Origin of the sequence: Bradyrhizobium sp. HKCCYLS3070 (assembly GCF_051167575.1) — a bacterium.
GTDB lineage: Bacteria > Pseudomonadota > Alphaproteobacteria > Rhizobiales > Xanthobacteraceae > Bradyrhizobium.
Window position 1 is genome coordinate 1 of the sequence record NZ_JBNPTI010000007.1, and the last position, 56,775, is coordinate 56,775.

Consider the following 56,775-nt stretch of genomic DNA (forward strand, 5'->3'; position numbering starts at 1 on the left):
CCCGCGTTGACCGTTTCTTTCGAATGCCCATCGCAACCTCCTCATCGAGTGTTGCGACGACCAATTGAATCCGCCGGCAAACCCGGCTGAACCTGTGGTTCCTGCCCCGTGCATTCCTTTCCGCACGGGGGCCGCAGGAATCAGCCGATGCCTGGTCTTCCCTGCGCCCTCGATGAGGTGAGGGCTGAGCTGCACAAAGCTCGGGCGCCTGACGCGTCGCGACGACGAAACTCCGTGGGAACTCGACACCTAACCCACTGGAACTTCGCAGGGAACCGGCCGTCCCCTTGGATGATACCTCGGATTATCGCATGTTAGTTCGAACGATCGCCACCCCAGGTCGGGTTGGTTGTTCTCTGGCTTGAGTTCGCGTGAGTGGACATGATCCGTCCAAAAACTAATTAGTTCGACAGTGTTCGGGCGGCACGGATAGCAAACCATTAATGTACGGTTGGTATCGTGCATACAGTCCACGCAACGAGAACCAGAAAATGCGACACCTGACTGTCTATCAGCGTCTCGCGGCGATCATCGCCGTGATGTCGATCGCACTGTTCGCCGTCTCCGCCATGCAGATCCTGATGCTGCGCGGAACCGTTCTCGAGGAGCGGCAGACCATGGTCCGCAACCTCGTCGAGTCCGCCGTCAAGGTGCTGAGCTATTATGACGCCGCGGCGACCGCCGGCAAGATGGCGCCGGAGCAGGCGCGGCAGCAGGCCTACGCCGCGATCGGCGCAATGCGCTGGGGCCCGTACAACGACTATCTCGGCGTCTACGGAACCGGATCGTCGGATGCCGGCGTGACCTATGTCCACGCCAACCCGAAATACATCAACGTCAACCGCTGGGACTTCAAGGATTCCACCGGCAAGCTCCTGATCCAGGACATCGTGCGCATGGCGCGCGCCGGCGGCGGCTTCGTCGAGTACAAGGTGCCGCGCGCGGGGGGGACGACCGAGCTGCCGAAGATGTCCTATGTCGGCGCCTATGGCAGCGGCGACAAGATGCTGGCGATCCAGGCCGGCGTGTATGTCGACGACGTCGATGCGGTCGTCTATCAGCGCGCGCTGTGGGCCGGCTTCGGCGCGCTCGCAGGTCTGCTGGTGGCCGCGGTCGTCGCCTTCTGGCTCGGACGCAGCGTCGTCGTTCCGCTCGACCGTACCTGCGTCGTGATGGACGAGCTGACCAAGGGCAATCTGGGCCTCGAGGTGCCGTTCACGGATCGCCGGAACGAGATCGGCCGCATGGCGCGCAGCCTGCAGATCTTCAAGGACCATCTCGCCGAGAGCGAGCGTCTCCGGGCCGAGCAGGAGCAGTCCAAGCAGCAGGCCGCCGAGGAGCGCCGCACGGTGCTGGTGCGGATCGCCGACGAGTTCGAGCGCTCGATCGGCGGCGTGATCCAGACCACCGCGACCGCCGCCGGCGAGCTGCAGACCTCGGCGCAATCGATGTCGAGCATCGTCGCCGGCACGACCGACCAGAGCGCGAAGGTGGCCGCGGCCGCCGAGCAGACCGCCAAGAACGTGCAGACGGTGTCGGCCTCCGCCGAGCAGCTGTCGTCATCGATCCAGGAGATCGCCAAGCAGGTCACGCAGTCGTCCTCGATCGCTCAGAACGCGGTCGGGCAGGCGACGCGGACGGAGGCGATGGTCGACCGGCTGGTCCACGCGTCGCAGAAGATCGGCGAGGTCATGGCGCTGATCCAGACCATCGCCGGCCAGACCAACCTGCTGGCGCTGAACGCCACCATCGAATCGGCGCGTGCCGGCGAGGCCGGCAAGGGCTTCGCGGTGGTCGCCAACGAGGTCAAGGCGCTGTCGGCGCAGACCGCCAAGGCGACCGAGGAGATCACCAGCCAGATCGAAGCCATCCGCGACGCCACCGGCTCCACCGTCAACGCCATCCGCGAGATCGGCGCGACCATCGGCCAGATGAACGAGATCACCGACGCGATCGCAGCCGCGGTCGAGGAGCAGGGTGCCGCGACCAAGGAAATTGCCCGCAGCGTCCAGCAGGCGGCGCAGGGCACCCAGGGGGTCATGCAGCACATCGTCGGCGTGCGCGAGGCGTCCGGCCAGGTCGGCGCCGCGGCGGCGCAGGTGCTGAGCGCGGCCTCCCAGCTTGGCAGCCAGTCGGATCAGCTCAAGACCCAGACCGGGCGATTCCTCGGCAACGTCCGCGCGGCGTGACGTCGGCGGCGGATGGTGACAGTTCACCCTCCGCCGATCGCCACGACACGGTCGAGCAGCGCGGCCTGGGCTGGATTGATCCGGACCCTCGCCTCGGCGAGGTCGAACCAGGCGGCGCGGTCCACCTCGGGAAAACGCCTGACGTGGCCGCTACGCGGCGGCCATTCGAGCTCGAACGCGTTGCTGGTGATGCTGCCGGCATCGAGATCGATTTCGGCGGCGAATGCCTCGACCACCTTGCCGCCGCGCTGCTTGATCTCGCCGAGCGGCACGAGCGGCGCCGTCAGCGTCGTGCCGAGCTCCTCGGCGAATTCGCGCCGCGCCACCGCCTCGGCCGCCTCGCCGGCACCGAACTCGCCCTTCGGGATCGACCAGGCGCCGAGATCCTTGTTGCGCCAGAACGGGCCGCCGGGATGCACCAGCAGCACCTCGAGTCCATCGGCGGTGCGGCGAAAGGCGAGCACGCCCGCGCTGCGCGCCGGCATGCCGCTACGCCTCGCCGGTGCGCTGGATGAGGTCACGCTCCCAGCCGAACACCGAACGGCCGTCGAGCTCTGGCGAGGCGGCGCGCTCGGTCGCGATGTAGGCATCGAGCGAGGGGCCGGTCGCGCTGCGCTCCAGCCGGCGGGCCTGGTCGTCGAGCCGCTTCAGCGCCGACAGCGCCTCGTCGCGGCCGAGCTTGGCGTTGCCGACGGCCGATTTGAGCACGCGGATGGTCTCGTCATAGACCTTGATCGGCACCGGATAGGGATGCCGGTCCTTGCCGCCATGCGCCAGCGAGAACCGCGCCGGGTCGCCGAATCGATACGGCGCGCCGTGCACGACTTCGGCGACCATGGCGAGCGAGCGCACGGTACGGGCGCCGACGCCCGGCGTCAGCAGCAGGTCGGGGAAGTCGACCGGGCCGCGCTCGGCCGCGGCCGCCAGCGTGCCGTGGAGGCGGCGGGCGAATACGTCCTTCGGCCTGACGTCGTGATGCGCCGGCATGACGAGATGCGGCAGCAGGCCCTGCGCCGGCTCCGGCGTGCTCAGCCGCGCGAACTCGGCGACGACGCGGTCGGGGCCGAGCTCGGTGAGCAGCTCGAGCTGGGCGTCGCGCGACAGCGCGGCGCGCTTGTCGGTGAGGTTGACGATCTCGCCCTGGACGGGACCGTCGATGGCGCTGTGCGGCGCGTCGACGAAGCTCGCGAGCTGTTGCGAATGCCAATGGTAGCGCCGGGCCTGGCGGGCGTCGCCATTCATGCCCTGCTGCACCACGGTCCATTTGCCGTCGGCGGTGACGAAGAAGCCGTGCAGATAGAGGTCGAAGCCGTCCTGCACCGCGGCGCTGTCGACCTTGGCGACGAGCTTGCTGGTCCGCACCAGCTCCTCGCCGTCGAGGCCGAGCCGGTCGCCGAGCAGGCGCAGCTCGTCGGGCGTCTTGCGCGAATGCTCGCCGCGGCCGCCGCAGACGTAGATGCCGAGCTCGCCGGACAGCGGCTTCAGCCCGCGCTTCAGCGCGCCGATCACGCTCGTGGTGATCCCGGAGGAATGCCAGTCCATGCCCATGACGGCGCCGAACGACTGGAACCAGAACGGATGCGACATCCGCGCCAGGAATTCGTCGCGGCCGTAATGATGCACGATCGCCTGGGTGATGATGGCGCCGAGCGAGGCCATGCGCGTGCCGAGCCAGGCCGGGACGCGTCCGGAATGGAGCGGAAGATCGGCGCTGCCGGTGCGTCGGGCCATCGGAACCTTGCAAGCGAAGTGTGCCGTGCCAATCTAACAGATAGCGCGCCATTGCGCGATCGCCCCGATGAAAGGCGGGCCTTGGCGCTATCCGGTTTGCCCGAGATGACCGATCCAGTTGCTGAACAGCGTCTGGGCGGCGCTTTCTGCGGCGAGATCGGGCCGCAGCGTCAATCCCGGGAGCTCGGCCGCCAGCGTCGGGTCGCGCCTTTCCTTGGCCCGCCACTCGAACGCGTTGAGCACCGCCTCGCTCTCGGCGCTGAAATAGGATTTCGGCAGCCGCGGGTAGTCGTCGCGCTGCCCGGCGAGAAAGCGCGCGATGTCGCGCATGTATTCGCGCTGCAGGGAGAGCGCGTCATACTCGGGATGGCCTTGAAAGAACACGAACCGGCTCGGCGTCGAGCGCGCGAAAATGTCGACGCCGACTTCGTCCGAGCGGGTCAGGATGTCGTAGCCGCGCTCCGCCAGCAGCGGCTCGTTGACGGCGTTGAGGCGGGAGTGCGGTACCTGAAGCGGCAAATGGATGCCGTGCGTGAGCCAGTCGTCCTGGACCTTCACGCAGTCGAAGATGCCGGAGCATTTGCTCGCCAGCCGCTGCCGCTCGATGTCGTCGAGATGCAGCACGGCCGCGTGGGCCGCGAGACACGACCAGATGGTCGAGCGCGTGTTGGTTCTGGCCCAGTCGATCACGGAGGCGAGGTCCGACCAATAGGGCTCGTCGCGCAAGGCCGCGGCGACAGGCTCGGCGCCGGTCACGATCAGGCCGTCGATGCCGAGCCGATCGAGCGACCCGATGTCGGCGTAGGACTGGGCGACGTGGCTCCTGGCCGCCTGCGAGCGAGAGATGGAGGGCAGCGAGAAGCAGTGCAGGCGGATGCGGACGTGCCGCGGCGCGCACTGCCGCAGCAGGCGGCCGATCTGGAGATCAGTCGCCTTCAGGGCGCTGTCCGGCATGTTGTTGACGAGGCCGATCGAAAGCTCGATCGGGCGTCGGCCGCGGTCGTCGAATTCAGCGGGCGCGAGGGCAGGGCTCGCGATCCTGCGATGTCGGTCGAACAGCAGGGTCATCGGCTGATCGCTCTACTCCGCCGCATCCAGCTGACGCGTGCGAGGGCAGGCCTGGGCGAGCGCCTGGTCGAGATCCTCGATGATGTCGCTGACGTGCTCGATGCCGATCGACAGCCGGATCGTCTCCGGGAGGACGCCCGCCTTGCGCTGGTCGTCCGGCGGCATCTGCCGATGCGTGGTCGATGCGGGATGGCAGGCCAGCGACTTCGCATCGCCGATATTGACCAGCCGTGTGACGAGCTTCAGGGCGTCATAGAACGCCTTGCCCGCTTCCATGCCGCCCTTGATCCCGAATGTGAACAGCGACGACGCCCGACCGTCGAGATATTTCTGGACCAGGGGATAATAGCAGCTGTCGGGGAAGCCGGCGTAGTTGACCCACGCCACGCGCGGATCGTTGCGGAGGAATTCGGCGACCTTGCGTGCATTCTCGACGTGACGCTCCATGCGCAGCGCGACCGTCTCGATGCCCTGCAGCAGCAGGAAGGCATTGAACGGCGACAGCACCGCGCCCATGGTCCGCTGATAGACGCTGCGCGCGCGCTGGATATAGGCGCTGCGGCCGAAATGATCGGTGTAGACCATCCCGTGATAGGACGCGTCGGGCTGGGTGAAGGCGGGAAAGCGGTCGGCGTGATCCTTCCAGGGGAAGTTGCCGCTGTCGACCAGCATGCCGCCCAGCGTCGTGCCGTGACCGCCGAGAAACTTGGTCAGCGAATGCACCGCGATGTCGGCGCCGTAATCGAACGGCCGCAGCAGGATCGGTGTTGCGACGGTGTTGTCGACGATCAGCGGCACGCCGTTGCGATGCGCGACCTTCGCCAGCGCCTCGATGTCGCAGACATTGCCGGCGGGATTGCCGATCGTCTCGGCGAACACGGCCTTGGTGTTTTCGTCGATGAGACGCTCGATGGCGTCGGACGCATCGCTTTCGGCAAAGCGTCCGGTGATGCCCTGGCGCGGCAGGATGTGACCGAGCAGCGTGTGCGTGGTGCCGTAGAGCTGTGGCACCGAGACGATGTTGCCGCCGCCATCGGCAAGATTGACGAATGCGAAGTGAAGTGCCGCCTGCCCGGTGCCGACGGCGAGCGCGCCGACGCCACCTTCGAGCTCGGCGACGCGCTTCTCGAGCACCGCCGTGGTCGGATTGGAGATACGGCTGTAGCGATAGCCCTCGGCTTCGAGATTGAACAGCGCTGCGCCGTGATCGGCGCTGTCGAAGGCGTAGGCGGCGGTCTGATAGATCGGAACCGCGACGGCCTTGGTGGTCGCCTCCGGCTCATAGCCGGCGTGGATTGCAATCGTCTCGTTGCGCATCGGCGATCTCCCCGCTCGCTTCGATCAATGCGGCGAGCTGCTCGTATTCCGCGAGTGGTGTCGTTGTAGGAGCGCAGGCGTAAAGCGGGCAATAATTCGCGACAAGAACGACGAAATAACCCTAACGATATGTGGCCGAAGAGCTTCGAATTAGCGCGCAACAGGGACACGCAGGAGCGACCGGATCTGCTGCCCGACCAGATCCAGTGCGACCTTCGCCTGCGGCAGGATCGCACCGAGGGCGTGGAAATTGTGAACCATGCCGTCGTGACAGACATGCGCGACGGTGACGCCGGCCTCCGTGAGCCGTGCCGCATAGGCATTGCCCTCGTCGCGCATCGGATCGAACTCCGCGGTGTGGATCACGGCGGGGGGAAGCCCAGCCAGCGTCTCGCGGCACAAGGGCGATATCAGGGGATTGGCGACATCGGACTCGCCGGCCAGATAGTCGGCGAGGTCGGCCTGCCAGGTCGCCCTGTCGATCAGATAGCCGGTCCCGAACAACTCGCGCGACGGCCAGGGGTTGGAAAAATCAAGCACCGGGCAGATCAGGCATTGCAGCGCGATCCTGAGACCGGTGCTGCCGGCAGCCTGCTGACAAACCGCGGCGGCGAGCGTGGCGCCCGCGGAATCGCCGCCGATCACAATGCGATTGCCGTCGATGCCGAGCGCGGCCGCGTGATCGATGGCGAAGTGAACCGCAGCGATCGCATCCTCGATTGCTGCGGGGAACGTGTGCTCGGGAGCGAGACGGTAGTCGATCGAGAGCAGCCGGCAGCCGGCGGCGGCGGCAAGCGCGGCGGCGACCTTGTCGTGCGTGTCGATGCTGCCTGCCACGAGACCGCCGCCGTGAAAGTATACGAAGCCGGGCGGCATCCCGGTATCGTCCAGGCCTGCTGCAGGCGTATACAGGCGATAACGAAGCAGCCCGGAGGGACCGGAGAAATCGCCGTCCCGCGTGATGGCGGCGCCGCAGTCGTTGCGCGCGAACTGCATCAGTTTCGCCAGCGACTGCCGGCGTTGCCGGGGACTCGGAGGCTCCCGGCTTTCCGTCACAACGGCCGCCACCATCGAAAGCAGGCGCTGGGCGCGAGGGTCGAGCGGCATGACAGCTCCAGTTAACCAAGGCATCGGGCATTGTGCCCATCCGCAGTGAATCGATCATGAGCGGCAGGTCGCGACCGGGAAATCCTTAAAATATTCACGCCAGAAGTGCAGATACGATCGATGCCGAACGGGAGCGCCGCCATGACCCACATTGTCAAGCCTGTCAGTTACTCGCAGACCTGGACCTTCTTCGACGGCGAATGGCGCGAGGGCAATGCGCCGATCATGGGCGTCCGGACCCACGCGACGTGGCTCGCATCGACCGTGTTCGACGGGGCGCGCGCATTCGAAGGCGTGACGCCCGATCTCGATCGGCACTGCGCGCGGGTGAATCAGTCCGCGATCAATTTCCGGCTCAAACCCGTGGTGGACGTCGAGACCTGGATGGGGCTGGCGCGGGAGGGCGTCGCGCGCTTCGCAGCAAGAGCCGAGCTCTACATCCGCCCGATGTACTGGGCGCAGCACGGCGCCGGCGGTGGTGTCCTGTTCGATCCCGAGACCACCAATTGGTGCCTGTGCATCTATGAGGCGCCGATGCCGCAGCCGACGGGCAACGCCATCACGCTGTCGCCGTTCCGGCGGCCGACGGCCGAATGCGCGCCGGTCGACGCCAAGGCGGCGTGCCTCTATCCGAACAATTCGCGCGCGCTGATCGAGGCGGCCTCGCGCGGCTTCAACAATTGCCTGATGCTGGATCTGCTCGGCAACGTCGCCGAGTTCGGCAATGCCAACGTGTTCATGGTCAAGGATGGCGTTGTCTTCACGCCGGTGCCGAACGGAACCTTCCTCAACGGGATCACGCGACAGCGCGTGATCGAATTGCTGCGAGGCGACGGCGTCAGTGTGGTCGAGACGACGCTTCGATATGACGATTTTCTGAACGCCGACGAGATATTCTCATCGGGCAACTTCGCCAAGGTCGCGCCGGTGATCCGCATCGACGAGCGGACGATGCCGATCGGTCCGGTGTTCAGCCGTGCGCGCAGGCTGTACTGGGACTATGCGCACCAGGCCAGGGCGGCGGCATAGGTCAGGACCCGTAGATCGGAAGCTCGGTGTCGCTGAGATCGCCGAGCCGCGCCGGCTGCGGCCCCTTGATGTACTTGCGGCCGCGGCGTTCGGTGTAGACGCCGTACAGCCCGGCGACCGGTCCGTTGGCGTCGACGATGACGGACACGCGGCCCCGCAGCAGCAGGAAACGGCCGACGGCGCCGGCGCAGGCGACATAGTCTGAGATGTCGCGGCAATAGATCAGCTGCATGGCGGGCAGTGCGAACCGTCCTTGCCGGATGCGCGCCTGCTGCAGCACCAGGGGAATGCTGCTCTGCTTCGACCTGACCACGATGCTGAGACAGCCATGGCCGGCGTGGCGGATCAGCAGATCCGCTTCGTCGGATGGAATGCCGTCTACAGCGTGCGCATCTGCCGCGACCTGTTGGACTCGAGCGCCCTGGCCCGCAGCCGAGAGTACCGGAATGGAAAACAACAGGCCGCGACAATAGGCACGAAACCCCTGAGCCTCGATGATCGGCCAGGTCCGGCGCGCGGCGCTGATGTTGACGTAGGTGACCTCGGGCCGCCGCTGGGCGATCGCGGTGAGCATCGTCGCGTAGTTGCGGAACGCCGGCTCGACATACCAGCTCGAGAGATTGCACCAGATCCGGGGCTGCGCTGGTGTGCCTCGATTGCTGTAGATCAGCAGCAGGACGCCGACCGCATTGCCGCCCTGCTCGAGCAGGTAGCCGTAGCGTGGATAGCCCTCGGGCGTCGGGCGCGCGGCCTGTCGCTGCAGGCCGCTCGACCAATAGCGGCAGGGGCGCCGGGGAAAGCCGCGCGCCAAGAGATCGGCGACCGCGTCCAGATCGGAGGCTCCGATCTCGCGGCACCGGATCGGTGGCTGGAGCGCGCTCATGAGATGGTCTGCCGATCCCTCGCCGGCGGCTTGGTGGCGTCAGCCGACGGTGCTTGCCTGGCGCTCGAATTGCAGCGCTTCCCGCACGCGCGACGGCCAGCGCGTCGGATCGATGCCGTGGGTGTGGAACAGCGCGACTGCCAGGCGGTCCATGCCGAAGGCCACGCAACCGGTGTGCGCCGGCGCACCGTCGGCATCGTCGATGCCCCAGGTGGTGCCGAAATGCTCGCGATGATAGTTGAAGCTCATGCAGGCGGTGGGCTGCTCCTCCGAGCGCAACGGCACCAGCAGCTCGAATTTCAGCGCCTGCTGCTTCTGGCTGACCGCCTTCATCTGGCCGACGCGGCCGAAGAACGGGTCGCTGGCATGATCGACGCGGAACGACAGGCCGAGATCGCGCGCAATCGCCTGTGCCTTTACCATCCAGCGGTCGCGGAATGCCGAGACGTCGTCGGGCGTGCCGATACAGACATATTCGCGCATCCGGAACGACTGCAGGCGGTCGAGATGACGCGACGGCTCGCGGCGGAAGCAATCGGCCGCGACGTCGAAGCGCAGGCCGCCGACCGGCAGCGCGCCGCGGCTCGCCGCGATCGGATAGACCGGATAGCAGGCCGCGGGCGACAGCACGAGGTCGGCTGGTGACAATGAGGTGGTCCAGTCGCCGCCCTTGTCGAACCGTGCCACGGCTTCATGGATGTCCCGCTCGGTGCCGTGCAGGCCGCAGACGCAGCCGAGCAGGTTGGGGAAACTCTTCAGATAGCCCGACTTTTCGAGCTGGGCGCGGCTCATGACGGGCGGAAAGCGCATGACCTCCGTGCCGGGCTCGCGATGCCGCGTGATGAGCGTCGCGAGCCGCTCCACCACGCCTTCATACAGCGCGGTCCGCGCATAGACGCCATCCGCGCCCATGCGATGGAACAGCGCGCCGGTCAGATGATCGAGCGCGTCGGCCGGCTGGGGTGCAATCTCGGGCGACTGCGGGAGAACGGGAATCGTCATTGTGCAAATCCTGGGTCGAGGCAATGGCTGCAATCGGCGCGATCATTCATGGAGCGAAGTCGGTACCGTGCTCATCAAGTTGGCCGTGGCAATGTTTGCGAGAATACGGTCGTTGTTGATCATGATCGGCGCCGACAGAACGTCGCGCAGGTGGCGGCCGATCGAGAACTCGCCGTCGTTGCGATAGCCCGAGAGACCGCAGGCGCGCATGGCATGCATCACGGTCTCGACGGCAAGTTCAGAGGCCTGCACCTTCAATAGCGTGATGGAGGACTGGAAGTCGAGCGAACCCAGCGCCCGCTCGTCATACTCATGGGCGACGAAGGCATCCATGTTGGTGACGATCATTGCGCGCAGCCGGGCCAGCGCCATCTTCGCCGCGGTGTAATGCGCAGCTGCCGGCGGCATCTGTCCGCCGGCGCCGCGTGCGGCCTTGCGCAGGAAGCGCTGAGCGCGCTCCACGGCAGCCGCAGCGATGCCGGCCCAGGCCGACGACCAGCACAGATGTGCGAACGGCGTCATCGTCTGGCCGTGGATGCGCTCATAGGGCTCGGTGAACATGCGGTCGGAGGGACAACTCACCTCGAGCGCGAATCCTGTTGAGCAGGTGCCGCGCATGCCCAGCGTTTCCCAGCCAAGGGTGCGCGAGATCGTGTAGTCGTCCCTGGTCAGCGCCAGCAGCACCTGATCGGAGGCGGCGGCGCCGTCGGCGCGCCGTGCAATCGTGACGAGGCCATCGGCTTCCGCGCCATAGGAGATGACCGTGGCGTCGCGCTTCAGCGAGATGCGGCCATTCTCGTGGCCGACGGCCGCAGCGCTTGCGCGGATGTTGCCGCCGTTCTGTCCCTCGGTGGTGGACGAGGCCATCAGCAGCTGCTCGGATGCGATACGGCGCATCAGGGATTCCATGTAGGCGCTGCCGCGGCCGTGACGCACCAGGCAGGCGACCTTGGTCTGGTGCATGGCGAAGATCATGGCGCTGGAGGCGCAGGCGCGGCCGAGCGCATAGCAGGCATCGGCAATGTCGTGAATCGAGGCACCGAAGCCACCGAACTCGACCGGAATCTGCATCCCGAGCAGCTTGTGCTCGCGTGACGCTTCGATTGCTGCCTTCGGGAAGCGGCCGTCACGGTCGACCTCGTCGGCTTCCGCGGCGGCCCGCGCGGCAACAGCGGCGGTCCGCTGCAGGAACATGTCGCTGCGATCGAGCAGGAGGCTCTCGCCATCGTCGGGGATCGGGTTTCGAAGCGCGGTTCCCTGGAGAGTCATGACCGATCGATACTCCGGATTTTGTCTCGTTGAGAGATCGGCACGTGCGTCCTCGCAAGATCAGGACAGATGCACTGCGCCTTCTTTGGGCTGCACGCAGGGTATGGATTTGATTCAAATACGTCGACGAAATTCAGGGTAAACGCCGCGCCATCGACGGGTGGGGGTTAATTCCTGGTTGTTTTGGTCCGAGAATTCTAGACCAAGCCGTTAGCGTTAAGACGAGTTCAGACTTGGAACGGGCTGCGGCGTAACTCTTTCGACGCCGAATTGCATTATCTCCCTGCGCGAGCGTCGATCAGATCCGACGTGCCCGAACAAGCCGCGAGTGAAGAGGTCCCCATGCCGAGTTTCGATGTCGATGTCAGTCACAGGATCGTGGCGCTCGTGCGCGATATCCTCGCGCAGAACGCCACGGCCGCCGACGTGACGGCGGATGCAAAGCTCGTCGACATCGGGCTGACGTCCATGGACATGGTCAACCTGATGCTGGCGCTTGAGGCGGAGTTCGATTTCACCATTCCGCAGGAGCTGATCACGCCGGAGAACTTCCAGTCTGTCGCCACGCTGGAGCGTCTGGTGAGCGGTCAGCTGGCGGCAGCCAAGGCTGCCTGATCCAGTTGCCACGCCCCACGGATCACCGCGTCGCTGTTTTCAATTCGTCGCAAAGCTGGCATTCTCGTCTCGGTTGGAGATGGGGACGTCATGACGAAGGCTGTGCTTGGCATTATCGGCGGCTCAGGCATCTATGATCTGCCGGGACTGGAAGATGCCCGCGAAGAGGTGATCGCGAGCCCCTGGGGTGAGCCGTCGGCGCCGGTACGCCGGGGGACGATCGCGGGCCTGCCGATCGTGTTCCTGCCGCGCCATGACAAGGGACACCGGCTGTCCCCCTCCGACATCAATTATCGCGCCAACATCGACGTGCTGAAGCGCGCTGGCGTCACCGACCTGGTGTCGCTGTCGGCCTGCGGCTCGTTCAAGGAAGAGCTCCCGCCGGGTACCTTCGTGCTGGTCGATCAGTTCGTCGATCGCACCTACAAGCGCGAGAGCTCGTTTTTCGGCAAGGGGTGCGTCGCCCACGTGTCGATGGCGCATCCGGTTTCGCCGCGGTTGCGCATTCATCTGGCGGCGGCGGCCGAGGCGGAAGGCATCGCGGTCGTGCGCGGCGGCACCTATGTCTGCATGGAGGGGCCGCAATTCTCGACCTATGCCGAGAGCATGACCTACAAGGCGTCAGGCTATTCGGTGATCGGCATGACTAACATGCCGGAGGCGAAGCTCGCCCGCGAGGCCGAGATCTGTTACGCGACGGTCGCAATGGCGACCGACTTCGACTGCTGGCATCCGGATCATGACGCCGTTACCGTGCAGGACATCATTCGCGTGCTCACCACCAACGCCGACAAGGCCAAATCACTGGTCTCGCGGCTCGCCCGCGAGTTTCCGCGCGAGCACGAACCGTGCCCGATCGGCTCCGACCGTGCGCTCGACACAGCCTTGATCACTGCGCCGGAGGCGCGCGATCCCGAGCTTCTGAAGAAGCTCGATGCGGTCGCAGGCCGTATCTTGCGCGGCTGAGGGGGATCGAACATGAAGGTGGACGGCCGGCACTATCGCAGCATCTGGCTCGACTCCGACGGCTGGTCGGTCTGCGCGATCGATCAGCGCCGATTGCCGCACGAGTTCGTGGTGGCGAAGATCACGACATGCGAGGAGGCCGCTGACGCGATCCGCGGCATGCTGGTCCGCGGTGCGCCGCTCATCGGCGCTACCGCCGCGTTCGGCATGGCGCTGGCGATGCGCGACGACCGCTCCGATCCCGGCATCGACCGCGCCTACCAGATGCTGATCGCGACGCGGCCGACGGCGATCAACCTGAAATGGGCGCTCGACACGATGAGCACCATGCTGCGCCGGCTGGCGCCGTCGGAGCGTCGCGATGCGGCCTATTCCCGCGCCGTCGACATTGCCGGCGAGGACGTCACGATCAACCAGGGCATCGCCGCGCACGGCTTCGCGCTGATCGAGGCGGCCGCGGCGCGCAAGAAGCCGGGCGAAGTCGTGAACGTGCTGACCCACTGCAATGCCGGCTGGCTTGCGACCGTTGATTGGGGCACGGCGACCGCGCCGATCTATCTCGCGCACGATCGCGACATTCCGATCCATGTCTGGGTCGACGAGACCCGGCCGCGCAATCAGGGCGCCTCGCTGACTGCCTGGGAACTCGGGCATCACGGCGTGGCGCATACCGTCATCCCGGACAACACCGGCGGCCATCTCATGCAGCATGGGATGGTCGATCTCGCCATCGTCGGCACCGACCGCGTCGCCGCCAATGGCGACGTCTGCAACAAGATCGGCACCTATCTAAAGGCGCTGGCCGCGCATGACAATGGTGTGCCGTTCTATGTCGCGCTGCCGTCGCCCACGATCGACTTTGCCGTTGCCGAGGGACGGCAGATCCCGATCGAACAGCGCAGTGCGCAGGAAGTGACCGAGATGACCGGCCGCACCGCCGACGGCCGCATCGAGACCGTGCGCATCGTGCCGCCGGGATCGCCAGTCGCGAACTACGGCTTCGACGTCACCCCGGCCCGGCTGGTGAGCGGGCTGATCACCGAGCGTGGCGTGCTGCGGGCCGACGGCGCAGCACTGGCGGCGGCTTTTCCGGAGCGGGCCAAACAGACGAACTATTGAGATCAGCGTCGTTGCGAGCGCAGCGACGCAATCAAGAATCCCACGAAGCCTCCGGATTGCTTCGGCGCAAGTTCGCCGCGCAATGACGATCAGCGCAGGCTCAATCCCGTCGCCGCTTCCAGCTCCGCGATCGCCTGCGATGCGCTGACGACCTTGATCGTGGTCATGCCCATCTCGCGCGCCGGCTTCAGGTTGATGCCGAGATCGTCGAGGTAGACGCAGTCCGCGGGGCTGACTCCGAGCGTCTCGGTCATCATCTGGTAGATCCGGGGATCGGGCTTGCGCAGCCCGATCTTGGCCGATTCGATCACGTGATCGAACAGCACCATCACCTCCGCGACGTACAACGAGCGGCCGCCCTGGCTGCCGGTTGCGTTCGCCGGGAGATTGTTGGTGATGCAGCCGGTCTTGCATTCCGCCTTGATGCGTCGGAGCGCCTCGACCATGTCGGGCCGGAGATCGCCGGCGAGCAGCGGCAGCACCTCGCGCCCGCTGACCGCTGCGCCACCGAGTGCCAGCGACTCCTCGGCAAACAACCTATCAAACGTCTCGAGGTCGATTTCGGCGCGCTCGAATTTCGCCCAGGCGTTCTCGAGATGGTTGGCGGCATTGGTGTTGCGGATGATGTCGACGGGATAGCCGCGCTCCTTCTCGAACCGCGCGAATGCCTCGAACGGCGATGTCGTCATCACGCCACCGAAATCAAAGATCACCGCCTCGACCATGTCAGTCCCGTCCTCCCTCGATCCCTGGATGATCGCTAGCACGGGACGCCGCACTTGGCGACCTCGGCGGCAGCCGCTATTGCTGCCGCGATGAAGCCGTCTCACGCAATCATTGCAGCCGCCGTCCTGCTGGCGCCATCGCCAATCCTTGCCATCGTCGGCAACGCGCCGGCGCTGAATGACGGCATCGGCCGCTCCGTGGTCACGATCGTCGGCTCGCGCGGCAATTTTTGCAGCGGCGCGCTGATTGCTCCGAAGCTGGTGCTGACCGCCGGACATTGCGTGCAGCCGGGGCTCGATTACCGCATCGTGGAATACGATCGTGACCGCAAGCCGGTTCTCAAGACGGTCCGGCGGGTGGCGGTGCATCCGAGCTTCAGCGTGCAGGCCATTCTGGCGCATCGCGCCACCGCCGATGTCGCACTGCTGGAATTGGAGGCGCCCGCGGAGGCGCGCGTGCCGGTGGCGCTCGGCGTGCCGCAGCCGCCGCTTGCCGCCGGCAACGCGTTCACGGTCGCGGGGATCGGCGTCGCGATTCCCGGCGACGGCAAGAGCGGCGGCGTGGTGCGTGGGGCTGCGTTGGTTGCGACGGGCAAGCCAGGCACGTTGCAGATCCGGCTGGTCGATCCGGCGACGCAAGGCGCGCGGTCCGGACTGGGCGGATGTACCGGCGACTCCGGCGGCCCTGCGTTCGAGACGCAGCCGCGGGGTCAGGTGCTGATCGGCGTCATCTCATGGTCGACCGGACCGAATCTCGGCGCCGGCTGCGGCGGCATGACCGGCGTCACGCCGCTCACGCTATATCGCGATTGGGTCGCACAAATCGCGCGGCAATGGGGCATGCCGCTCAGCGGAAATTGAGATCGTTCAGGGCTGGGTTGAGGCTCGCCGTCGCGGGTTGACCATCGTCGTGATCGGGTTCAGCCTGTCACGCGAGGAAACACCATCAAGACCAAAGCCCAGGGACTCACATGAACGTCATCGCGCCCATCCGGGAGGCCGCGTCCTCGCACGCGACCGAACACTTCGACGTGCTGATCGTCGGCGCCGGCATCTCCGGCATCGGCAGCGCCTATCAGCTGAGCAGGCAGATGCCCGACAAGCGTTTCGTGATCCTGGAGAGCCAGGACAGCTTCGGCGGCACCTGGCGGACGCACCGCTATCCCGGCATCCGCTCCGACAGCGACCTGCATACGTTCGGCTACAGCTTCAAGCCATGGGTCGGGCCGCCGATCGCGACCGCGGAAGAGATCCTCAAATACATGGGTGACGTGATCGAGGAGAACGATCTCGGCCGGCACATTCGCTATGGCCACCGCATCGTGTCGGCGAGCTGGTCGAGCGCGACCGGTCTCTGGACGGTGCAGGCGGTGAAGGGCAGGGATCAGCAGCCCGCCACCTTTACAACGAATTTCCTCTGGATGTGCCAGGGCTACTACCGCCACTCGAAGGGCTACACGCCGGAGTGGCCGGACATGGCGGAGTTCAAGGGCCGCATCGTGCATCCGCAGGTGTGGCCCGAGGATCTCGATCTCACGGGCAAGCAGGTCGTGGTCATCGGCTCCGGTGCGACCGCCGCGACCATCCTGCCATCGATCGCGGGCCAATGCGCACACGTGACCATGCTGCAGCGCTCGCCGACCTACTTCCGCATCGGCCGCAATGCGATCGAGCTGGCCGAGGAGCTGCGGAGACTGCAGGTGAAGGAGGAATGGATCCATGAGATCGTCAGGCGCAAGATCCTGTTCGAACAGGATTGGTTCACCAAGCGCTGCCTGACCGAGCCAGACCAGGTGAAGAAGGAGCTGATCGGCCAGATCAGCGCCATCCTCGGACCCGACTACACCGCCAAGCACTTCACGCCGAGCTACCGTCCGTGGCGGCAGCGCATCGCCTTCGTACCGGACGCCGACCTGTTCGAAGGCATCAAGAGCGGAAAGGCTTCGGTCGTGACCGACGAGATCGAGCGGTTCACGCAAGACGGCATCAAGCTGAAGTCCGGCGACGAGCTCAAGGCCGACATCATCGTCACCGCGACCGGCTTCGATCTTTGCGTGCTCGGCGATATCGCATTCTCCATTGACGGCAAGCCGCTCGACTTCGCCGACACCGTGACCTATCGCGGCATGATGTTCACCGGCGTGCCGAACCTGGCCTGGGTGTTCGGCTATTTCCGCGCCAGTTGGACGTTGCGCACGGACCTCGTCGCGGATTTCGTGTGCCGCCTGCTCGCGCACATGAAGGAAAAAGGCGTGAGCAAGGTCGTGCCGGCGTTGCGCCCGGAGGATCACAACATGCCGCTGCTGCCATGGATCGACCCGGAGAACTTCAACCCCGGCTACATGATGCGCAACATGCACCTGCTGCCCAAGCGCGGCGATAAGCCGGAGTGGCAGCACAGCCAGGACTATTGGAGCGAGAAGGACCAGATCCCGGCAATCGATCTGGATGATCCGGCGTTCGTGTATGGGTGAGCCTTTGACGGCCGGTGTGCCGCTCCAAAGACGGCGTCGTCCCCGCGAAAGCGGGGATCCATAGCCACCGGCAGGTGTGTTGGGCACAACGTCAACTTTCGTCCCGCCTCAAGCGGCATCACGCGGTATCGGTCCCGGGTCGGCGCCCGCCGGCGCTTCGCGCCGCAGGGCTTGCGCGGGACGGCAGTGATGGTTGGGGCACGCTGGTCGGCCCGCCTCATCCCTCCCGCCGCGTCACCCCCGTCGCGACCGCCGCGGCGGCGGTGCGGTTCTCGACGCCGAGCTTGGCGTAGATCTGCTCGAGGTGCTTGTCGACCGTGCGCGGACTCAGTCCCAGGATCTGCGCGATGTCGCGGTTGGTCTTGCCCTTGGAGAGCCATGACAGCACCTCGCCCTCGCGCGTGGTGAGACCGAACTCGCTGGAGAACTCCTTGGGCAGCTCACCGGAGGACTCCTTGGCGAGCCGCAGCAGGAACTCGTTGGGCCCGGCTCCGCCCATGTAGTAGAGGCGCAGTTCGGGATGATCCGGGATCGAAGCGGCGGCCTTCGCACCGCCCTTGCCGTTCTGCGCCTGATCCAGCCACAGCCGCAGCGCCTCCGGCAGCACGAGGTCGTCGGCGGTGCCAAGACTGTCCGACAGCAGCTTCTGCGCCTGCGGCGTTGCCCACATCAGCCGTCCCTCACGGTTGACGGCAAGCAGGAAGCGGCCGGAGACATCGAGTGCGGCGCGCGCGCTCTGCGTCATCCGGGCGTTCGCGAGATGCACGCGAATGCGCGCCAGCATTTCCGAGACCGCGATGGGCTTGGTGACGTAATCGACGCCGCCGGCCTCCAGTCCTTTCACGATATGCTCGGTATCGGCGAGCCCGGTCATGAAGATCACGGGGACGTTGGAGAGGCCGGCCTCGCGCTTCAGCTTGCGGCACGTTTCGAAGCCGTCCATGCCCGGCATGACCGCGTCGAGCAGGATGATGTCCGGCGTGATCTGGTCGACGATGCGCATCGCGGCCGCGCCGTCGAGCGCCACCATCACGGTCATGCCGGCGCTATCCAGCGCGTCGGTGAGCAGCCGAAGCGTTTCTGGCGAGTCGTCGACCACCAGCGCGACGTCACGCTTCCTGCTGTCAGTGCTCATAGGCATGCAAGGTCTTCAGAGTTGCCATGTACTGATCGAGATCGAAGCGGTCAACAAGCGTGCGCATATGTGCGACGAAGTCGGCATGCTCCGGATGCGCATTGCGGATCTCGTCGAGCTTGAGCTGAATGGCCCTGATGTAGCCGATCTGGCCGAGGCTCATCAACTCCTCGACATAGTTGAGCGGGGGCCTGGATCCGGTGTCCGGCCGCCAGCGTGGCGGAACCACGGGGATATCGGTCTGGTAGCTCCATTCGAGCTTCAGCAATTGACGTATCGCCTCCAGCAGCCTTGGGATGTCGATCGGCTTCATCAGGTAGCTGTCGTGAAATGGTTGCGCCAACGGCCGGCCGTGCGCTTCGAGCGCGCTCGCAGATGTCATCAGGATCCGGGCCTGATGATGACCGCTGTTGCGCAAGGTCTCGGCCACTGTCCAGCCGTCCATGCCGGGCATCGAGATGTCCAGAATGAACAGATCCGGCTGGCAGTGTTGTGCGAGCGCGAGGCAGGCGGGACCGTCGGGCGCGCTCAGCAGGATGAAGCCGAGCGGCGTCAGCACCTCGCGCAGGAGGTCGCGATGCACAGGATCATCGTCGGTGATCAGAATCGTCCTGCGCGGCCCGAGATAGCCGGCCACCGGCGCCTTCACCGGGGGATGCCGTGTCGGGTTGGTGACCTCCGACAGCAGGATCTTGACCTTGAACGTGCTGCCCGCGCCGACTTTGCTCACGACCTTGATGTCGCCGCCCATGACGCCGGCGAGCAGACGGCTGATCGTCAGGCCGAGCCCCGTACCTGTCTGCGGCTGCGCAATTCCGAGCGCGCCGCGCTCGAAGGGCGCGAAGATGCGCTCCAGATCGTCAGGCTGGATCCCCGGACCGGTGTCGATCACCTCGAATTCGGCCACCGGGCTCCGATAATGCACGACGAACTGGACGCTGCCTTCCCCAGTGAATTTGATGGCATTCGACAGCAGGTTGATCAGGATCTGGCGCAGCCGCTTCTCGTCGGCATAGACGACCAGCGGCAGTACGGCAGGCCGCTTGAACACGAAGTCGACGCCCTTCGCCGCAGCCTGCAATCGGAACATGCCCACGAGCTGATCGAGGAATTCGCTCAGGCGGACCTCGTCGCGCGACAGATAAAGTCGCCCGGCCTCGATCTTGGAAATATCGAGAATGCCGTCGATCAGGCCGGACAGATGATCGGCGCTGCGGCGGACGACGCGGACCTGGTCCCGCGGCTTCGGTGCGAGGCTCGTGTCCTGCTCGAGCAGTTGCGCATAGCCGGAGATCGCGTTCAGCGGCGAGCGCAGCTCATGGCTGAGGCCGACGACATAGCGGCTCTTGGCGAGATTGGCCGACTCCGCCACCTCCTTGGCGCGTTGCAGCTCGGCGTCAGTGCGCTTGTGCGCCTCGATCTCCTGAATCAACAGCTGCGTCTGCCGGCGTGTCTCGGCCTCGGCGGCGCGACGGCTCTGCTGCGCCAGCACGAACAGCCAGGTCACCACGCCGATGATGATGGACAGGGCGAAGAACACCTTCCACAGCACGTCGGAGATGATGCCCTTGAAGCCCGGGAGCGCCGCCGAGGTCTCCAGATAGATCATGCCGAGCGTCAGTGCGACGAGCCCGGCCGATGTCAGAAATACACCGACATAGTGACCGAGCTGCGAGTTGATCTTGGCCAGCAACGGCTCTGGCAGCATGCCGCTGAGCGCCGCTGCGACCTGCGCCTGTGCCCGCGCGTGCGGCTTGCAAAGGTCGTGGCAGCGGGCGTCGAGCGAGCAGCACAGCGAGCAGATCGGACCCGCATAGGCCGGGCAAGAGGCGGTGTCCTCCGGCTCGAACTGATGCTCACAGATGCAGCATTGGATCCGCTCGATGTTCTGCCAGCTCCGCTTTGGCTTGCGTGCCAGATAGTATTTGCCGTCGGTCAGATAGGCGATCGCAGGCGCGGTGACGAGCGCGACGCCGAGCGCGACGAAGGTCGACAGCGCCTTTCCGGTCGGCCCGAACAGGCCATAGAAGGCGCTGATCGAGACGATCGTCGCGATCGTCATCGCGCCGACACCGACCGGGTTGATGTCGTAGAGATGGGCTCGCTTGAACTCCATCTGCGGCGGGCGCAGGCCCAGCGGCTTGTTGATCACGAGGTCGGCGACCAGCGCGCCGACCCAGGAGATCGCGATGTTGGAGTACAGCGCCAGCGTTTGCTCCAGCGCCTTGTAGACGCCGATCTCCATCAGCAGCAGCGCGACGACGACGTTGAACACCAGCCAGACCACGCGGCCGGGGTGGCTGTGGGTCAGGCGGGAGAAGAAGTTCGACCAGGCGATCGAGCCGGCATAGGCATTGGTGACGTTGATCTTGATCTGGGAGACGATCACGAAGGTGCCGGTCAACGCAAGCGCCAGGTCCGGCCGGGCCAAGACATAGCGGAACGCCTCCAGATACATGTGCGCGGGTTCGGCGGCGTGGTCGGCGGAGACTCCGTGGCTCAGCGCGAAGAAGGCGAGGAACGAGCCTGCCAGTAGCTTCAGTGCCCCGAGCACGATCCAGCCAGGTCCGGCCGACAGCAGCGCGATCCACCACGAACGCTTCGATGTGCGGCTGTCGCGCGGCAGGAAGCGCAGGAAGTCGACCTGCTCGCCGATCTGGGCGACCAGCGAGAACACGACCGCCGCCGCGGTCCCGAACAGCGCCAGATCGAGATGGCCCATGGGATCGCCGTGCTCGCCGGGAAACTGCTGCCATTCGACAAAGGAGTGCGGGCTGGCATAGGCGATTGCGGCAAAGGGCAGGATGTGCAGCACGACCCATAGCGGTTGCGTCCATAGCTGGAAGCGACTGATCAGGGTGATGCCGTAGGTGACGAGCGGGATGATGACGACGGCGCTGATGAGATAGCCGATCGGCCGGGGAATGCCGAAGCACATCTCCAGCGCCGAAGCCAGGATGACCGCCTCGATGGCGAAGAAGATGAAGGTGAACGACGCGTAGATCAGCGAGGTGACGGTCGAGCCGATATAGCCGAAGCCGGCGCCGCGGGTCAGCAGGTCGATGTCGATGCCGCATTTGGCCGCATGATAGGCGATCGGCAGGCCGCAACAGAAGATGATGACGCTGGCGACCAGGATCGCGGCGGTCGCGTTGGTGATGCCATAGTTCAGCGTAATGGTGCCGCCGATGGCCTCGAGTGCGAGGAACGAGATCGCGCCCAGCGCGGTGTTGGCGACGCGGGCGGCCGACCAGCGCCGTGCGCTCTTGGCCGTGAAACGGAGCGCATAGTCCTCCAACGTCTGGTTGGCGACCCACTGGTTGTATTGGCGCCTGACGCGGTCGATCCGCTGCCGCCCTGCCACTCTCGAACTCCTCACCCGCGAGCGCTTGTCCGCACGCTCGTCCTGCCCCTCGCAAGACTTACGCAGAGCCTACGTCGCGCTTTTGCGGTGCAGTATACGCAATCTTGCGTATCCGTGCGTTGCACAAAGCGCGCCATCCTTCGTCTGACCCAACGCGTGTCCTCGAACCAAATGAATGGGGTGCTCATGTCAGACGAAACGAAAAAGGGCCTGAAGTCGCCGCTTCGGCGGCAGTTGCTGATGGGAATGGCCGCGATCCCGGCGCTGGCCATGATGCCGCGGCCGTCCTTCGGCGCCGGCCCCGCAACCTCCGCTGTCAACACCACCGGCCTTGCAGTCACGGATAGCGAAGTCACCGTCGGTATTCTGCATTCGGTCACAGGCACCATGGCGATCTCCGAGACCGGGTCAGTGCAGGCCGAGAAGCTCGCGATCGAGCAGATCAATGCCGCGGGCGGTGTGCTCGGCCGCAAGATCAAGTACATCCAGGAAGACGGCGCGTCCGACTGGCCGACCTTCGCCGAGAAGGCGAAGAAGCTGCTGGTCAACGACAAATGCGCCGCCGTGATGGGCTGCTGGACCTCTGCCTCGCGCAAGGCGGTGCTGCCGGTGTTCGAGCAGTACAACGGCATGCTGTACTACCCGACCTTCTACGAAGGCCTCGAGCAGTCCAAGAACGTCATCTACACCGGCCAGGAAGCCACCCAGCAGATCATCGCCGGCCTCGACTGGGTCAACAAGACCAAGGGCGCGAAGACCTTCTATCTGCTCGGCTCCGACTACATCTGGCCGCGCACCTCGAACAAGATCGCGCGCAAGCACATCGAGGGCCATCTGCAGGGCTGCAAGGTCGTCGGCGAGGAATACTTCCCGCTCGGCCACACCCAGTTCAATTCGGTCATCAACAAGATCAAGCTGACCAAGCCGGACGTGATCTACGCGATCATCGTCGGCGGCTCCAACGTCGCGTTCTACAAGCAGCTCAAGGCGGCCGGCATCGACATGTCGAAGCAGACGCTGCTCACCATCTCCGTGACCGAGGACGAAATCGACGGCATCGGCGGCGAGAACATCGCGGGCGCCTACGCCTGCATGAAGTACTTCCAGTCGCTCGACAATCCGAACAACAAGGCCTTCGTCGCCGAATTCAAGAAGATGTGGGGCGAGAAGACCGTCATCGGCGACGTGACGCAAGCCGCTTACCTCGGTCCGTGGCTGTGGAAGCTGACGGTGGAAAAGGCCGGCAGCTTCGACATCGACAAGGTCGCCGCCGCCTCGCCTGGCATCGAGTTCAAGGGCGCGCCGGAAGGCTACGTTCGGATCCACGAGAACCACCATCTCTGGTCCAAGACCCGCGTCGGCCGCGCCAAGGCGGATGGTCAGTATGAGCTGATCTACGAGACCGCCGACTTGGTCGAGCCCGATCCGTTTCCGAAGGGCTACCAGTGAGCTGATCTGTCGCGTCTCATAGCAACAGGCGAATGAGATCGCTGATGCTGCTGCGCGGGAAGTGCGCTCCCTCCCCCCTTGTGGGGGAGGGCTGGGGAGGGGGGGTACCCCACCCGCAGCTCGGCGCGGAGGCCCCCCTCCCTAGCCCTCCCCCACAAGGGGGGAGGGAGCGATCTTGGCTGCGGACACACTGTGCCGGCGCCGATCCATTTTGCAGCAGGGCATCACGAGAGGACGGATCATGTTCGGTGACTATTCCATCGGCGACCTCGGGGCCATCTTCGCGATGCAGGGCTTCGCGGGCCTCATCCTGTTTTCGGTCTATGTGCTGATGGCGCTGGGGCTTGCCATCATCTTCGGCCAGATGGGCGTCATCAACATGGCGCATGGCGAGTTCATGATCCTCGGCGCCTACGTCACCTGGATGACGTCGAACGCCTTCCAGCATTTCCTGCCCTCGTTGTTTCCTGGCTCCTTCTTCGTCGCGATGATCTTCGCCTTCATCGCCTCCGGATCCCTCGGCATGCTGGTCGAGTGGGCGATGATCCGCCGTCTCTACAGGCGGCCACTCGACACGCTGCTCGCCACCTGGGGTCTCAGCCTGATCCTGCAGCAGGCCTATCGTTCCGTGTTCGGCGCGCGCGAGGTCGGCGTCGAGTTGCCGGATTGGATGATGGGCTCTTGGCAGGCGACCGACGCCATCCAGATCCCAATCAACGGCATGTTCGTGATGTGCTTGACCATCCTGATCACGATCGTCGTGGCCTACGTGCTGTTCCTGTCGCGCTGGGGCAAGCAGGTGCGCGCTGTGGTGCAGAACCGCGTCATGGCGGGCGCCGTCGGCATCAACACCGAGAAAGTCGACCGCTACACCTTCGGCCTCGGCTGCGGCATCGCCGGGGTCGCCGGCTCCGCCTTCACCATGATCGGCTCGACCGGTCCGACCGCCGGACAGCTCTACATCGTCGATACGTTCCTGGTCGTCGTGTTCGGCGGCGCCGCCAGCCTGCTCGGTACCATCGCATCGGCCTTCACCATCTCCCAGGCGCAGTCGACCATGGAGTTCTTCATGTCCGGCTCGATGGCCAAGGTGCTCACGCTGTTGGCGATCGTCGCGATCCTGATGCTGCGCCCCCAGGGGCTGTTTGCCCTGAAGGTCCGCAAGTAGCCGAAACGCGCAGGGAATAGGGAATCAGAAGGCACGGTCATGATCATCAACACGCGCTTCTTCAACCGCTCCGAGCTCATCGGCTTCGCTTCGCTGCTGCTGCTGCTCGTCGTCATCCTGCCGCTGGCACTCGACATCTTCCGCCTCAACCTCGTCGCGAAGTATCTGACGTATTCCTTCGTCGCGATCGGCCTGGTGCTGTGCTGGGGCTATGGCGGCATTCTCAGCCTCGGGCAGGGCGTGTTCTTCGGCCTTGGCGGCTACTGCATGGCGATGTTCCTCAAGCTGGAAGCCTCCAGCGTCGCCAACACCAAGATCCAGTCGACGCCGGGCATTCCGGACTTCATGGATTGGAATCAGCTGACGCAGCTGCCGTTCTTCTGGAAGCCGTTCCAGAGTTTCCCGTTCGCGCTCGCCGCGATCATCCTGGTGCCGGCGATCTTCGCCTTCATCATCGGCGCTGCGATGTTCAAGCGGCGGGTCGGCGGCGTGTACTTCGCAATCATCACCCAGGCGATCGCGGCGATCATGACGATCCTGATCGTGGGACAGCAGGGTTACACCGGCGGCATCAACGGCATCACCGACCTGCGCACGCTGCACGGCTGGGACATCCGCACCGACCACGCCAAGTACATCCTCTACTTCGTCGAGGTGTTCTTCCTGTTCGCAGCGATCCTCGTCGCCCAGTTCATCCGGCTGACCAAGCTCGGCCGCATCCTGGTGGCGATGCGTGAGCAGGAGGACCGGGTCCGCTTCTCAGGCTACAGCGTCGCCAATTTCAAGATCTTTGCTTTCTGCGCGGCCGCCGTGTTCGCCGCAGTCGGCGGCGCGCTGTTCACCTTGGAAGTCGGCTTCATGTCGCCGTCCTTTGTCGGCATCGTGCCGTCGATCGAGATGGTGATCTACACCGCGGTCGGCGGCCGGCTCTCGATCTTCGGCGCGGTCTACGGCTCGCTCCTCGTCAACTTTGCCAAGACCAGCCTCTCGGAGACGTTCCCGCAGCTCTGGCTGTTTGGCCTGGGAGCGCTGTTCATCGCCGTCGTCCTCGCTTTCCCAAACGGCCTCGCCGGCATCTGGGGCGACTACGTGCAGCCGCGCATCGACAAGCTACTGGCCTCCCGCACCAAGAAATCCGGCAATGGCGGCCTCGTCGCCAACGGCGCCCCCGCAGAGTGAGGACACAGCGATGCTCATCGGTCATCAGCCCAAGGAATTCCTGCTCGCGGTCGAAGCGCTCACCGTGTCGTTCGACGGCTTCAAGGCGGTCAACGATCTCTCCTTCTATGTCGAGGAGAACGAGATCCGCGTGATCATCGGCCCGAACGGCGCAGGCAAGACCACTGTGCTCGACCTGATCTGCGGAAAGACCAAGGCGACCTCGGGCTCGATCCAGTTCCGCGGCAAGGAGCTGACGAAGCTGCGCGAGAACGAGATCGTCAAGGCCGGCGTCGGCCGCAAGTTCCAGACGCCGTCGGTGTTCGAGGATCTCACCGTGTTCGAGAATCTCGAGATCTCGTTTCCGCGCGGTCGCACCGTTTTCGGCTCGCTGACTTTCCAGCGTGACGCCGCAGTCAAGGATCGCGTCGAGGAGGTCGCCGAGATGATCTTCCTCAAGGATCGTCTCAAGACCTCGGCGGCCGTGCTCAGCCACGGTCAGAAGCAGTGGCTCGAGATCGGCATGCTGCTGATCCAGAACCCGGACCTTCTGATGCTCGACGAGCCCGTCGCCGGCATGAGCGTCAGCGAGCGCGCCAAGACCGCCGAGCTGCTGAATCGCATCATCAAGGACCGCTCGGTGCTCGTCATCGAGCACGACATGAAGTTCGTCGAGGACATTGCTCACAAGGTCACCGTGCTGCACCAGGGCCAGATCCTGTCCGAGGGCACGATGGAGCGGGTCAAGAACGACCCCAAGGTCGTCGAAGTCTATCTGGGGCACTGAGCCGATGCTCGGGAAATCGCTCGATCCACACCCTCGCTGCGCCCCCCCTCCCCCTTGCGGGGAGGGGTCGGGGGTGGGGGTCCACACGGGCAGTCTCGCCCGGAGCCCCCCCTCCCCAACCCTCCCCCACAAGGGGGGAGGGAGCTTAGTGCCAATGCCGCTCGATCGGCCGTCTCACTCCCTCTTGCATAGGAAGATATCCGATGCTCGCAATCTCCGATCTCCATGTCGCCTATGGCCAGAGCGAGGTGCTGCATGGCCTGAACGTCAAGGTCGCGCCCAACGAGATCGTTGCGATCATGGGGCGCAACGGCATGGGCAAGACCACGCTGATGAAGTCGCTGATGGGCATCCTGCCGGCCAAGAGCGGTTCGATCGCGATGGACGGCGCCGAGCTCGCAAGCCTGAAGAGCTATGAGCGTGTCGCCAAGGGCCTCGCTTACGTGCCGCAGGGCCGCATGATCTTCTCGACCATGACGGTGAAGGAGAACATCGAGACCGGGCTCGTCGTGTCCGGCGGGTCCGAGGTGCCCGGCGACATCTACGAGCTGTTCCCGGTGCTGCTCGAGATGAAGGGACGCCGTGGCGGCAATCTCTCCGGCGGCCAGCAGCAGCAGCTCGCGATCGCGCGCGCGCTCGCCACCAAGCCGAAGGTGCTGCTGCTCGACGAGCCGACCGAGGGCATCCAGCCGTCGATCATCAAGGAGATGGCGCGCACCCTGAAGCGCATCCGCGACGAGAAGGGGTTGTCGATCGTCGTCTCCGAGCAGGTGCTGAGCTTTGCGCTCGACATCGCCGACCGCGTGCTGGTGATCGAGAACGGCGAGATCGTCCGCGACGATCCGCGCGACCAGGTCGATGCTGCGCAGGTCTCGAAATATCTGTCCGTCTAACCACTCCGTGCAAGCAAGTAACAAGGGGAGCTTCTGATGCCTGACACACTGATCAAGGTCGATCTGACCAAATCGGCCTACGAGAACGACAAGGTCCACAACCGCTGGCACCCGGACATTCCGATGGTGGAGTGGGTCAATCCGGGTGACGACTTCATCATCGAGACCTATGACTGGACCGGCGGCTTCATCAAGAACAACGACTCCGCCGACGACGTGCGCGACATCGATTTGTCGATCGTGCACTTCCTGTCGGGCCCGATCGGTGTCAAGGGCGCCGAGCCGGGCGACCTCCTGGTCGTCGACCTGCTCGATGTCGGTCCGCTGAAGGAGAGCCTGTGGGGCTTCAACGGCTTCTTCTCCAAGCAAAACGGCGGCGGCTTCCTGACCGACCATTTCCCGCTGGCGCAGAAGTCGATCTGGGACATCAAGGGCCTCTATACCTCGTCGCGCCACGTGCCCGGCGTGAACTTCGCTGGCCTCATCCATCCCGGCCTGATCGGCTGTCTGCCCGATCCGAAGCTGCTCGCGACCTGGAACGAGCGCGAGACCGCGCTGATCGCCACCAACCCGACCCGCGTGCCCGGCCTTGCCAACCCGCCGTTCGCGCCGACCGCGCATGCCGGCCAGGCCAAGGGCGACGTCAAGGCCAAGATCGGCGCCGAGGGCGCCCGCACCGTGCCGCCGCGCGAGCATGGCGGCAATTGCGACATCAAGGACCTGTCGCGCGGCTCGAAGATCTACTTCCCGGTCTACGTGCCCGGCGGCGGCCTCTCGATGGGCGACCTGCACTTCAGCCAGGGCGACGGTGAGATCACCTTCTGCGGCGCCATCGAGATGGCGGGCTGGCTGCACATCAAGGTCGACGTCATCAAGGATGGTGTAGCGAAGTACGGCATCAAGAACCCGATCTTCAAGCCGTCGCCGATCACGCCCAATTATCGCGACTACCTGATCTTCGAGGGCATCTCGGTCGACGAGGCCGGCAAGCAGCACTATCTGGACGTCCACATCGCCTATCGCCAGGCGTGTCTCAACGCCATCGAGTACCTGAAGAAGTTCGGCTACTCCGGCGCCCAGGCCTATTCGATCCTCGGCACCGCGCCGGTGCAGGGCCACATCTCCGGCGTGGTCGACGTGCCCAACGCCTGCGCCACCTTGTGGCTGCCGACCGAGATCTTCGACTTCGACGTGATGCCGTCGTCGGCGGGTCCGATCAAGCACATCAAGGGCGACATCCAGATGCCGATCTCGCCGGACAAATAGCGGTCTCCCTGCGCGATGGGTGCGGGACGGCAGCGTATCGGCCGCCCCGCATCCGCCGCGTGAGATGGAGATGATTGTTGCGCAGGAGAAGAGACGATGCCGGTCTATGAATATCTCTGTGATGCATGCGGTCCGTTCACGGACATGCGTCCGATGGCGGAATGTGATGATCCGCAGGTCTGTCCGCAATGCCAGGACATGGCGCCGCGCGTGATCCTCACCGCGCCCGCCTTCGCCTGCATGCCGGCGGAGCGGCGCACGGCGCATGCCACCAACGAGCGCAGCCGTCACGCGCCGCAGACGGTGGCCGAGTACAAGGCCAAACACGGTGCAGGCTGCGGCTGCTGCGGGCCTAAGAAATCGCCGCGGCTGATGACCAAGACCAGGAGCGGCGCCAAGGGCTTTCCGACGGCGCGGCCCTGGATGATCAGCCACTGAACGAACGCGAGGGGCGGCGCGTCCGCCCCTCAGCGTGACGCCGGCACGCGGCGCGGACCCGGACCCGCCGGCTGGCCGCCGAACTTGACGGTCATCGCATTGGCGCCGTCGCTGATGTCGACCAGCGTCTTGCGGCTGTCGTCGATCACCTTGGCAGATTTGCGCTTGAAGCCGTCGACCAGCTCGCGCATCGACTTGATCTGGTCGAACAGCTGGCCGGGATTGCCGTCGGCAAATCCGGGAATGGCGCCGTCGATCTTGGTCACGAGCGTGTCGAAGCCCTTGAAGATGTCCTCGGCCTTGTCGATCGCGGAATCGAACGCCGCGGTCTTGGCCTGCAGCGAGGCGGTCTCGCTCTCGAAGCTCTGTAGCGCCTCCTTGATGGCCGGCGCATTGCTGACGACGTATTTGTCGATGTTGTGCACCGTCTCGACCATCGTCTCCTGGTCCTTGAGATCGGCCGTCAGCACCGGCACGCCGTCGCGATCGAGCGGCACCGGCGGCGCCGTCGGCGCGCCGCCGACCAGCGAGATCGCGGCGATGCCGGTCAGGCCCTGGAACTCGATGCCGGCGGTGGTGTCCTTGCGGATCGGCGCGGACTTGTCGAGCGTGATCATGGCAACGATCTTGCGCGGGCTTTCCAGATTGATCGACAGGATCTGCCCGGCCTGCACGCCGTCGAAATTCACCGGCCCGCCCTTGCGCAGGCCCGCCGCCGAGCCGCCGTCGAACACGACGCGCATCATGCTGCGCTGCTCGGCGATGCGATGCTTCTGCTTGATCAGGACGCCGCTGATCCCGGCCGCGACGGCCGCGATCGTCAGGGTTCCCACGATGAGATTAATCGCGCGCATTCCGTGCCCACTGCTGCCTCTGCTCGATTTTAGCCGCTATGTCTCCTGGTTGAAAGCTCAGCGCGCAAGGCCCGGCCGGGAGGGCGCGGCGAGGCCGGCCAGCAGCACCGCCAGGATACCGGTGAGAAAAATGCCATCGAACGTCCCGGCACCGCCGATCGAGGCCACGGGCGCGCCGAGGCTGCCGATCTTGTCGAGGTTCATCAGGTCGGCGCCGACCAGCGTGCCCATCGAGCCGCCGATATAGGCCAGCGGCGCGGCATATTCGCGCGACAGCAGGAACGCCAGGATCGCGGTCACGACAACCGGCGCGAACACCGGCACGGCGATGCCGACGCCCTGCACCGGCGTCGCCATCGCGTGGATGATCACGGCGATCACCAGCACCGCGATCGCGGCGCGCAGCCAGAGCTGGTAGCGCAGCATGAGATAGGTCGACATGATCGTCGGGATCACGGCGCCGCCGACATTCACAGCGAGCAGGGTGCCGGGCCATTGATGCACCAGCGGCACGACATATTGCATGCCGAAAAAGTCGATGATCTCGCCGGAGCGCGCGACCTGCCCGGGCAGCATGGTGATCGGAATGTTGAAATAGCTGCCGACCAGCGAGCCGAACAGCAGCAGCATCGCCGTGCCCGAGCTGACGCCGAGCTTCATGTAGGCGTAGCGCAGGATGCCGAGCTGGATCAGGACGATCAGGACGCCGAACGCCAGCACCAAGATGGCGAAGAAGGCCGGCGTGATTGGCAGATACTGGACCTGGGAATGCATGTCGGAAGCGCTTGGGTGTGAGCCTTGCTGAGCCCGTGGGATCATCCCACGGGAGCGGCAGGGTGACAAATGGGCATTCGTCGCCTGGTTCCCAAGAACGGCCATGCTCGTGTTCATTTGCCCGCAGCGATCATTGTGGCGTGCAGCACATAACGCTCCGGCCCCGGTGTCAGGGCGTCGAATGGCCAGCAGGTCGATAGCACCAGTTCGGCGCTGTCGGTCCCTGGATCGATCCCCGAGGCATCGAAGCGCACCACACGGGCGGCGTCGGCGCGATAGCGGAACGTCTTGCCGTCACGCCTGACGATGTCGATCTCGTCGCCGATTTTGATGTCGCGCAGGAAGCGGAAATGCGTGTCGCGGTGCGCGGAGTACACCGCGACGCCCGGCTCGCCCGGCTCGGCGCTGCCTTCGACATGGCCGGCACCGAAGGCGAGCGCCTGGCCGCTGGAGCCGGCCAGCGCGATGGTGGAGACGCCGAGGCGCTTCACTTCGATGCGCGCCACCGGGACCGTGTCGGCCCAGGACCAGGGCTTGGCGGCATGGCCGGTCGCAACGGTCTGGCTGAACGCGCGGTCGAGCAGCACTTGCGCGAGAACGGCCTTGGCGTGGATGAAGGCGCCGTGGCCGAACAGGATGACGCCGAGCAGTGCTATCGCGAGAGGGATGACGAAGCGGGGCATTCTCTCTCCTCCCGTCATTGCGAGGAGCGAAGCGACGAAGCAATCCAGAGTCGGGTTCTGAGCCCTGGATTGCTTCGCTTCGCTCGCAATGACGTGCTCCTTAGTTGGCAACTCGTCGCCTGATCGCGACGAGCCAAATGAGTTCGAGCATCAGCACGCCTAGTCCCAGCAGCATGCTCAGCTCCGCATCGGTCGCCGTCTTCGGCAAGGTGATCGTCGCGGGCGACGCTGGCACCACCGGTCGCTTCACCGCGGCGAGCTGGACGTCGCCGTTGGCCTCAGCGCGGCGCTCGTTCTGCATTGCCGGCACCCGGCCGTGCTCGCCGAACACCTTCTCGAAGTCCCAGCCGGCCGGCAGGTTGATCGGCAACTCGGCGAGCCTCAGCGGCTCGCCGTCGGGACGGCGCGGCGTCTTGTCGACGGCGACGAGGCTGGTCAGGCGTGTCACCAACCGATGCTCCAGCGCCAGCTTGAGAATGGCGCCGTCGGCTTCCTCCGGCGTCATCTGCCGCATGGTCCTGGCCACCTCGGCGTCGCCGATCTTGCGCCGCGCCCACAGTTTGGACAGACCCTTGCCCTCGGCCGCGCCGGCCAGCGGCAACGTGATGGTCCATGGCTGGTCGCCGATGCGGCCCTTGAGCTGCAGCGATCCGGCGAGACGGTCGATCTTGGCGGCGAGCACGAGCGGCTCGTTGCGATAGACGTCCGGCAGCACGGCTGGCGTGAGATCGGCGGAGGCTTCCGAAAAGCTCGCGCTGAGCCCGGTCACGACCGGGTTCTCGAGCTTGGCGAAGAGATCGCGCATGCGCCCCTCGACCTGCTCGACCGAGCCGATATGGGTGAAGGCGCCGCGGCCAAGCTCTGAGGCGCGGGTCATCAGGTAGGTGTTCGGCGCCGAGCCGATGCCGACCATGAAGATGCGCGAGCGGCCGCGCATTGCGGTGATGGTCTCGAATAGCTGCTGCTCGTTGCCGATGGCGCCGTCGGTGAGGAATACCACCTGTCGCACGCGGTCGCTGTCGCTGCCATCATCGGTCAGCGCCGCGCGCATCGCCGGCACCATCTCGGTGCCGCCGCGCGCGTCCAGCGAACTCACGTAGCTGGTGGCGCTACCGACATGCTCGGCATCGGCCGGCACAGAGGCGGGGAAGAGCACCGTCATGGTGTCGTCGAAGCGGATCACGTTGAAGCGATCGTTCGGCTGCAGCCGTCCCAGCGCATAGAGCAGGCTGGCCTTGGCCTGGCGGATCGAGGTGCCGCCCATCGAGCCGGAATTGTCGATCACGAAGATGACGTCGCGCGGCTGCGGGCGCTGCGCCGTTGCAGCCACCGCCGGCGGCGTGACGAAGGCGAGCAGATAGTCGGCATCGCCGACCTGCTCGTGAAACAGCCCGACCGACGGCATCGTCGCAGCGGCCGGCTTCCAGGTCAGCTCGAAGTCGCGGTCGGCCGGCACCACGCCCTCGGCCAGGGTGACGACTCGCGTCTTCGCATCGGGGCTGTCGATCGTCACCTGGTGATGGTGGCTCTTGACCTCGCCGAGCGCGAAGCCGGCCTGCAGCCGCACCGCGATCCTGGTTGGATTGACCGGATCATTCTTGGCCGGATCGAGCACCTCCGGGGAGATGCGGTTGCGGTCCGGTACCGGATCGTTCGCAGCGGCGCCCCAGCCGTTGCCGCCCGGGCGCAAATCGACGCTCTGCACGATCGGCGCCGGATTGTAGCGCGGCGCGACGACCAGCGGCACCCGCAGCGAGAATTCGCCGCCACTCTGTGCCACCGGCTGCTGATATTCGATCTGCACCAGCACGGTCTCGCCGGGGCCGATATTGGCGAGCGAGTTGGTGAAGATGTTCGGCCGCTCCTGCTCGGTCAGCGCCGCGGTCTTGCCGTCGCGCTTGGCCTGCTCGTAGATCACCTTGGCCTGTTCGCGCGGCTTGATGTCGCCGACCACGACGCGGTCGCCGACAATCATCTTCAGCGTGTCCACCGCGCTGTCCGGCGGCAGCGGATAGACATAGACCGCCTCCATCCATTGCGAGCTCGTGTTCTTGAACAGTTGCGTCACGCGCGCCCGCGCCGTCGGCCCCGACACGACGATATCGACATCGATGCCGAGCCGCGGCGCCTCGGCGTAACCGGCGTCGCTCTTGAACAGCAGCGCCCCGGAGCGGGCATCGCCCGGCCTGGTCAGCGGCGCCAGCGGCCCTTCGGCGGACCAGCCAGGGGTGACGCTGAGAAACAGCGCCGTGAAGCCGACCAGCAGCACGGCGGCGGCCTGCAGCAGCAGGAATAGCAGCATGGTCACGATCCACGACCGGACCGGATGGGTGCTGCTTCTGATATCGTGGTCCATCGTCTCGCTCATCATTGGCTCCGCAACGAACAATTTCGGCATCCCGACACTGAGCGCAGCGCGTCAGCGCCGCGAGCGGAATGGTCGGTCTTGTTCGGCCGCCGCCCGCCTGCGCATGTCCGGTGGTGATCGAGAGCGCGGCTGATCTGTCCGGGTTTGTGCCGATTTGTCCGTCTGCTAGAAGAGGTACGCATCACGCGGCAGGGGACAGGATGTCGAACCCGGACAACAGCGAGCTTTCCGACGAACAGAGCCGGCAGGTCGCGGAGACCATCCGCGAGGAGATCGCGCGGCGCCGGATGTCGCGGCAGGCGCTGGCGGAGCAGGCCAAGCTGAGCCTCTCGACCCTGGAGAAGGCCCTCGGCGGCCGCCGCCCGTTCACGCTCGCTACCATCGTCCGGCTCGAGCAGGCGCTCGGCATGTCCCTGCGCAAGCCGCCGAGTGCACCTCTCGCCGCACCTGCCGCAAGCGGCGGCATTGCGCCCGACAGCCTCGGCTCCTATTCGCGGCGGGCTGTGGAGTGGATCGAGGGCACCTACGTCACCTTGCGGCCGTCATTCGGCGACAAGGACGCCGTCTATGCGTACCGCACCGACATCGTCTGGGACGATGCGGCGTCGTCGCTGGTGTTTCGCGAGGGCGCGCGGCTCGATGCGGCGTTCACGCAGTTCGGCGAGGTCGCCGTGCCCAACCAGTCCGGCTTCGTCTACCTCGTCACCAACCGCCACGGCCAGCACCGGCTGATCACGGTGTCGCGTCCCACCATTACCGGCGAGATGTACGGCATCATCACGACCCTGCTCGCCGGCCGCGGCTCGCTGCTGACACCGATCGCCGCGCCGATCGCGCTGCTGCCGCTGCGCAATGTCGATGAGCCGAGCTTCGGCCGGCTCGGCGCGGATGACCGGCACTACCCGCTGTATCGCGAGCACCTGCGCAAGACGGTCGAGGAGCCGTTCGCGCTGTTCGTGCAGGGCGTGCCGTGACGTGTTGGGCGCAAAACTCACCACCGTCATTGCGAGGAGCGAAGCGACGAAGCAATCCAGAGTCTCGCACTCAGCCTGGATTGCTTCGCTTCACTCGCAATGACGGAGCATGTTGGGGGGGCGGCATCGCCTCAACGCACCCCCGTCATCCCGGCGAACGCCGTGATCCATAACCATAGGGCGTGGGTTGAGGCAGGATAGTCATGAGCATCTCGCCCCTCATGTCTGCTGCGGCGTATAGGTCCCGGATCGGCGCCGCGGCGTGCTGGCGCACGTCACGGCTTGTCCGGGACGACGGGAGGGGAGATCGGATTCACATCTCAAACAGCGCGAACGTTGCGAGCAATTCGGGTCTCAGCAACGCTCGGAAATTGTGAAAGAGGGGCACAAAGATACCGTCTCGCGGCGGGTGACGCCCGAGCTATGCGACCGGTTCGTCCCTCCTGAAAGTGCAGAGGGCGCAGGGAATGCCGGGTGAAGGCCTCACCCATGGCCCGCCTGCGAAAAGAATGCAGGCGGCAGGTACCACAGGCAAAGCCGAGCACGCCGGCATTCCCTGCGCGATGGGTTGAACGCTTATACGCAGTCTCCCTGGTGCGCCGGCTTGTTGGCCACCATGGCGACAATGCGCTTGCGCGCATTGCGCTGGACACCAGCTTCGGGGTGTCAGGACGCTGCGACTTCACGTCCGCGAGCGATCGTTCGTCCGCGCCCTCGTGAGAAGACGCTGCGATCTCTCGCGGCCACCGCATCCCCGCCTCGCGTGTCGTGACGATCGCGCGCAACGCCCCTCTGCGGTGAGGCGGGATGTCGAGAGATGATCATGGATTCGGAAAAATAGCAATAAGTTTTTGGATGGCAGAATGTTGCGTCACGGGCAGTCTGCTCCCCTCCCCCTTGCGGGGAGGGGTCGGGGGTGGGGGTCCACGAAGACCGCTCGAAGTATTGGGGTGATGAGAAGGAATTGTTCTGGGGGGTGGTTGCGGCGCCGAAATGCGCTGTGCCCTTCACGGCCTTTGGAGTGCGGAGACCCCCACCCCCAACCCCTCCCCGCAAGGGGGAGGGGAGCCGATCGTCGGCGTAGAGAGAGGGGGGCTCAAGCGATGCGGCGCGTCGTTGGACGATTCCGAGTGAGGCGCCGCAGCGACGCTGCTATCCCCCGACGTCCGCGCTGATGATGTCGCCGAACAGGTCCCATTTGCCGCCCTTGAACTGCATCATCTTGAGCTGCTCGATCGGGGCGAAGTCGTTGGGGCCGGTGTTGACCTTGATGCCCGGGATCAGGGTATCCGGCGCGAAGTCCTTGAGGCTGGCGGCCTGCTTCATGACGTTGTCGCGGGTGAGAGTGTCGCCGCACTGTTTCAGGGTCTGCACCATGGTCTGGGCCGCGGCATAGCCATAGGCGAGGTTGGCGTCGGAGATGTTGGCGCCCGGCATGTACTTGTCGATGAAGGCCATGAACTTCTTCATGCCCTCGTCGTCCTTCCACTGGGGGTCCGACGGATCCTTGAGATAGCCGGCGGACAGCACGCCCTCGGACGCCTCGAGGCCGGCCGGCTTCATCACCGCGCCGATCGAGATCGAGACGTCGGTCATCAGATGCATCGGCTTCCATTCCAATTCGGCGATCTTCTTGATCGCCTGCGCCGCGAATTTCGGCGTCGAGATGTTGACGAACACGTCGGCGCCGGTGCCCTTGAGCTTGACGATGTGGGAGTCGATCGACGGCTCGGTGGTCTCGTAGCTCTCCTCGGCGACGATCATGGTCTTGGCCTTGTCGCCGAGCACCTCCTTGATGCCGAGGACGTAGTCCTTGCCGAAATCGTCATTGGCATAGAAGATCGCGATCTTCGCGTTCGGCTTCTCCTTGAGGATGTACTTGGCGAAGATCCGCGCCTCGACGCGGTAGCTCGGCTGGAAGCCCATGGTCCAGGGGAATTCCTTCGGGTCGTTCCATTTGCTGGCGCCGGTGGCGAGGAACAGCTGCGGCACCTTCTTGGCGTTGTGATATTTCTGCACGGCGGTCTGGGTCGGCGTGCCCAGCGCGTTGAACACCAGGAACACCTCGTCGCTCTCGATCAGCTTGCGCACCTGCTCGACCGTCTTCGGCGGGCTGTAGCCGTCGTCATAGGAAATGAAGTTGATCCGGCGGCCGTTGATGCCGCCCTGATCGTTGATCATCTTGAAATAGGCCTCCTCGGTCTTGCCGATGATGCCGTAGGCCGAGGCCGGGCCGCTATAGGCCTCGACGTTGCCGATCCTGATCTCGGTGTCGGTGGCGCCGGTGTCGTATTTCTTTTGCGCAAGCGCGCTCTGGCTCGCCAGTACGGAAAAGGCGGCCGCGGCCGCGAATGAGAGCAGTGTCCTGGTCGTCATCGGCAACATTCCCTGGGCTTCCTCTGGTTGAATTTTCGTGATTCTTGTTCTTGTTCTTGGCTTGCGGCGATGGCGACCATGGAAGGCCGCTCACGGCAACGAGTGGGCAGATGTGTGCAATGCACTGTCTTGCGTCCAGGCGCTGGCCCCGGGAGGCCGGCCGGGCCGACCGGGCGCGCCGCAGGTGATTTTGCCGGTCAGCCACTCCACGCAAGTTGATGCGGGCGTTTCCGGCGCATCTTCGGAAGCGCACGAAGCAGGATGCTCCCGGCACCGCCATGACGAAAAGCCCGTTCTACACGGCCGAGCACGAGGCCTTCCGCGACGTCATCAAGCGCTTCGTCGACAAGGAGATCGCGCCGTTCGCGAGCGCGTGGGACGAGGCCGGAGAATTTCCGCGCGCGCTATATCTGAAGGCGGCGGAGATCGGCCTGCTTGGGCTCGGCTTCCCGGAGGAATTCGGCGGCGTGCCGGCCGACCAGTTCATGAAGATCGTGTCGTCGCAGGAACTGGCGCGTGCGGGTGCCGGAGGCATCAGCGCCAGCCTGATGAGCCATACGATCGGCGCGCCGCCGATCGCGCGCGCCGCGCAGCCGCAGGTGAGGGCGCGCGTGCTGCCGGAGATTCTGGCTGGGCGCAAGATCTCGGCGCTGGCGATCACCGAGCCGAGCGGTGGCTCAGACGTTGCCAATCTCAGGACCCGGGCCGTCCGCGACGGCGATCACTATGTCGTCAGCGGCGAGAAGACATTCATCACCTCCGGGATGCGGGCCGACTACATCACGGTCGCGGTGCGCACCGGCGGACCGGGGCCGGCTGGCGTCAGTCTGCTGCTCGTGCCGGGCGACACGCCGGGGCTGACGCGCACCAAGCTCGACAAGATGGGCTGGTGGGCGTCGGACACCGCGACCCTGCATTTCGACGGCTGCCGCGTGCCCGTCGAGAACCTGATCGGAGAGGAGGGGCAGGGCTTCAAGCTGATCATGCACAATTTCAACAGCGAGCGGATGGGCATGGCGGCGAGCTGCACGGCCTACGCCCGTGTCTGCCTCGACGATGCGATTGCCTACGCCAAGGAGCGCCAAACCTTCGGCAAGCCGCTCGCGCAGCACCAGGTCATCCGCCACAAGCTGGTCGACATGGCGCAGCGCGTGGCGGCATCGCAGGCGATGCTGGAAATGCTGGCGTGGCGGCTCGAACAGGGTGACAATCCGGTCGCCGAGATCTGCATGATGAAGAACCAGGCGACGCAGACGATGGCCTACTGCGCCTCCGAAGCCGTGCAGATCTTCGGCGGCGCCGGTTTCATGCGGGGTGTCCGCGTGGAACGGATCTATCGCGAGGTCAAGGTCAACGCCATCGGCGGCGGCACCGAGGAGATCATGAAGGACCTGGCGAGCCGGCAGATGGGATTGTGACGCGTGCCTCCCGCGCGCGTCATTCCGGGGCAGCCCGCAGGGCTGAACCCGGAATCTCGAGGTTGTTGCAACGAACGCAAAGCAATCTCTGGATTCCGGGTTCAAGGCCTGCGGCCTTGCCCCGGAATGACGAGCGTGACTCAGTCAAATGAGACCATATCGAGATTCCCGGTTCGGTCGCTCGCGATCGCTCCGGAATGACAGGGAATGAAACATGCTCTTCTCCGCCGACCACGACGAACCGCGCCGCATCCTGCAGAAGTTCATCGCCGCCGAGATCAATCCTCACGTCGACGAATGGGAGGAAGCCGGCATCTTCCCTGCGCATGAGCTGTTCAAGAAGCTCGGTGACCTCGGCTTTCTCGGCCTCAACAAGCCGGTCGAGTTCGGCGGCCAGGGGCTGGACTATTCCTACGCGCTGATGATGGCGGAAGAGCTCGGCGCCATCAATTGCGGCGCGATCCCGATGGCGATCGGCGTGCAGACCGACATGGCGACGCCGGCGCTGGCGCGGTTCGGCTCCGACGAGGTGCGCAAGGAGTTCCTGGCGCCCGCGATCTCCGGCGACTACGTCGCCTGCATCGGCGTCTCCGAGCCCGGCGCGGGCTCCGATGTCGCCTCGATCAAGACCCAGGCGCGCGGCGATGGCGACGACTACGTCATCAATGGCGGCAAGATGTGGATCACCAACGGCACCCAGGCCGATTTCATCTGCCTGCTCGCCAACACCAGCGACGGACCTGTCCATCGCAACAAGTCGCTGATCTGCGTGCCGATGAAGAGCAAGGGCGTGCAGGTCGCGCGCAAGCTCGACAAGATGGGCATGCGCTCGTCGGATACCGCGCAGATCTTCTTCGACAACGTCCGGGTGCCCAAGCGCAACCGCATCGGCGAGGAGGGGCAGGGTTTTACCTATCAGATGATGCAGTTCCAGGAGGAGCGACTGTGGGCGGGCGCCGCCTGCCTGAAGGCGCATGAGTCCATCATCAACGCGACCATCGAGTACACGCGCAACCGCAAGGCCTTCGGTCGCTCGATCCTCGACAACCAGGTCGTCCATTTCAAGCTCGCGGAAATGCAGACCGAGGTCGAGCTGCTGCGCGCGCTGACCTACCAGGCCGCGGAGGCGCTGATCGCCGGCGAGGACGTGACGCGGCTCGCGACCATGGTGAAGCTCAAGACCGGCCGGCTCGGCCGCGAGCTCACCGACGCCTGCCTGCAATATTGGGGCGGCATGGGCTTCATGAACGAGACCCCGGTCAGCCGCGCCTATCGCGATTCGCGCCTGAGCTCGATCGGCGGCGGCGCCGACGAGGTGATGTTGACCATTCTGTGCAAGATGATGGGGACCTTGCCCGGCACCGGCAAAGCGGGGAACGCCTGATGATCACGCTGTATCATTGCGACGGCGCGCGTTCGTTCCGCCCGCTGTGGATGCTGGAAGAGCTTCGACTTAACTACGAGTTGAAGATGCTGCCGTTCCCGCCGCGGGTGCTGGCGAAGGAGTATCTGGCGATCAATCCGCTCGGCACGATCCCGTTCATGATCGACGGCGAGACGAAAATGACGGAGTCCTCGGGCATCTGCCATTATCTCGGCATCAAGCACGGCCCGACGCCGCTGATGGTCGGGCCTGAGGAAAAGGACTACGGCGCGTTCCTGAACTGGATGTATTTCTCCGACGCCACGCTGACGTTCCCGCAGACGCTGGTATTGCGATACACTCAGCTCGAGCCGGAGGAGCGTCGCTCGCCGCAGGTCGCCACGGATTATGCCAAGTGGTTCCTGGGACGGCTGCGCGCCGTGGAGGCAGCGACCGCGAATGCCGAGTTCTTGTGCGCGGGTCGTTTCACCGCGGCCGACATCGTGATCGGCTATGCATTGCGTCTCGCAGACACGCTTGGGCTCGCCAAGGATTTTGCGCCGAATGTGGCTGCCTATTGGGTGCGATTGCAGCAGCGCGAGGGCTATCAGCGGGCACGCGCCGCCGAGCAGCGTGCGGGCGTGGAGCAGGGCATCGAGCCGCGGGTAAGGCCGTAGCTTTGGGCACGTCATTCCGGGGCGATGCTCATGCGCGCCCCGGAATGACGATCATCTCGGATCGGTGAGTTAACCGCGACAAAAATCGGCAATCGTCGCCGATGACAGGGGCGCGAATTGCGCTATGGTTCTTCTCCAAAGAAGCGGCCGACAGAGCCGCGCCTCAGGAGGAAGACCATGGATGTGACCCGCCGGGACTCCGGCCATCTCATGCTGATCACGCCCGAGCGCGTCTTCTACGCCGGGCTGCTCGGCCGTCCGCGCCAGCGCTGCTCGGGCGCGTGCCATATCTACGTCGCGCTCACCGGCAGCCTGCGGCTGATTCCCGACGGCGGCGAGGAGCGTCGCGGCGAGCTGCTGGTCGTGCCGCCCAACAGGCCGCACACGATCGAGAGTGATTATCGGACCGTCATCGTCGTAACGATCGAGCCGGAGAGCGTGCCGATCGGCACCTTGGATCGCTTCGCGAGCAAGGTCACCCGCGAGGCGGAGGCCTATGCCGGCCGCATCCGCGCCGCCTATGAGGAGCTGGTGCAGCGGCCGCTGAGCGGCGACGTCACCAGCGCCGTGTTCGACCGGCTGTGCTTCGGCGAGGTGCTGCCGCAGCGGACGCTCGATCCCCGCGTGGTCAAGGCGATCGGCCTGATCAGCCGCTTCTCCGGCGAGCCGGCCACGGCCGAGAGCTGCGCCGCCGCCGTCGGGCTCTCGACGTCGCGCTTCCTGCATCTGTTCAAGGAGGAGACCGACATCTCCTTCCGCTCGTTCCGCGCCTGGAAGCGCGCGCGGCATCTGCTCAACTACGCCAACCAGGACCTCAACCTGGCGCATCTCGCGCAGGACATCGGTTATCCGGATTCCACGCATTTCAGCCACTCGATCCGCCGCTTCTACGGGCTGAAGCCGCGCGCGATCTTCTCCGGCTCGCGCGATCTCGCGATCTACCGCGCCGGCGAGGTCGCCTTGACCTGACTTTTCCTGGCTGCGTGCCGCGCGAGCGCGGCGCGCAGTGGGAACTTCGACAGTTCGAGCAGGATCAGCGTGGTCAGCGCGGCTGTCGCGGTCAGGGCGAGATCGTCGGCGTGCAGCGGTCCGAACCGGAACAGCGCCGCGGCGGCGGGCAGCGTCAGGCTGGTCGCGAGCACGGCGACGACGAAGCCGATCACCAGCAGCAACATGCGGTTCGGCCGCAGCAGCGCCTCGCGCAGCGAGCTCGAGAACGAGCGGTTGACGAAGATCAGGCTGACGATCACCGACACCAGGGTGAAGAACACCAGCGCGCGGAGCTCGTCGTCCGGCATGCCGTTGCGGTGTGCCAGCAGCAGGACGCCACCCGTGGTGAGCATCGCCAGGATGCCCTGCAGCGCCCCCCACAGCACCAGCGGCCGCGGCAGCAATGGCTCCTGCGGATCGCGCGGCGGCCGCCGCATGATGTCGCTTTCCTCGGTCTCGGCCTCGAACACGAGCGAACAGACGGGATCGATGATCATCTCGAGAAAGGCGATGTGCACGGGTCCGAGCAGCAGCGGCAGGCCCGTGACGAGCGGCAGCAGCGCCAGCCCGGCGATCGGAAAGTGCACGGCGAGGATGAAGCTCATCGCCTTGCGCAGATTGTCGTAGATGCGCCGTCCGAGCCGGATCGCCTTGACGATCGAGCCGAAATCATCGTCGAGCAGCACGATCGCCGAGGCCTCGCGCGCGACGTCGGTGCCGCGGCCGCCCATCGCGATGCCGATATGCGCGGCCTTGAGCGACGGCGCATCATTGACGCCGTCGCCGGTCATCGCGACGATCTCGCCGTCGGCCTTGAGCGCGGTGACGATGCGCAGCTTCTGCTCCGGCATGATGCGCGCGAACGCCGTCGGCGCGCGCGCCGCAAGCGCCAGGGCGTCGTCGTCGAGATCAGCAAGCTCGGGGCCCGCGATGACGCGCTCGGGATCGATCCCGGCCTGCCGCGCAATGGCGGTGGCCGTCGCGGGATAGTCGCCGGTGATCATGATGACGCGGACGCCGGCGGAGCGGCACTCGGCGACGGCATCCTTCACCTCCGGACGCAGCGGGTCGGCGAAGCCGACGAGACCGCGGAACGAGAACGCGAAGTCCTGCTGTGTGTCGGGGAGCGCCTCGCCGCTCCAGCTCGCCTGGGCGACGCCGAGCACGCGCAGGCCCTCGGCGGCGAGCGTCTCGACGCGCGCCTGCAGCGCCGCCAGCTCGTCGCCATCGACGCCGCAGAGCGATGCGATCGCTTCCGGCGCGCCCTTGGCCGCCACGACACCGGCGCCGTCGCGCGACCAGACGTTGGTCATCGCCAGCAGGTCGGGGCGCAGACCGTAGCGCCGCTGCAACGTGGCGCCCGCGGTGGCGTCGGCGCCGAGCGCGTGCAGCGCCTTCTCCATCGGATCATGCGACTGCGGGTCGCAGGCGAGCACGGCGGTGGCGACGAGATCGCGGAAGGGCGGTGCGATGGCTTCCGGCGTCGCCGTCGCAGGCTGCAGCGCGCCGCCGTCCGGCAGCACCAGCCTGGCCACCATCATGCGGTTTTGCGTCAGCGTGCCGGTCTTGTCGGAGCACAGCACGGTGGCGGCGCCGAGCGATTCGATCGCCGAAGCGCGCCGCGTCAGCACCCGCGCCTGCGAGATGCGCCAGGCGCCCATCGCCAGGAACACCGTCAGCACCACCGGGAATTCCTCCGGGAGCATCGACATGCCCAGCGCGATGCCGGCGAGGATTCCCTCCAGCCAGCCGCCGCGATACACCGCATAGAGCACGACCGTGATCGCAACCACGATGGCGCCGCCGATCGCGAACGCCACCACCAGGCGCCGGGTCTGCTGCCGCAACCGCGGCGTCTCGGTCTCCAGGGCGCTCACCGACTGGCCGATCCTGCCGATCGCCGTGTGCGGCCCGGTCGCCATCACCTCGGCAATGCCGCCGCCGCGGACGACGAGACTGCCGGAGAACACGAAGGGCTGGTCGTCGCCGCCGGCCACGGTTGCCGCGTCCATCGCTTCGCCGGCGGCTGGCCGCTTGCGCACCGGCACGGATTCGCCTGTCAGCAACGATTCATCTGTCAGCAGATCGTCGCATTGCCGCAGCACCGCATCGGCTGCGACGCGATCACCTTCCGCCAGCACGATGAGATCGCCGCGCACCACCTCGCGGCCGGCGATGCGGATGCGCTCGCCGTCGCGGATCACCAGGGCGCGCGGGCTTGACAGGTCGCGCAGCGATTCCAGCACGCGCTCGGTCCGCGCCTCCTGCACGATGGTGATGAAGACGGAGGCCGAGGCGAACACGCCGAGCAGCATCGCTTCCGCCGCGTCGCCCAGCGCGAGATAGATGCCGGCGCCGCCCAGCAGCAGGAGAAGCATCGGTTCCTTCAGCACGTCGGCGACGAGGCGCAGGATCGAGCGCGAGCCCGGTTGCGGCAGCTCGTTGAAGCCTTCCGTCCGCAGCCGGCGCGCTGCCTCCGCCGCGCTCAAGCCATTGGGAAACATCGGCGCAGGTTGTGGGTCGATCGACATTGCACGCCCGTGAGGAGAAGCCGGAACCGCTTAGCGCCGTTTCCGGCCGCGGACTTGATGCAAAGCAATATCCGGTTGCGCCGCATGTCACCAGCGAGTCAACGCAAGCAGATCCCGGCGTGCGGCCGTCATATACGGATCCTGTCAGCACAGCGCCGCCTGCGCGCAGCCCATCGAACGAGTGCCATGAGCGACAAAGCCGTCATCACCTGCGCGCTGAACGGCGTGCTCACCGATCCCAGGCAGCATCATGTGCCGGTCACGCCCGAGGAGATGGCGCGCGAGGCGCGGCGCGCCTATGACGCTGGTGCTGCGATCATGCACATTCATCTGCGCCAGCAGGCGCCGGGCAAGGGGCATCTGCCGTCCTGGGACGTCGACGTCTCCCGCGAGATCCAGCAGGCGATCCGGGAGGCCTGTCCCGGCGTGATCATCAATCACACCTCGGGCGTGTCCGGACCGAACTATCAAGGCGCGCTCGACTGCATCCGGCAAACCCGGCCGGAGATCGCGGCCTGCAATGCCGGCTCGCTGAACTATCTGAAGGTCAAGGCCGACAACAATTGGGCCTGGCCGCCGATGATGTTCGACAACTCGGTCGAGAAGATCCAGGACTATCTCGACGCGATGAAGGACGCGCACACGATCCCGGAATTCGAATGCTTCGATGTCGGCATCGTCCGCTGCGTCGGCATGTATCGCCAGGCCGGCATGTATGACGGCCCGCTCGAATACAACTTCGTGATGGGCGTCGCCTCCGGCATGCCGGCCGATCCCGAGCTGCTGCCGATCCTGCTCAAGCTGAAGCTGCCGGAAGCGCACTGGCAAGTCACGGCGATTGGCCGGGCGGAGATCTGGCCGCTGCACCAGCGCTGCGCCGAGCTCGGCGGCCATCTCCGCACCGGGCTGGAGGACACGTTCTATCTCGCCGACGGCACCAAGGTGACCTCGAACGGCCAGCTGATCGAGGCCATCGCGGCGTGCGCGCGGCGCGCCGGCCGCGAGATCGCAAGCCCGGCCGAGGCGCGGCAGATGTTCGGCACGGTGAACTGACGCAGGCAGACGCCGTCATTGCGAGCGCAGCGACTCAATCCAGAGCTCTGCAAGATGCCCTGGATTGCTGCGTCGTCTTCGGCTCCTCGCAATGACGTGGATGGGAGGGAACAGACCAATGACCAATCTCGACGCCACCGGCGGCGTGTCCGGTCCCGGCCGCATCGGCCGGGTTGCGATCGGCGATCTCCTGAAGCGCGCGGCGCGCCGCTTTCCCGAGCGGGTGGCGATCACCGACGGCGCCCGTCGGGTGACGTTCACCGAGCTCGAGCGCGATGCCAATCGGTTTGCGAACCATCTCGTCGCCAAGGGGCTGAAGCCGGGCGAGAAGATCTCGACCGTCTGCAACAACTCGATCGAGTTCGTCAAAGCGCTGTTCGGCATCCATCGCGCCGGTCTCGTCTGGGTGCCGATCAATACGATGCTCGGGGCCGCCGACATGGATTACATCCTCGGCCATGCCGAGGTCCGCTTCGCGCTCATAGATGACAATCTGTTTGCGCAGCCGGAGCGGCGGGCGGCGCTGGAACAGCGCGGCGTCGAGCTGGTCGCCGTCGATCTCACCGGGACGGCGAGGACCGCGGGGCTTGCCAGCTTCACCGACCTCATCCAGGGGCATTCGGACGTCGAGCCCGAGATCGAGATCAACGATCGCGATCTCGCGATGATCATCTACACGTCGGGCACGACGTCGCGGCCGAAGGGCGCGATGCACTGTCACCTTGCCGTGGTGATGGCTGCCATGAGCAACTGCATCGAGATGCAGCTCTCGCGCGACGACGGGATCACCGGGCAGTTCCCGCTGTTCCACTGTGCCGGTCACGTGCTGCTGCTCAGCTATCTCTCGGTCGGCGGCCGCATGGCGGTGATGCGCGGCTTCGACCCGGTCGCCTGCATGGAGGCGATCGTACGCGATCGGCTGACCGTGTTCGTCGGTCTGCCGCTGATGTACCAAGCCATCCTCGATCATCCGCGGCGGAAGGAGTTCGATCTTTCGCATCTGCGCACCTGCCTCTACACCATGGCGCCGATGGGCCGGCCGCTGCTGGAGCGCGCGATCAAGGAGCTGTGTCCGAACTTCGCGCTGACCAGCGGTCAGACCGAGATGTATCCGGCGACGACGATGTCGCGGCCCGAGGTCCAGCTCGACCGCTTCGGCAACTACTGGGGCGAGTCGCTGTTCGTCAACGAGACCGCCATCATGGACGATGCCGGAAATCTGCTGCCGCCCGGCGAGATCGGCGAGCTGGTGCATCGCGGGCCCAACGTGATGCTGGGCTACTACAAGGATCCGAAATCGACCGAGGACGCCCGCAAGTTCGGCTGGCACCACACCGGCGACCTCGCGGTCATCGACAAGGGCGAGGTGCTGTTCCTCGATCGCAAGAAGGACATGATCAAGTCCGGCGGCGAGAACGTCGCCTCGGTCAAGATCGAGGAGACCCTGCTGGCGCATCCGGCGGTGCAGAATGCCGCCGTCGTCGGCCTGCCGCATCCGCAATGGGGCGAGGCCGTCTCGGCCTTCGTCAAGCTCAAGCCCGGCGCGCAGGCCAGTGAGACCGAGCTGCTCGAGCACTGCCGCAAGTCGCTTGGCGGCTTCCAGGTGCCGAAGCTGGTGCGGGTGCTCGAGGAGATGCCGATGACGGCTACCGGCAAGCTGCGCAAGGTCGAGCTGCGCCAGGCCTATGGCGAGCATTTCGCGAAGAGCGCGTGAGCCGTATCAACGACTTCCGCCGTCATTCCGGGATGGCCCGAAGGGCCAGGCCCGGAATCCATAACCACCATCGGGAGTATGGATTCCGGGCTCGCGCTCCGCGCGCCCCGGAATGACGGCCAAAAGAGAGAACCTCGTTCGTGGCAGTGATCGACAACACCATCTCTCCCGCCGGCGCGGCCTTCCAGGCCAACCGTGACGGCATGCTCGACCTGATCGCTCGGATGCGCGATCTGGAGGCGCGCACGCGCAATGCCTCGGCGGCGGCAAAGGAGCGCTTCCATCAGCGCGGCCAGTTGTTGCCGCGCGAGCGCGTCGCCTTGGTGCTCGATCCCGGCGCGCCGTTCCTGGAGCTATCGACGCTTGCCGGCTACATGTTCGATACGCCGGACCCGGCCAAGAGTGTGCCGGGCGGCGGCGTCGTCGCCGGCATCGGCTTCGTGTCCGGCGTGCGCTGCATGGTCTCGGCGAACGACGCCGGCATCGATGCCGGCGCGCTGCAGCCTTACGGCCTCGACAAGACCCTGCGCGTGCAGGAGCTGGCGCTGGAGAACAAGCTGCCCTACGTGCAACTGGTCGAGAGTGCCGGTGCCAACCTGCTGCGCTACCGCGTCGAGGATTTCGTCCGCGGCGGCAACATCTTTCGCAACCTGGCGCGGCTATCGGCGGCGGGCCTCCCGGTCGTCACCGTGACGCATGGTTCGTCGACCGCGGGCGGCGCCTATCAGACCGGATTGTCCGACTACATCGTGATGGTGCGCGGGCGCACCCGTGCCTTCCTCGCCGGGCCGCCGCTGTTGAAGGCCGCGACCGGCGAGATCGCCACCGAGGAGGAGCTCGGCGGCGCCGAGATGCACACCTCGATCTCCGGGCTCGGCGACTATCTCGCCGAGGACGATCGCGACGCGCTGCGCATCGCGCGCGAGATCATGGGCAAGCTCAACTGGGACCGGCCGTCGCGGGAGTCGTCGCCGGTACAGCCGCCGCGCTACGATCAGGAGGAGCTGCTCGGCATCATGGCGCTCGACCACAAGCGCCCCGTCGACATGCGCCAGGTCATTGCGCGCATCGTCGACGACAGTGACTTCGTCGAGATGGCGCCGAACTACGGGCCTGCGACGGTGTGCGGCCATGCCCGCATCGAGGGCCAGGCGATCGGCATCGTCACCAACAATGGCCCGCTCGATCCGGCGGGCGCCAACAAGGCGACGCACTTCATCCAGGCCTGCTGCCAGACGCGCACACCGATCCTGTATCTCAACAACACCACCGGCTACATGGTCGGCCGCGCCTATGAGGAGGCCGGCATGATCAAACACGGCTCCAAGATGATCCAGGCGGTGACGTCGGCGACCGTGCCGCAGATCACGATCTATTGCGGGGCCTCGTTCGGGGCGGGCAATTACGGCATGTGCGGCCGTGGATTCCACCCGCGCTTCTGCTTCTCCTGGCCCAACGCCAAGACCGCCGTGATGGGTGGTGAGCAGGCGGCGGAGACGATGGCGATCGTGACCGAAGCGGCCGCGGCGCGCCGCGGCAAGCCGGTGGAACGCGAGAAGCTCGACGCCATGAAGGCGCAGATCATCGGCGTGTTCGACAGCCAGATGGACGTGTTTGCGACTTCGGCGCGCGTGCTCGACGACGGCGTGATCGATCCGCGCGACACCCGCGCGGTGCTGTCGGAGGTGCTGGCGATCTGCCGCGAGGCGGAGGCGCGGCAGCCGCAGCGCATGCAGTTCTCGGTGTCCAGGCCATGAGCGGAGAGATGACGGGAATGCAACGCAGGCCGTTCCACAAGGTGCTGATCGCCAACCGCGGCGAGATTGGCTTGCGGATCATGCGCACCGCGCGCCGGCTCGGCTACGGCGTGGTCGCAGTCTATTCCGATGCAGATTTTGAGGCGCCGCATGTCCGGCTCGCCGATCAGGCGGTCCGCATCGGCGCGCCGCCGCCGGCACAGTCCTATCTCAACATCGCAGCGATCATCGCCGCCGCAAAGGCGACGGGCGCGGATGCCGTGCATCCCGGTTATGGCTTCCTCGCCGAGAACGAGGATTTTGCGCAAGCGTGCAAGGAGGCCGGTCTGGTGTTCATCGGGCCATCGCCCGAGGCGATCAAGGCGATGGGCAACAAGGCCGGCGCCAAGGTGATCATGAGTTGCGCCGGTGTGCCCTGCGTACCCGGCTATCAGGGGGAGGACCAGGGCGACGACGCGATGCTGCGCGAGGCGCGCCGCATTGGTTTCCCGGTAATGATCAAGGCCGTCGCCGGTGGCGGCGGCCGCGGCATGCGGCTCGTGACAGACGCCGGCGCGTTCCCCGATTTGCTGCACAGTGCGCGCTCCGAAGCGGCCGCCGCGTTTGGTGACGGCACCGTCATCCTGGAGAAGGCGATCGCCAATCCGCGCCACATCGAGATCCAGGTGTTCGGCGATCGGCACGGCAATGCCATCCATCTCGGCGAGCGCGACTGTTCGGTGCAGCGCCGGCACCAGAAGCTGATCGAGGAGGCGCCGTCGCCCGCGGTCGGACCGGAGCTGCGCGCGCGCATGGGCGCCGTGGCGGTGCAGGCGGTGAAGGCGCTCGGCTATGAGGGCGCGGGCACCCTGGAATTCCTGCTCGACGGCGACGGGCAATTCTACTTCATGGAGATGAACACGCGGTTGCAGGTCGAGCATCCCGTGACAGAGGCACTGACGGGACTCGATCTCGTCGAATGGCAATTGCGCATCGCCGCGGGCGAGCCCCTGCCGTTGCGCCAGGAGCAGATCAGCTTCTCGGGTCACGCGATCGAGGTGCGACTGTGCTCCGAGGATGCGGCGCACGACTTCATGCCGCAGTCCGGGCGGATGACGCTGTGGCAGATGCCCGGGACGATCCGGGTCGAGCATGCGCTGGAGTCCGGCGCGGACATCCCGCCCCATTACGATTCGATGATCGCCAAGCTGATCAGCCATGCTGCGACTCGTGAGGAGGCGCGTGCAAGACTGATCGCCGGATTGGAGCAGGCCATTGCCTTGGGCGTCCCGACCAACCGGGCCTTCCTCATGTCCTGCCTGCGGCATCCGGCCTTCTCCGCGGGCAAGGCGACCACCGCATTCATCGCGGCGCATCGTGACGAGCTGCGCGCGCCGGCGGTCGAAGCGGCAGACCTCGCGCTGGGTGCGTTGCTGCTCTCCGTCAGCCATCCGCTCGCGCATCCCGTCCGCGGCGGCCGCTCGCTCGCGGCAGCCTTCGCGACGCCGCTCCGGTTCGAGATCGCCGGTGAGGTGGCCGAGTGCGAGCTGCTGCGCGAGCGTGACGGAATCTATCGCGTGACGCGTGGCGATGCAGAGCATCGCTTCGAGATCGTGTCGCTCACGGATGATGCGATCCGCGTTCGTCACGCCGAGATCGTCGAGAGCGCGCGCTTCGTCCGCGACAACGATCGGCTGTTCGTCCAGCATCGCGACCAGACGCTGGCGCTGCGCGACGTGACGTTGGCGAGGCCGCAATCCTCAGCCGCTGGCGGCGGTGATGGCAGGGTTCGCGCGGCGTTGAATGGTCGTGTGGTCGCGGTGCTGGTGAAGCCGGGCGACAGCGTGGCCGTGGGACAGCCGGTGGTGACGCTCGAGGCGATGAAGATGGAGCACGTCCACACCGCCGGCATCGCCGGAACGGTGACCGCGATCGAGGTCGCCGAGGGCGACCAGGTGACGACGGGGCGGATCGTGGCGGAGATCGCGGCCTGACCGTCGGCAGGTGGGCGTGAGTTGCCTGCGTGCGTCCTTTCACGGCGCGACGTCGACGTGGAAACAGACGGTCGGAAGACGGAGACCGCCATAAGCGATTGCGCAGGCAGTTGCGGGGAGAGGTCGGCTTGTCTCGAAGATGCAACCGCTGCAGCCACGTCACGCGGAAGCTCGTCTCCCGCTGCAACAGACTTCACTGATGCAATTGCCGCTTCAGTGCAGCTACCAGCCGCGACGTCTGGAACGGCTTCGACAGCAGCGGTGCCGTGGCGAATTCTTCCGGGCATTGATCGACGGAATAGCCGGTGACTGCGACGAAGGGCACGCCGGCCGCGACCAAAGCGCGCGCGATCGGCGCCGATGTTTCCTGCCCGAGATTGACGTCGAGCACGGCGAGATCGCAGTGATTCCGCTCCAGCAGATGGAGGGCTTTGTGCACGGTCGCCGCCACGCCGACGACCGTGAATCCGGCGGCTTCGAGCTCGACCGCGAGGTCGAAGCCGATCATGGGATCGTCCTCGACGATCAGGAGATGAGTCTTCTCACTGTCGCGCATGATGACGGTCGCGGCAGAGGCGTTGCAGGGGGCACCTCAGGTGCCAGCGTAGTCCGGTCGGCAGGAACTCGACCTCGACCGTTCCATCCAGGCCGGCGCGTACCAGATCGGAAATCACCCGGCTGCCGAAGCCGGTGTGCTCCGGCGGCGCGACCTCAGGTCCGCCGCTTTCGACCCAGGTCATGTCGAAGCTGTCGTCGATGCGCGTCCAGCGGACCGCGATCCGTCCCTCGTCGTTCGACAGTGCACCATATTTGGCGGCGTTGGTGGCGAGCTCGTGGACTGCCATGCCGATCGACTGCGCGGCCTCCGGCGTCAGCTCGATCGGCGGCCCGTCGATCGCGATGCGGTCGCCGATCAAGTCGCTGAACGCCCCGAGCTGCGAGCGGACCAAGCCGCCGAGTGGAATGAAACGCCAATCGTTCTGGATCAGGAGATCCTGATTGCTCGCGATCGCCTGCAGGCGCTCCAGAAAGCGGTTGAGGTCGAGCTGGCGGCCGTGACGGGTCATCTGCCGGGCGATCGCCTGCACCAGCGACAGCAGGTTCTTGCTGCGGTGGTTCACCTCGGCCAGCAAGGTGCGCAACTGCTCCCTTGTCTGGCGCTTGTCGGTGATGTCACGCACGATCTTGGAGGCGCCGATGATGCGGCCGCTGGAGTCCCGGACCGGCGATACCGTCACCGACACGTCGATGAGCGCCCCATCCTTACGCAGGCGGATGGTCTCGAAATTGTCGATGATCGCGCCGGATAGGACGGTGGCGAGGATCCGGTCCTCCTCGGCCTGGCGCTCCTGCGGGATGATCGTGCGGATCGAGCGGTTGATCATCTCGCCTTCCGAGAAGCCGAAGATGCGTTCGGCGCTCTTGTTCCAGCTGGTGATCGTGCCGTCCAGCGTCTTGCTGACGACGCCGTCCGAGGACGAGGCGACGATGGCCGCGAGCATCGCCGCCGCACGCTCGGTCTTCTTCGACAGCGTGACATCGCGGATGACTTTGGAGATGCCGACAATCACGCCGGTGCTGCTGCGGATCGGCGAAAACGTGATGGAGACCTCGATCGGGCGTCCCTGCTTGGTCAGCCGGACGGTCTCGAAGCTCTCGATCGCTTCGCCCGCGTTGACCCTGGCGCGCAAGGCGCTCGCTTCTTCCGCCAGCTCGGGGGGGATGATCTCGGAGACGGATCTGCCGATCATTTCAGCCGCGGTGAACCCCAGCATCCGTTCGCTGGCCGCGTTCCAACTGCGGATGACGCCGTCGGCGGTGGTGCCGACAATGGCGTCGGCCGAGGACTCCACGATCGCCGCCAGATAGGCCGTATCGTCGTCGGTTACGCGTGGGGCGGGGGAGGCGCCGGGCATTCCGTGCACGTCGCAGGCTCCTTGCTAACAGGTCGGCAGAGAAGACGCCGTGCACCGGATTACCAACTTGTTTGTGTACAAATGCAAGGGCTATCTCGATCGCTGCTTGTTGTTGGTTTTTCCGGCAACGAGGACAGGACGATTTGCCGTCAGCAGACCCCCTTGGGGCCGTGCGACGTGCTCCAGCTCACGACGGCGAACACGGAGAACGCAGGCATGGGCGTTTTGTTCCAGGAGATCCTGCTAAATTGCCGCCGAACGTTCGGCGCCAGGGGTCCGCTTGCATCCGGACGCCGCCGACCGGGGGGGCGGCTCAACCCATTGGCGAATGTCGCATCAACTACTTCCTCAGGCTGAGGATGTAGCCTGCCAGGTCGGCCGCATCATTCGCACTGAGCGGATTGTTGGCCATCGTCGCGTGGGGAAGCAGGAGGAACTTGGCCAGCATCTCCTTCGTCACGTCATCCCTGGCCGCGATGGCGACGAACGGCCGGGCGCGCCGGAACTTGGTCGGCTCTGTGGCCACGGCGTGGCAGGCGGCGCACCAGCGCTCGGCGAGCTGGCGGCCGTGATCGAGATCCTCGGCGGCCGCCGGGGCGGACAACAGGACCAGCAGCAGCAGCGATGGTACGGAGGCACGTCGCACGCCCGGCTCTCCTCACAGCGGCTGGTCGTCGTCGGTCGACGGCTGGTCCTGCAGCGAGACGATGTCACCGCCGCCGAACTCGTCCTCTGGCGGCGGATAGACCCACATGTGGTCGCGCACGTTCCTGACGCCCTGGACGCTCTTGGCCGCCACGATCGCCGTGGCCCGCTCCTTCTCGTTGCGCACCGCGCCCGTGAGATGCGCGATGCCGTTGCGGACGACGACGTTGAAGCGGCAATGCTTGCAGGCGGCCTGGTCGAGTGAATCGAGGATGGCGTTGCGGATCCCGTCATCGTCAGGGGTGGGGCCTGGAACGGCAGTGGCGAGGTCGGCCACGGTTTGCAGGAAATCCGTATGGGTCACCACGCCGGCCAGCCGGTCGCCACTCATCACAGGGAGACGCTTGATGTTACGCTTCTCCATGATCTCGGCGATCTCCGCCAGGCTGGCATCGACGCTGACCGTGACCGGAGGCTGGCTCATGATGTCGCCAACCGTACGGCCGTGGGAATGGACGAAGTCGGCGCCGATGCGGCCGCGGCCGACCAGGAGGTCGAGCCAGCGGCCTTGCCTGCGTTCGGTGCCGAGCTCGGCGCGGCGCAGGAAATCACCGTCCGTGACCATGCCGACGAGCGTGCCGGACGCGTCGACCACAGGCAGCCCGCCGATGTGGTTGCGCAGCATGATCCGCGCTGCCTCGGCCACCGGGGTTCCGGGCGTCACCGCGATCACGGATCTGGTCATGATTTGATGAGCGCGCATGTCGTCGTCTCGTGCTGCGATCGCAATTAACGGAGAATAGCTGCGCGGCACCGCGCGCGCTTGACCAGGATCAATCCGAGGTCGTGCCGCCCTACACGATCCTTGACGTCTTGTTGCCCCAATAGCGGTCGCGCAGCAGGCGCTTGTAGAGCTTGCCGGTCGGCAGCCGCGGCAGCTCCTTCTCGAAATCGATCGAGCGCGGCACCTTCTGCCGCGACAGCGACTGCCGGCAGAACGCGATCAGCTCCTCTTCCAGCTCGGGCCCAGGCATGATGCCCGACATCGGCTGGACCACCGCCTTCACCTCCTCGCCGAGATCGGGGTTGGGCACGCCGAACACGGCGGCATCGGCGACCTTCGGATGCGTGATCAGCAGGTTCTCGCATTCCTGCGGATAGATGTTCACGCCGCCGGAGATGATCATGAAGGTGGCGCGGTCGGTGAGATAGAGATAGCCGTCGGCATCGACATAGCCGACGTCGCCCACGGTGCTCATGCTGCCGTCGGCCGAACGGGCCTCCTTGGTGCGCTCGGGGTCGTTGAAGTACTCGAACGGCGATCCTGTCTTGAACCACACCGTGCCGGCCGTTCCTGTCGGGCACGGCTGCATGGTCTCATCGAGAATGTGCAGGTCGCCGAACAGCACCTTGCCGACGGTGCCGCGATGCGCGAGCCATTCCGCGCTGTCGCAGGCGGTGAAGCCGAGGCCTTCGGTGGCGCCGTAATATTCGTGGATGATCGGCCCCCACCATCTGATCATGTCCTCCTTGACCTGTGCCGGGCAGGGCGCGGCGGCATGGATCGCGACCTCGAGCGAGGAGAGATCATAGCGCGTGCGGATCTCTTCCGGCAGTTTCAACATGCGCGAGAACATCGTCGGCACCAATTGCGTATGCGTGATGCCCCATTGCTCGACCAGTTGCAGGTAGCGCTCGGGGTCGAACGTCTCCATGATGATGGCGGTGCCGCCGACGCGGATGGTGAGGTTGACCGCGGCCTGCGGCGCGGAGTGATAGAGCGGCGCCGGCGACAGGTAGATCATGCCTTCGCGGTAGCGCCACAGTCTTTCCAGGAAGTCGAAGATCGGAAGCTGCTGAACCGGCGGCTGCTCGGGCAGCGGCCGCAGGATGCCCTTCGGCCGGCCCGTGGTGCCGGAGGAGTACAGCATCGCGGTGCCGACGCATTCGTCGGCGATCGGCGTCGCCGGCAGGCCGGCCGTGGCCTCGGCGAGGCCGACGATCCGCTCGCTCTCGCCAAGTTCGTCCCGTCGGCCATCGGCGACGATGCAGAGCTCGATGTCGGGCGCCTCCTTCAGCGCCTCGCGCGCGACGTCGAGCTTGGCGAGGGAGGTGATCAGAAGCCGCGACCGGCTGTTATTGAGGATGTAGGCCAGCTCGCCGGGCGTGAGGTAGGAGTTCACGCAGGTGGAATACAGCCCGGAGCGCTCGCCGGCGCCGCACGCCTCCAGATAGCGGCTGTTGTTCTCCATGAAGATCGAATAGTGGTCGAGCCGCTTCAGGCCGCGTTGGCGGAACAGATGCGCCAGCCGGTTGCTGCGCGCTTCCAACTCGCGATAGGTCACCGCCTCGCCGGTCGAGGCCATGATGAAGGCAGGCTGCAATGGGCGCAGCCGGGCGTGCTTGCCGGTGTACATGTGTCCTCCTGCCGATGCGCGCAGCTCGCCGCGGCGCGGCGCGCAGGCGGGAGGAAGGCGCCTGCCGCGGCACCTCGGCATGGCGACGCGATGCAGACGGTGCTGCCTCACGCGTCCAGGCGGTTTCCTTCCCTGCGCACCATCCCGGCGGGACGGCTCGTTGTTTGGACGCGAATGTAGCGGAGGAGCCTGCGTCTCTCAACATGGCTGTCAGCCGATTGGCTGAGGCGGGAAGGGATGGGCGTGGCCGGGGTTCTGGCATAGCATGAGCGCGCATTCCAACGAATGACATCTCAAGACCAAGAAATGCGGGGAGAGACCATATGAAATCGGGTTTGCTGGCTTTTGTGGCCGTCGGTGCGCTGCTGGCGGCGGCGCCGGCGTCGGCGCAGGTCAAGATCGGCATCCTCAACGACCAGTCGGGCGTCTATGCCGACTACGGCGGCAAATATTCCGTCGAAGCGGCCAAGATGGCGATTGAGGATTTCGGCGGCGAGGCGCTGGGGCAGAAGGTCGAGCTGGTCACCGCCGACCATCAGAACAAGCCCGATCTCGCCTCGTCGATCGCGCGGCGCTGGTACGACACCGAGGGTGTCGACATGATCACAGAGCTGACGACCTCCTCGGTCGCGCTGGCGATCCAGGATCTGTCGAAGGAGAAGAAGAAGATCGACATCGTCGTCGGTGCCGCGACCTCGCGCATATCAGGCGATGCCTGCACGCCCTACGGCTTCCACTGGGCCTATGACACCCGCGCGCTCGCGGTCGGCACCGGCGGCGCGCTGGTCGAGTCCGGCGGCGATACCTGGTTCTTCATGACCGCCGACTACGCCTTCGGCTATGCGCTGGAGAAGGACACCAGCGATATCGTGACGTCGAAGGGCGGCAAGGTGCTGGGCTCGGTGCGCATCCCGCTCAACTCGTCGGACTTCTCCTCCTTCCTGCTGCAGGCGCAGAGCTCGAAGGCCAAGATCATCGGGCTTGCCAATGCCGGCCTCGACACCACCAACTCGATCAAGCAGGCGGCCGAGTTCGGCATCGTCAAGGGCGGGCAGAAGCTCGCCGGCCTGCTGATGACCCTGTCCGAGGTGCATGGCCTGGGGCTGGAGGCGGCGCAGGGCCTGATCCTCACCGAAGGCT

Annotated in this window: 47 protein-coding genes (1 of these 47 only partly in view); 25 read left to right on the plus strand and 22 right to left on the minus strand. The window is 65.8% G+C overall.

All coding sequences use genetic code 11. The annotated features are described in order from the left end of the window. The first annotated feature begins 491 nt into the window (after positions 1–491). The gene (locus ACQR03_RS21400; protein ID WP_316169888.1) at positions 492–2,189 is read left to right on the plus strand and encodes a methyl-accepting chemotaxis protein; all 1,698 of its coding nucleotides are present in this window, start codon (positions 492–494) and stop codon (positions 2,187–2,189) included. Between the two features lie 23 nt (positions 2,190–2,212). Here the strand turns inward: ACQR03_RS21400 and ACQR03_RS21405 are convergent, their stop codons facing one another. The 5 genes from ACQR03_RS21405 to ACQR03_RS21425 form a co-directional block, all read right to left on the minus strand. Then, positions 2,213–2,674, minus strand: a complete 462-nt coding sequence (locus tag ACQR03_RS21405; protein WP_316193481.1) for an NUDIX domain-containing protein — start codon at positions 2,672–2,674, stop codon at positions 2,213–2,215. A 4-nt stretch (positions 2,675–2,678) separates the two neighbouring features. Then, complete coding sequence (locus ACQR03_RS21410) at positions 2,679–3,920, minus strand: DUF763 domain-containing protein (RefSeq protein WP_434841854.1); 1,242 nt, start codon at positions 3,918–3,920, stop codon at positions 2,679–2,681. 87 nt (positions 3,921–4,007) lie between these two features. Next, positions 4,008–4,988, minus strand: coding sequence for a homoserine O-succinyltransferase MetA (gene metA, locus ACQR03_RS21415; RefSeq protein ID WP_316169885.1), 981 nt, complete (start codon positions 4,986–4,988; stop codon positions 4,008–4,010). A gap of 12 nt (positions 4,989–5,000) precedes the next feature. Beyond that, a complete protein-coding gene (locus ACQR03_RS21420) occupies positions 5,001–6,305 on the minus strand; it encodes an O-acetylhomoserine aminocarboxypropyltransferase/cysteine synthase family protein (RefSeq protein WP_315750808.1) in 1,305 nt (434 codons plus the stop codon). 150 nt (positions 6,306–6,455) lie between these two features. After that, positions 6,456–7,412, minus strand: a complete 957-nt coding sequence (locus ACQR03_RS21425) for an alpha/beta hydrolase (RefSeq protein ID WP_315750809.1) — start codon at positions 7,410–7,412, stop codon at positions 6,456–6,458. Positions 7,413–7,553: 141 nt separating this feature from the next. On the opposite strand from ACQR03_RS21425, the gene ACQR03_RS21430 reads away from it, so the two are divergent. Continuing rightward, positions 7,554–8,441, plus strand: coding sequence for a branched-chain amino acid aminotransferase (locus tag ACQR03_RS21430; protein ID WP_315750810.1), 888 nt, complete (start codon positions 7,554–7,556; stop codon positions 8,439–8,441). Position 8,442: 1 nt separating this feature from the next. Here the strand turns inward: ACQR03_RS21430 and ACQR03_RS21435 are convergent, their stop codons facing one another. The 3 genes from ACQR03_RS21435 to ACQR03_RS21445 are packed head-to-tail and all read right to left on the minus strand — an operon-like array spanning position 8,443 to position 11,520. Continuing rightward, positions 8,443–9,324, minus strand: a complete 882-nt coding sequence (locus ACQR03_RS21435) for an acyl-CoA acyltransferase (RefSeq protein WP_315750812.1) — start codon at positions 9,322–9,324, stop codon at positions 8,443–8,445. A 39-nt stretch (positions 9,325–9,363) separates the two neighbouring features. Beyond that, entirely contained in the window at positions 9,364–10,326 is a 963-nt protein-coding gene (locus ACQR03_RS21440) for an amino acid--[acyl-carrier-protein] ligase (protein ID WP_315717036.1), read from the minus strand. A gap of 42 nt (positions 10,327–10,368) precedes the next feature. Then, the gene (locus tag ACQR03_RS21445; protein WP_409998634.1) at positions 10,369–11,520 is read right to left on the minus strand and encodes an acyl-CoA dehydrogenase family protein; all 1,152 of its coding nucleotides are present in this window, start codon (positions 11,518–11,520) and stop codon (positions 10,369–10,371) included. Positions 11,521–11,937: 417 nt separating this feature from the next. Here ACQR03_RS21445 and ACQR03_RS21450 point away from each other — a divergent pair, with 417 nt between their 5' ends. The 3 genes from ACQR03_RS21450 (at position 11,938) to mtnA (ending at position 14,295) form a co-directional block, all read left to right on the plus strand. Beyond that, positions 11,938–12,210 carry a phosphopantetheine-binding protein gene (locus tag ACQR03_RS21450; protein WP_315717167.1) on the plus strand — a complete coding sequence of 91 codons (273 nt, stop codon included), beginning with the start codon at positions 11,938–11,940 and terminating at the stop codon, positions 12,208–12,210. A 90-nt stretch (positions 12,211–12,300) separates the two neighbouring features. Continuing rightward, a complete protein-coding gene (locus ACQR03_RS21455) occupies positions 12,301–13,176 on the plus strand; it encodes an S-methyl-5'-thioadenosine phosphorylase (RefSeq protein WP_315750816.1) in 876 nt (291 codons plus the stop codon). Positions 13,177–13,188: 12 nt separating this feature from the next. After that, positions 13,189–14,295: an S-methyl-5-thioribose-1-phosphate isomerase gene (mtnA, locus tag ACQR03_RS21460; RefSeq protein WP_315750817.1), complete on the plus strand. Its 1,107-nt coding sequence runs from the start codon at positions 13,189–13,191 to the stop codon at positions 14,293–14,295. A gap of 89 nt (positions 14,296–14,384) precedes the next feature. Here the strand turns inward: mtnA and ACQR03_RS21465 are convergent, their stop codons facing one another. Next, positions 14,385–15,020: an HAD-IA family hydrolase gene (locus ACQR03_RS21465; RefSeq protein ID WP_315750818.1), complete on the minus strand. Its 636-nt coding sequence runs from the start codon at positions 15,018–15,020 to the stop codon at positions 14,385–14,387. Positions 15,021–15,110: 90 nt separating this feature from the next. On the opposite strand from ACQR03_RS21465, the gene ACQR03_RS21470 reads away from it, so the two are divergent. Further along, a complete protein-coding gene (locus ACQR03_RS21470) occupies positions 15,111–15,881 on the plus strand; it encodes a S1 family peptidase (protein WP_409998635.1) in 771 nt (256 codons plus the stop codon). Between the two features lie 110 nt (positions 15,882–15,991). Further along, on the plus strand, positions 15,992–17,494 hold the full coding sequence (locus ACQR03_RS21475) for a flavin-containing monooxygenase (protein ID WP_315750821.1): 1,503 nt from the start codon (positions 15,992–15,994) through the stop codon (positions 17,492–17,494). A gap of 217 nt (positions 17,495–17,711) precedes the next feature. Here ACQR03_RS21475 and ACQR03_RS21480 read toward each other — a convergent pair whose 3' ends face one another. Continuing rightward, positions 17,712–18,629, minus strand: coding sequence for a response regulator transcription factor (locus ACQR03_RS21480; protein ID WP_315750850.1), 918 nt, complete (start codon positions 18,627–18,629; stop codon positions 17,712–17,714). Continuing rightward, positions 18,619–21,993, minus strand: coding sequence for a hybrid sensor histidine kinase/response regulator (locus ACQR03_RS21485; RefSeq protein ID WP_434841855.1), 3,375 nt, complete (start codon positions 21,991–21,993; stop codon positions 18,619–18,621). Before ACQR03_RS21485 ends, ACQR03_RS21480 begins: the two co-directional genes overlap by 11 nt. Positions 21,994–22,179: 186 nt before the next feature. Between ACQR03_RS21485 and urtA the strand changes: the two genes are divergently transcribed. The 7 genes from urtA (at position 22,180) to ACQR03_RS21520 (ending at position 29,152) form a co-directional block, all read left to right on the plus strand. Beyond that, a complete protein-coding gene (urtA, locus tag ACQR03_RS21490; protein WP_315750826.1) occupies positions 22,180–23,442 on the plus strand; it encodes an urea ABC transporter substrate-binding protein in 1,263 nt (420 codons plus the stop codon). A gap of 241 nt (positions 23,443–23,683) precedes the next feature. Next, on the plus strand, positions 23,684–24,610 hold the full coding sequence (gene urtB, locus ACQR03_RS21495) for an urea ABC transporter permease subunit UrtB (protein ID WP_315751133.1): 927 nt from the start codon (positions 23,684–23,686) through the stop codon (positions 24,608–24,610). A gap of 39 nt (positions 24,611–24,649) precedes the next feature. Beyond that, positions 24,650–25,789, plus strand: a complete 1,140-nt coding sequence (gene urtC / locus ACQR03_RS21500; RefSeq protein ID WP_315751134.1) for an urea ABC transporter permease subunit UrtC — start codon at positions 24,650–24,652, stop codon at positions 25,787–25,789. 10 nt (positions 25,790–25,799) lie between these two features. Then, on the plus strand, positions 25,800–26,555 hold the full coding sequence (urtD, locus tag ACQR03_RS21505) for an urea ABC transporter ATP-binding protein UrtD (RefSeq protein WP_315751135.1): 756 nt from the start codon (positions 25,800–25,802) through the stop codon (positions 26,553–26,555). A gap of 203 nt (positions 26,556–26,758) precedes the next feature. Next, on the plus strand, positions 26,759–27,448 hold the full coding sequence (gene urtE / locus ACQR03_RS21510) for an urea ABC transporter ATP-binding subunit UrtE (protein WP_315751136.1): 690 nt from the start codon (positions 26,759–26,761) through the stop codon (positions 27,446–27,448). A 36-nt stretch (positions 27,449–27,484) separates the two neighbouring features. After that, a complete protein-coding gene (gene fmdA / locus ACQR03_RS21515; RefSeq protein WP_316226994.1) occupies positions 27,485–28,714 on the plus strand; it encodes a formamidase in 1,230 nt (409 codons plus the stop codon). A 96-nt stretch (positions 28,715–28,810) separates the two neighbouring features. Further along, complete coding sequence (locus tag ACQR03_RS21520) at positions 28,811–29,152, plus strand: FmdB family zinc ribbon protein (RefSeq protein WP_316169877.1); 342 nt, start codon at positions 28,811–28,813, stop codon at positions 29,150–29,152. Positions 29,153–29,181: 29 nt separating this feature from the next. On the opposite strand, the gene ACQR03_RS21525 is transcribed toward ACQR03_RS21520, so the two are convergent. From ACQR03_RS21525 to ACQR03_RS21540, 4 genes are all read right to left on the minus strand, one after another. Further along, complete coding sequence (locus ACQR03_RS21525; RefSeq protein WP_315827911.1) at positions 29,182–30,006, minus strand: MlaD family protein; 825 nt, start codon at positions 30,004–30,006, stop codon at positions 29,182–29,184. Positions 30,007–30,063: 57 nt separating this feature from the next. Next, positions 30,064–30,780 carry a DUF1614 domain-containing protein gene (locus ACQR03_RS21530; RefSeq protein WP_316165663.1) on the minus strand — a complete coding sequence of 239 codons (717 nt, stop codon included), beginning with the start codon at positions 30,778–30,780 and terminating at the stop codon, positions 30,064–30,066. Positions 30,781–30,893: 113 nt separating this feature from the next. Continuing rightward, positions 30,894–31,463: a class GN sortase gene (locus ACQR03_RS21535; protein WP_316201967.1), complete on the minus strand. Its 570-nt coding sequence runs from the start codon at positions 31,461–31,463 to the stop codon at positions 30,894–30,896. A gap of 100 nt (positions 31,464–31,563) precedes the next feature. Further along, positions 31,564–33,831, minus strand: a complete 2,268-nt coding sequence (locus tag ACQR03_RS21540; RefSeq protein WP_434841856.1) for a marine proteobacterial sortase target protein — start codon at positions 33,829–33,831, stop codon at positions 31,564–31,566. Between ACQR03_RS21540 and ACQR03_RS21545 the strand changes: the two genes are divergently transcribed. Both ACQR03_RS21545 and ACQR03_RS21550 read left to right on the plus strand, forming a co-directional pair. After that, a complete protein-coding gene (locus ACQR03_RS21545) occupies positions 33,764–33,964 on the plus strand; it encodes a hypothetical protein (protein WP_316227008.1) in 201 nt (66 codons plus the stop codon). The two genes, ACQR03_RS21540 and ACQR03_RS21545, sit on opposite strands and share 68 nt — an antisense overlap. Positions 33,965–34,031: 67 nt before the next feature. Further along, positions 34,032–34,805, plus strand: coding sequence for a helix-turn-helix domain-containing protein (locus ACQR03_RS21550; protein WP_316226990.1), 774 nt, complete (start codon positions 34,032–34,034; stop codon positions 34,803–34,805). A gap of 1,152 nt (positions 34,806–35,957) precedes the next feature. Here ACQR03_RS21550 and ACQR03_RS21555 read toward each other — a convergent pair. Continuing rightward, positions 35,958–37,190: an ABC transporter substrate-binding protein gene (locus ACQR03_RS21555; RefSeq protein WP_315717056.1), complete on the minus strand. Its 1,233-nt coding sequence runs from the start codon at positions 37,188–37,190 to the stop codon at positions 35,958–35,960. A gap of 269 nt (positions 37,191–37,459) precedes the next feature. Here ACQR03_RS21555 and ACQR03_RS21560 point away from each other — a divergent pair, with 269 nt between their 5' ends. From ACQR03_RS21560 to ACQR03_RS21575, 4 genes are all read left to right on the plus strand, one after another. Then, on the plus strand, positions 37,460–38,599 hold the full coding sequence (locus tag ACQR03_RS21560; protein ID WP_315717057.1) for an acyl-CoA dehydrogenase family protein: 1,140 nt from the start codon (positions 37,460–37,462) through the stop codon (positions 38,597–38,599). Between the two features lie 214 nt (positions 38,600–38,813). Further along, positions 38,814–39,983, plus strand: coding sequence for an acyl-CoA dehydrogenase family protein (locus ACQR03_RS21565; RefSeq protein ID WP_434841857.1), 1,170 nt, complete (start codon positions 38,814–38,816; stop codon positions 39,981–39,983). After that, positions 39,983–40,639: a glutathione S-transferase family protein gene (locus tag ACQR03_RS21570; RefSeq protein ID WP_434841858.1), complete on the plus strand. Its 657-nt coding sequence runs from the start codon at positions 39,983–39,985 to the stop codon at positions 40,637–40,639. Before ACQR03_RS21565 ends, ACQR03_RS21570 begins: the two co-directional genes overlap by 1 nt. Before the next feature lie 177 nt (positions 40,640–40,816). Continuing rightward, on the plus strand, positions 40,817–41,608 hold the full coding sequence (locus ACQR03_RS21575; RefSeq protein WP_315827916.1) for a helix-turn-helix domain-containing protein: 792 nt from the start codon (positions 40,817–40,819) through the stop codon (positions 41,606–41,608). On the opposite strand, the gene ACQR03_RS21580 is transcribed toward ACQR03_RS21575, so the two are convergent. Continuing rightward, entirely contained in the window at positions 41,578–44,160 is a 2,583-nt protein-coding gene (locus tag ACQR03_RS21580; protein ID WP_434841859.1) for a cation-translocating P-type ATPase, read from the minus strand. The two genes, ACQR03_RS21575 and ACQR03_RS21580, sit on opposite strands and share 31 nt — an antisense overlap. Positions 44,161–44,346: 186 nt before the next feature. Between ACQR03_RS21580 and ACQR03_RS21585 the strand changes: the two genes are divergently transcribed. From ACQR03_RS21585 to ACQR03_RS21600, 4 genes are all read left to right on the plus strand, one after another. Beyond that, positions 44,347–45,213: a 3-keto-5-aminohexanoate cleavage protein gene (locus ACQR03_RS21585; protein ID WP_434841860.1), complete on the plus strand. Its 867-nt coding sequence runs from the start codon at positions 44,347–44,349 to the stop codon at positions 45,211–45,213. 118 nt (positions 45,214–45,331) lie between these two features. Then, entirely contained in the window at positions 45,332–46,927 is a 1,596-nt protein-coding gene (locus tag ACQR03_RS21590; RefSeq protein ID WP_434841861.1) for an AMP-binding protein, read from the plus strand. Positions 46,928–47,067: 140 nt separating this feature from the next. Next, complete coding sequence (locus ACQR03_RS21595) at positions 47,068–48,684, plus strand: acyl-CoA carboxylase subunit beta (RefSeq protein WP_434841862.1); 1,617 nt, start codon at positions 47,068–47,070, stop codon at positions 48,682–48,684. Positions 48,685–48,701: 17 nt separating this feature from the next. Then, positions 48,702–50,657, plus strand: coding sequence for an acetyl/propionyl/methylcrotonyl-CoA carboxylase subunit alpha (locus ACQR03_RS21600; RefSeq protein WP_316186618.1), 1,956 nt, complete (start codon positions 48,702–48,704; stop codon positions 50,655–50,657). A 193-nt stretch (positions 50,658–50,850) separates the two neighbouring features. On the opposite strand, the gene ACQR03_RS21605 is transcribed toward ACQR03_RS21600, so the two are convergent. From ACQR03_RS21605 to ACQR03_RS21625, 5 genes are all read right to left on the minus strand, one after another. Beyond that, positions 50,851–51,213 carry a response regulator gene (locus ACQR03_RS21605; protein WP_315717065.1) on the minus strand — a complete coding sequence of 121 codons (363 nt, stop codon included), beginning with the start codon at positions 51,211–51,213 and terminating at the stop codon, positions 50,851–50,853. Continuing rightward, entirely contained in the window at positions 51,200–52,582 is a 1,383-nt protein-coding gene (locus tag ACQR03_RS21610; RefSeq protein WP_316165647.1) for a sensor histidine kinase, read from the minus strand. The genes ACQR03_RS21605 and ACQR03_RS21610 overlap by 14 nt, the downstream gene beginning before the upstream one ends. A gap of 331 nt (positions 52,583–52,913) precedes the next feature. Then, a complete protein-coding gene (locus ACQR03_RS21615; protein WP_315717067.1) occupies positions 52,914–53,219 on the minus strand; it encodes a c-type cytochrome in 306 nt (101 codons plus the stop codon). Between the two features lie 12 nt (positions 53,220–53,231). After that, positions 53,232–53,981, minus strand: a complete 750-nt coding sequence (locus tag ACQR03_RS21620; protein ID WP_316171997.1) for a CBS domain-containing protein — start codon at positions 53,979–53,981, stop codon at positions 53,232–53,234. 91 nt (positions 53,982–54,072) lie between these two features. Continuing rightward, a complete protein-coding gene (locus ACQR03_RS21625) occupies positions 54,073–55,635 on the minus strand; it encodes an AMP-binding protein (protein WP_434841863.1) in 1,563 nt (520 codons plus the stop codon). A gap of 323 nt (positions 55,636–55,958) precedes the next feature. Between ACQR03_RS21625 and ACQR03_RS21630 the strand changes: the two genes are divergently transcribed. Next, positions 55,959–56,775 carry the 5' portion of an ABC transporter substrate-binding protein gene (locus tag ACQR03_RS21630; protein ID WP_316193469.1) on the plus strand. Its footprint extends 371 nt past the window's final position, so 817 of the gene's 1,188 nt are visible here — the first part of the coding sequence; it begins with the start codon at positions 55,959–55,961; the stop codon falls past the right edge of the window.

Excerpts from the sequence above, each read along its gene's own strand:
- ACQR03_RS21535 (WP_316201967.1), bottom strand. The coding sequence starts at position 31,463 with ATGCCCCGCTTCGTCATCCCTCTCGCGATAGCACTGCTCGGCGTCATC.
- ACQR03_RS21525 (WP_315827911.1), bottom strand. The coding sequence starts at position 30,006 with ATGCGCGCGATTAATCTCATCGTGGGAACCCTGACGATCGCGGCCGTC.
- urtA (WP_315750826.1), top strand. The coding sequence starts at position 22,180 with ATGTCAGACGAAACGAAAAAGGGCCTGAAGTCGCCGCTTCGGCGGCAG.
- ACQR03_RS21545 (WP_316227008.1), top strand. The coding sequence starts at position 33,764 with ATGGTCACGATCCACGACCGGACCGGATGGGTGCTGCTTCTGATATCG.
- metA (WP_316169885.1), bottom strand. The coding sequence starts at position 4,988 with ATGACCCTGCTGTTCGACCGACATCGCAGGATCGCGAGCCCTGCCCTC.
- ACQR03_RS21430 (WP_315750810.1), top strand. The coding sequence starts at position 7,554 with ATGACCCACATTGTCAAGCCTGTCAGTTACTCGCAGACCTGGACCTTC.
- ACQR03_RS21575 (WP_315827916.1), top strand. The coding sequence starts at position 40,817 with ATGGATGTGACCCGCCGGGACTCCGGCCATCTCATGCTGATCACGCCC.
- ACQR03_RS21580 (WP_434841859.1), bottom strand. The coding sequence starts at position 44,160 with ATGTCGATCGACCCACAACCTGCGCCGATGTTTCCCAATGGCTTGAGC.
- ACQR03_RS21520 (WP_316169877.1), top strand. The coding sequence starts at position 28,811 with ATGCCGGTCTATGAATATCTCTGTGATGCATGCGGTCCGTTCACGGAC.
- mtnA (WP_315750817.1), top strand. The coding sequence starts at position 13,189 with ATGAAGGTGGACGGCCGGCACTATCGCAGCATCTGGCTCGACTCCGAC.
- ACQR03_RS21475 (WP_315750821.1), top strand. The coding sequence starts at position 15,992 with ATGAACGTCATCGCGCCCATCCGGGAGGCCGCGTCCTCGCACGCGACC.
- ACQR03_RS21570 (WP_434841858.1), top strand. The coding sequence starts at position 39,983 with ATGATCACGCTGTATCATTGCGACGGCGCGCGTTCGTTCCGCCCGCTG.
- ACQR03_RS21620 (WP_316171997.1), bottom strand. The coding sequence starts at position 53,981 with ATGCGCGCTCATCAAATCATGACCAGATCCGTGATCGCGGTGACGCCC.
- urtE (WP_315751136.1), top strand. The coding sequence starts at position 26,759 with ATGCTCGCAATCTCCGATCTCCATGTCGCCTATGGCCAGAGCGAGGTG.
- ACQR03_RS21600 (WP_316186618.1), top strand. The coding sequence starts at position 48,702 with ATGCAACGCAGGCCGTTCCACAAGGTGCTGATCGCCAACCGCGGCGAG.
- ACQR03_RS21410 (WP_434841854.1), bottom strand. The coding sequence starts at position 3,920 with ATGGCCCGACGCACCGGCAGCGCCGATCTTCCGCTCCATTCCGGACGC.
- ACQR03_RS21585 (WP_434841860.1), top strand. The coding sequence starts at position 44,347 with ATGAGCGACAAAGCCGTCATCACCTGCGCGCTGAACGGCGTGCTCACC.
- ACQR03_RS21400 (WP_316169888.1), top strand. The coding sequence starts at position 492 with ATGCGACACCTGACTGTCTATCAGCGTCTCGCGGCGATCATCGCCGTG.
- fmdA (WP_316226994.1), top strand. The coding sequence starts at position 27,485 with ATGCCTGACACACTGATCAAGGTCGATCTGACCAAATCGGCCTACGAG.
- ACQR03_RS21440 (WP_315717036.1), bottom strand. The coding sequence starts at position 10,326 with ATGACGATTCCCGTTCTCCCGCAGTCGCCCGAGATTGCACCCCAGCCG.
- ACQR03_RS21405 (WP_316193481.1), bottom strand. The coding sequence starts at position 2,674 with ATGCCGGCGCGCAGCGCGGGCGTGCTCGCCTTTCGCCGCACCGCCGAT.
- ACQR03_RS21565 (WP_434841857.1), top strand. The coding sequence starts at position 38,814 with ATGCTCTTCTCCGCCGACCACGACGAACCGCGCCGCATCCTGCAGAAG.
- urtC (WP_315751134.1), top strand. The coding sequence starts at position 24,650 with ATGATCATCAACACGCGCTTCTTCAACCGCTCCGAGCTCATCGGCTTC.
- urtD (WP_315751135.1), top strand. The coding sequence starts at position 25,800 with ATGCTCATCGGTCATCAGCCCAAGGAATTCCTGCTCGCGGTCGAAGCG.
- ACQR03_RS21555 (WP_315717056.1), bottom strand. The coding sequence starts at position 37,190 with ATGTTGCCGATGACGACCAGGACACTGCTCTCATTCGCGGCCGCGGCC.
- ACQR03_RS21550 (WP_316226990.1), top strand. The coding sequence starts at position 34,032 with ATGTCGAACCCGGACAACAGCGAGCTTTCCGACGAACAGAGCCGGCAG.
- ACQR03_RS21480 (WP_315750850.1), bottom strand. The coding sequence starts at position 18,629 with ATGAGCACTGACAGCAGGAAGCGTGACGTCGCGCTGGTGGTCGACGAC.
- ACQR03_RS21530 (WP_316165663.1), bottom strand. The coding sequence starts at position 30,780 with ATGCATTCCCAGGTCCAGTATCTGCCAATCACGCCGGCCTTCTTCGCC.
- urtB (WP_315751133.1), top strand. The coding sequence starts at position 23,684 with ATGTTCGGTGACTATTCCATCGGCGACCTCGGGGCCATCTTCGCGATG.
- ACQR03_RS21560 (WP_315717057.1), top strand. The coding sequence starts at position 37,460 with ATGACGAAAAGCCCGTTCTACACGGCCGAGCACGAGGCCTTCCGCGAC.
- ACQR03_RS21450 (WP_315717167.1), top strand. The coding sequence starts at position 11,938 with ATGCCGAGTTTCGATGTCGATGTCAGTCACAGGATCGTGGCGCTCGTG.
- ACQR03_RS21470 (WP_409998635.1), top strand. The coding sequence starts at position 15,111 with ATGAAGCCGTCTCACGCAATCATTGCAGCCGCCGTCCTGCTGGCGCCA.
- ACQR03_RS21420 (WP_315750808.1), bottom strand. The coding sequence starts at position 6,305 with ATGCGCAACGAGACGATTGCAATCCACGCCGGCTATGAGCCGGAGGCG.
- ACQR03_RS21540 (WP_434841856.1), bottom strand. The coding sequence starts at position 33,831 with ATGAGCGAGACGATGGACCACGATATCAGAAGCAGCACCCATCCGGTC.
- ACQR03_RS21590 (WP_434841861.1), top strand. The coding sequence starts at position 45,332 with ATGACCAATCTCGACGCCACCGGCGGCGTGTCCGGTCCCGGCCGCATC.
- ACQR03_RS21605 (WP_315717065.1), bottom strand. The coding sequence starts at position 51,213 with ATGCGCGACAGTGAGAAGACTCATCTCCTGATCGTCGAGGACGATCCC.
- ACQR03_RS21435 (WP_315750812.1), bottom strand. The coding sequence starts at position 9,324 with ATGAGCGCGCTCCAGCCACCGATCCGGTGCCGCGAGATCGGAGCCTCC.
- ACQR03_RS21455 (WP_315750816.1), top strand. The coding sequence starts at position 12,301 with ATGACGAAGGCTGTGCTTGGCATTATCGGCGGCTCAGGCATCTATGAT.
- ACQR03_RS21625 (WP_434841863.1), bottom strand. The coding sequence starts at position 55,635 with ATGTACACCGGCAAGCACGCCCGGCTGCGCCCATTGCAGCCTGCCTTC.
- ACQR03_RS21425 (WP_315750809.1), bottom strand. The coding sequence starts at position 7,412 with ATGCCGCTCGACCCTCGCGCCCAGCGCCTGCTTTCGATGGTGGCGGCC.
- ACQR03_RS21465 (WP_315750818.1), bottom strand. The coding sequence starts at position 15,020 with ATGGTCGAGGCGGTGATCTTTGATTTCGGTGGCGTGATGACGACATCG.
- ACQR03_RS21445 (WP_409998634.1), bottom strand. The coding sequence starts at position 11,520 with ATGTTCCTGCAGCGGACCGCCGCTGTTGCCGCGCGGGCCGCCGCGGAA.